The 57,671-nt window shown below is 64.5% G+C and carries 38 protein-coding genes, 2 tRNA genes and 1 pseudogene (1 of these 41 cut by a window edge); 12 read left to right on the forward strand and 29 right to left on the reverse strand.

The features are described from left to right. Positions 1-972 carry the 5' portion of a CoA-acylating methylmalonate-semialdehyde dehydrogenase gene (locus KUV74_RS07260; RefSeq protein WP_222516003.1) on the reverse strand. Its footprint begins 528 nt before the window's first position, so the window shows 972 of its 1,500 coding nt (coding positions 1-972); it begins with the start codon at positions 970-972; its stop codon lies off the left edge, out of view. A 248-nt stretch (positions 973-1,220) separates the two neighbouring features. On the opposite strand from KUV74_RS07260, the gene KUV74_RS07265 reads away from it, so the two are divergent. Next, on the forward strand, positions 1,221-2,168 hold the full coding sequence (locus KUV74_RS07265) for a LysR family transcriptional regulator (protein WP_222516004.1): 948 nt from the start codon (positions 1,221-1,223) through the stop codon (positions 2,166-2,168). A 129-nt stretch (positions 2,169-2,297) separates the two neighbouring features. Here KUV74_RS07265 and KUV74_RS07270 read toward each other — a convergent pair whose 3' ends face one another. From KUV74_RS07270 to KUV74_RS07280, 3 genes are all read right to left on the reverse strand, one after another. Continuing rightward, positions 2,298-2,960: a LuxR C-terminal-related transcriptional regulator gene (locus KUV74_RS07270; protein WP_045992823.1), complete on the reverse strand. Its 663-nt coding sequence runs from the start codon at positions 2,958-2,960 to the stop codon at positions 2,298-2,300. A 234-nt stretch (positions 2,961-3,194) separates the two neighbouring features. Then, positions 3,195-5,144: an acetate--CoA ligase gene (acs, locus tag KUV74_RS07275; RefSeq protein WP_222516005.1), complete on the reverse strand. Its 1,950-nt coding sequence runs from the start codon at positions 5,142-5,144 to the stop codon at positions 3,195-3,197. A 170-nt stretch (positions 5,145-5,314) separates the two neighbouring features. Continuing rightward, the gene (locus KUV74_RS07280; RefSeq protein ID WP_222516006.1) at positions 5,315-5,905 is read right to left on the reverse strand and encodes a SprT-like domain-containing protein; all 591 of its coding nucleotides are present in this window, start codon (positions 5,903-5,905) and stop codon (positions 5,315-5,317) included. Between the two features lie 97 nt (positions 5,906-6,002). On the opposite strand from KUV74_RS07280, the gene KUV74_RS07285 reads away from it, so the two are divergent. Further along, complete coding sequence (locus KUV74_RS07285) at positions 6,003-6,740, forward strand: YecA family protein (RefSeq protein WP_222516007.1); 738 nt, start codon at positions 6,003-6,005, stop codon at positions 6,738-6,740. Positions 6,741-6,858: 118 nt separating this feature from the next. Here KUV74_RS07285 and KUV74_RS07290 read toward each other — a convergent pair whose 3' ends face one another. Next, the gene (locus tag KUV74_RS07290; RefSeq protein WP_222516008.1) at positions 6,859-7,971 is read right to left on the reverse strand and encodes a phospholipase D-like domain-containing protein; all 1,113 of its coding nucleotides are present in this window, start codon (positions 7,969-7,971) and stop codon (positions 6,859-6,861) included. 141 nt (positions 7,972-8,112) lie between these two features. On the opposite strand from KUV74_RS07290, the gene plsB reads away from it, so the two are divergent. Then, a complete protein-coding gene (gene plsB, locus KUV74_RS07295) occupies positions 8,113-10,557 on the forward strand; it encodes a glycerol-3-phosphate 1-O-acyltransferase PlsB (RefSeq protein ID WP_083970407.1) in 2,445 nt (814 codons plus the stop codon). On the opposite strand, the gene KUV74_RS07300 is transcribed toward plsB, so the two are convergent. From KUV74_RS07300 to ampD, 6 genes are all read right to left on the reverse strand, one after another. Beyond that, entirely contained in the window at positions 10,541-11,257 is a 717-nt protein-coding gene (locus KUV74_RS07300) for a class I SAM-dependent methyltransferase (protein ID WP_222516137.1), read from the reverse strand. The two genes, plsB and KUV74_RS07300, sit on opposite strands and share 17 nt — an antisense overlap. Before the next feature lie 26 nt (positions 11,258-11,283). Next, positions 11,284-12,003 (reverse strand): tRNA (adenosine(37)-N6)-threonylcarbamoyltransferase complex dimerization subunit type 1 TsaB, encoded by a 720-nt coding sequence (tsaB, locus tag KUV74_RS07305; RefSeq protein WP_222516009.1) that lies wholly within the window; start codon positions 12,001-12,003, stop codon positions 11,284-11,286. Positions 12,004-12,103: 100 nt separating this feature from the next. Then, positions 12,104-12,760, reverse strand: coding sequence for an adenylate kinase (adk, locus tag KUV74_RS07310; RefSeq protein WP_222516010.1), 657 nt, complete (start codon positions 12,758-12,760; stop codon positions 12,104-12,106). A 289-nt stretch (positions 12,761-13,049) separates the two neighbouring features. Beyond that, positions 13,050-15,104, reverse strand: coding sequence for a pyruvate dehydrogenase complex dihydrolipoyllysine-residue acetyltransferase (gene aceF / locus KUV74_RS07315; protein ID WP_108448209.1), 2,055 nt, complete (start codon positions 15,102-15,104; stop codon positions 13,050-13,052). A 74-nt stretch (positions 15,105-15,178) separates the two neighbouring features. After that, positions 15,179-17,851, reverse strand: a complete 2,673-nt coding sequence (gene aceE / locus KUV74_RS07320; RefSeq protein ID WP_045992830.1) for a pyruvate dehydrogenase (acetyl-transferring), homodimeric type — start codon at positions 17,849-17,851, stop codon at positions 15,179-15,181. A gap of 358 nt (positions 17,852-18,209) precedes the next feature. After that, positions 18,210-18,767, reverse strand: a complete 558-nt coding sequence (gene ampD / locus KUV74_RS07325; RefSeq protein WP_222516011.1) for a 1,6-anhydro-N-acetylmuramyl-L-alanine amidase AmpD — start codon at positions 18,765-18,767, stop codon at positions 18,210-18,212. Positions 18,768-18,874: 107 nt separating this feature from the next. Between ampD and nadC the strand changes: the two genes are divergently transcribed. Beyond that, entirely contained in the window at positions 18,875-19,732 is an 858-nt protein-coding gene (gene nadC / locus KUV74_RS07330) for a carboxylating nicotinate-nucleotide diphosphorylase (protein WP_222516012.1), read from the forward strand. A 185-nt stretch (positions 19,733-19,917) separates the two neighbouring features. On the opposite strand, the gene KUV74_RS07335 is transcribed toward nadC, so the two are convergent. Continuing rightward, the gene (locus KUV74_RS07335) at positions 19,918-20,439 is read right to left on the reverse strand and encodes a GNAT family N-acetyltransferase (protein WP_045992833.1); all 522 of its coding nucleotides are present in this window, start codon (positions 20,437-20,439) and stop codon (positions 19,918-19,920) included. Between the two features lie 283 nt (positions 20,440-20,722). On the opposite strand from KUV74_RS07335, the gene tsaA reads away from it, so the two are divergent. Beyond that, positions 20,723-21,460 (forward strand): tRNA (N6-threonylcarbamoyladenosine(37)-N6)-methyltransferase TrmO, encoded by a 738-nt coding sequence (gene tsaA / locus KUV74_RS07340; protein WP_222516013.1) that lies wholly within the window; start codon positions 20,723-20,725, stop codon positions 21,458-21,460. A 187-nt stretch (positions 21,461-21,647) separates the two neighbouring features. Here the strand turns inward: tsaA and KUV74_RS07345 are convergent, their stop codons facing one another. From KUV74_RS07345 to dapA, 6 genes and pseudogenes are all read right to left on the reverse strand, one after another. After that, positions 21,648-26,234 carry a YadA-like family protein gene (locus KUV74_RS07345; RefSeq protein ID WP_222516014.1) on the reverse strand — a complete coding sequence of 1,529 codons (4,587 nt, stop codon included), beginning with the start codon at positions 26,232-26,234 and terminating at the stop codon, positions 21,648-21,650. Between the two features lie 354 nt (positions 26,235-26,588). Then, positions 26,589-27,278 (reverse strand): annotated as a pseudogene (locus KUV74_RS21040) (hypothetical protein); the annotation flags it as partial. A gap of 844 nt (positions 27,279-28,122) precedes the next feature. After that, complete coding sequence (gene purC, locus KUV74_RS07350) at positions 28,123-28,836, reverse strand: phosphoribosylaminoimidazolesuccinocarboxamide synthase (protein WP_045992003.1); 714 nt, start codon at positions 28,834-28,836, stop codon at positions 28,123-28,125. A gap of 56 nt (positions 28,837-28,892) precedes the next feature. Next, positions 28,893-29,690 (reverse strand): MBL fold metallo-hydrolase, encoded by a 798-nt coding sequence (locus KUV74_RS07355; RefSeq protein WP_045992002.1) that lies wholly within the window; start codon positions 29,688-29,690, stop codon positions 28,893-28,895. Beyond that, a complete protein-coding gene (locus tag KUV74_RS07360; RefSeq protein WP_222516015.1) occupies positions 29,690-30,655 on the reverse strand; it encodes a lipoprotein-34 in 966 nt (321 codons plus the stop codon). The genes KUV74_RS07355 and KUV74_RS07360 overlap by 1 nt, the downstream gene beginning before the upstream one ends. A 60-nt stretch (positions 30,656-30,715) precedes the next feature. Continuing rightward, positions 30,716-31,600 carry a 4-hydroxy-tetrahydrodipicolinate synthase gene (gene dapA / locus KUV74_RS07365; protein WP_045992000.1) on the reverse strand — a complete coding sequence of 295 codons (885 nt, stop codon included), beginning with the start codon at positions 31,598-31,600 and terminating at the stop codon, positions 30,716-30,718. 213 nt (positions 31,601-31,813) lie between these two features. On the opposite strand from dapA, the gene KUV74_RS07370 reads away from it, so the two are divergent. Next, positions 31,814-32,290: a peroxiredoxin gene (locus KUV74_RS07370; protein WP_108449973.1), complete on the forward strand. Its 477-nt coding sequence runs from the start codon at positions 31,814-31,816 to the stop codon at positions 32,288-32,290. 94 nt (positions 32,291-32,384) lie between these two features. On the opposite strand, the gene KUV74_RS07375 is transcribed toward KUV74_RS07370, so the two are convergent. Together KUV74_RS07375 and KUV74_RS07380 are read right to left on the reverse strand one after the other, a co-directional pair. Further along, positions 32,385-33,506 carry an AI-2E family transporter gene (locus KUV74_RS07375; RefSeq protein ID WP_045991998.1) on the reverse strand — a complete coding sequence of 374 codons (1,122 nt, stop codon included), beginning with the start codon at positions 33,504-33,506 and terminating at the stop codon, positions 32,385-32,387. Further along, the gene (locus KUV74_RS07380; RefSeq protein ID WP_045991997.1) at positions 33,503-33,745 is read right to left on the reverse strand and encodes a sulfurtransferase TusA family protein; all 243 of its coding nucleotides are present in this window, start codon (positions 33,743-33,745) and stop codon (positions 33,503-33,505) included. The genes KUV74_RS07375 and KUV74_RS07380 overlap by 4 nt, the downstream gene beginning before the upstream one ends. Positions 33,746-33,892: 147 nt before the next feature. Between KUV74_RS07380 and KUV74_RS07385 the strand changes: the two genes are divergently transcribed. Then, entirely contained in the window at positions 33,893-35,455 is a 1,563-nt protein-coding gene (locus tag KUV74_RS07385) for a M48 family metalloprotease (RefSeq protein ID WP_261395182.1), read from the forward strand. 198 nt (positions 35,456-35,653) lie between these two features. Here the strand turns inward: KUV74_RS07385 and nadA are convergent, their stop codons facing one another. The 7 genes from nadA to KUV74_RS07420 form a co-directional block, all read right to left on the reverse strand. Beyond that, positions 35,654-36,682 (reverse strand): quinolinate synthase NadA, encoded by a 1,029-nt coding sequence (nadA, locus tag KUV74_RS07390; RefSeq protein ID WP_045992009.1) that lies wholly within the window; start codon positions 36,680-36,682, stop codon positions 35,654-35,656. 473 nt (positions 36,683-37,155) lie between these two features. After that, positions 37,156-37,231, reverse strand: a tRNA-Lys gene (locus KUV74_RS07395). Positions 37,232-37,272: 41 nt separating this feature from the next. Next, a tRNA-Lys gene (locus KUV74_RS07400) sits at positions 37,273-37,348 on the reverse strand. A gap of 69 nt (positions 37,349-37,417) precedes the next feature. Further along, entirely contained in the window at positions 37,418-38,287 is an 870-nt protein-coding gene (gene rluB / locus KUV74_RS07405) for a 23S rRNA pseudouridine(2605) synthase RluB (protein WP_045991996.1), read from the reverse strand. Next, entirely contained in the window at positions 38,284-39,246 is a 963-nt protein-coding gene (gene scpB, locus KUV74_RS07410; RefSeq protein ID WP_222516016.1) for an SMC-Scp complex subunit ScpB, read from the reverse strand. The genes rluB and scpB overlap by 4 nt, the downstream gene beginning before the upstream one ends. Next, the gene (locus tag KUV74_RS07415; RefSeq protein ID WP_222516139.1) at positions 39,243-40,307 is read right to left on the reverse strand and encodes a segregation and condensation protein A; all 1,065 of its coding nucleotides are present in this window, start codon (positions 40,305-40,307) and stop codon (positions 39,243-39,245) included. The genes scpB and KUV74_RS07415 overlap by 4 nt, the downstream gene beginning before the upstream one ends. A gap of 235 nt (positions 40,308-40,542) precedes the next feature. Continuing rightward, the gene (locus KUV74_RS07420) at positions 40,543-42,384 is read right to left on the reverse strand and encodes a DEAD/DEAH box helicase (protein WP_222516017.1); all 1,842 of its coding nucleotides are present in this window, start codon (positions 42,382-42,384) and stop codon (positions 40,543-40,545) included. A gap of 228 nt (positions 42,385-42,612) precedes the next feature. Here KUV74_RS07420 and KUV74_RS07425 point away from each other — a divergent pair, with 228 nt between their 5' ends. Continuing rightward, on the forward strand, positions 42,613-43,734 hold the full coding sequence (locus tag KUV74_RS07425) for an efflux RND transporter periplasmic adaptor subunit (protein WP_222516018.1): 1,122 nt from the start codon (positions 42,613-42,615) through the stop codon (positions 43,732-43,734). 3 nt (positions 43,735-43,737) lie between these two features. Then, a complete protein-coding gene (locus KUV74_RS07430; protein WP_124803362.1) occupies positions 43,738-46,818 on the forward strand; it encodes an efflux RND transporter permease subunit in 3,081 nt (1,026 codons plus the stop codon). Positions 46,819-46,899: 81 nt separating this feature from the next. Here KUV74_RS07430 and KUV74_RS07435 read toward each other — a convergent pair whose 3' ends face one another. Together KUV74_RS07435 and purL are read right to left on the reverse strand one after the other, a co-directional pair. Beyond that, the gene (locus tag KUV74_RS07435) at positions 46,900-47,703 is read right to left on the reverse strand and encodes a crotonase/enoyl-CoA hydratase family protein (protein WP_045992008.1); all 804 of its coding nucleotides are present in this window, start codon (positions 47,701-47,703) and stop codon (positions 46,900-46,902) included. A 181-nt stretch (positions 47,704-47,884) separates the two neighbouring features. Beyond that, positions 47,885-51,802, reverse strand: a complete 3,918-nt coding sequence (purL, locus tag KUV74_RS07440; RefSeq protein WP_124803364.1) for a phosphoribosylformylglycinamidine synthase — start codon at positions 51,800-51,802, stop codon at positions 47,885-47,887. A gap of 140 nt (positions 51,803-51,942) precedes the next feature. Here purL and mltF point away from each other — a divergent pair, with 140 nt between their 5' ends. The 3 genes from mltF to KUV74_RS07455 all read left to right on the forward strand — a co-directional run bounded on the left by mltF (position 51,943) and on the right by KUV74_RS07455 (position 57,663). After that, on the forward strand, positions 51,943-53,418 hold the full coding sequence (gene mltF, locus KUV74_RS07445; protein WP_260425299.1) for a membrane-bound lytic murein transglycosylase MltF: 1,476 nt from the start codon (positions 51,943-51,945) through the stop codon (positions 53,416-53,418). Positions 53,419-53,432: 14 nt separating this feature from the next. Further along, on the forward strand, positions 53,433-55,403 hold the full coding sequence (locus KUV74_RS07450) for a sensor domain-containing diguanylate cyclase (protein WP_222516019.1): 1,971 nt from the start codon (positions 53,433-53,435) through the stop codon (positions 55,401-55,403). 235 nt (positions 55,404-55,638) lie between these two features. Continuing rightward, positions 55,639-57,663, forward strand: coding sequence for a sensor domain-containing diguanylate cyclase (locus tag KUV74_RS07455; protein ID WP_222516020.1), 2,025 nt, complete (start codon positions 55,639-55,641; stop codon positions 57,661-57,663). Positions 57,664-57,671 lie beyond the last annotated feature (8 nt).

A 57,671-nucleotide genomic window follows, 5' to 3' on the forward strand; every position in this document is an offset into this window, starting at 1 on the left:
CAGAGGCCCGAGATCCGCCTCGCGGTCGGTGCCCGGCCCCACCTTCATGTTGCGAGCCCCCTCGACGATATCCTCGAGCCACTCCCGGGCCTGGCCGACCAGCACCACCACCGAGTTGGCCATGCAGCGCTGGCCGGCGGCGCCGAAGGCCGACCCCAGCAGGTTGTTGATGGCCTGAGAGCGGTTGGCGTCAGGCATCACCACACAGTGGTTCTTGGCACCCATCATGGCTTGAGCGCGCTTGCCGGACTCGCTGGCACGGCGATAAAGCTGGGTGCCGACATGGGTGGACCCGATAAACGACATGGCCTTGATATCCGGGTGCTCGCACAGGTGATTGGCGACATCAGGGCCGCCATGCACCACGTTGAGCACACCGGCGGGGACACCGGCCTCGAGCGCCAGTTCCACCAGGCGCAGGGTGGAGCTCGGGTCCTGTTCGGAGGGCTTCAGCACGAAGGTGTTGCCGGTGGCAATGGCCAGCGGGAACATGAAGCAGGGCAACATGATGGGGAAGTTGAAGGCGGTGATGCCGGCACCTACCCCCAGCGGCTGGTTGAGGGTGTAGACGTCCACCTCGTTGGCGGCGTTCTCGGCCAGCTCCCCCAGTTGCAGCGAGGTGATCGAGCAGGCGTGTTCGACCACCTCGAGACCACGACCGACTTCACCTTCGGCGTCGGGCAGGGTCTTGCCGTGCTCCTCGGTGATCAGGGCGGCAAGCTCCGGGGTATGCTCGCGAATCAGCGCCTGCAGCTTGAGCATGATGCGCATGCGCTTGGCCAGCGGCACCTTGCGCCAGGTGGCAAAGGCCTGATGGGCGCTGGCAACGGCCCGGTCGACCTCCTCCAGGGTACAGAACGGCACCCGCGCGACCACTTGCTGGGTCGCCGGATTGATCACATCGCGCCATTCGCTGGACTGCGAGGGGACGGCCTGGCCATCGATGATCATGGGAATTTCGCGGACTGACATGGGCGTGCTCCGGCTGTTGTCGTTGTGCATGAGCGTGGCGTCGTATGAGATGGACTGGGCGTACTGCCATGCCAGCAGCCGCCTTGATCGTTGTGGCGGTGTGCACCACGGCACGGCTATCCATGCTGACCAGTCTAGACACAGGTAGGATGGCCAAACAACGGCCAGCCAGGCACATTGCTTGTGCACTGATGCACAACCACAAACACATCGAAGTCCACGACGTCGTCGCTCAGCGGAGGTGATTTTTGCTCGACTGGCAGGACCTTCAGGTCTTTCTCGAGGTGGCCAGGCATGCCCGCCTGTCCGACGCCGCCCGACGGCTGGGCGTTGACCACTCGACCCTGTCGCGGCGAACCCGCCGCTTCGAACAGCGACTCAACACCCAGTTGTTCGAACGCAGCACCCACGGCTACCGCCTGACTCCCGCCGGCGAACGTCTGAAGAGCCACGCGGAACAGATGGCCCGACACGCCGACGAGGCCGCCGACAGCCTGACCGATCAGAACCTGCGCCTGGAGGGCCAGATCCGACTTGGCGTGACCGAAGGCTTCGGGACCTGGGTGGTGGCCCCGCTGCTCAGCGCCTTCTGCCGGCGTCATCCCGGCCTCACCCTGGACCTGCTGGCGCTGCCTCGCGTGGTCAATCTCAGCCGCCATGAGGCAGACCTGGCGATCACCATCGAACGACCGGGCAATCCCGGCCTGGTCACCTCACGACTGTGCGACTACCGGCTCAAGCTCTACGCGGCGAGGCACTACGTCGAACGCCACGGGGCACCGCAGCAGCTTGCCCAGCTGGGCACACATCCGCTGATCGGCTACGTGGACGACCTGTTGTTCAGCGAGCAACTCAACTACCTGGATCCGTTGCTGTCGCCGCAGGTGCAACAGGCGCAGCAGACCCACTTTGCGCTTCGCAGCACCAGCGTGACGACCCAGATGATGGCCACCGAGAGCGGCGCAGGCCTGGGCATTCTGCCGTGCTTCATGACGGCGGGACGAGACGGGCTGATGCCGCTGCTGGAGGACGAAGTGTCGGTGGTGCGTCAGTTCTGGATCACCGCCCGGCAGGAGCAGCGCCAGCTTGCCCGGGTGCGTCTGCTGTGGGACTTCCTGCGCGAGGCGCTGGCAATGAATCAGGATTTTCTGATGGGACGCCATGACCGGCTGGTGCTGTCGGACGACGTCGAATGAACACCGGCTGGCTGCCACCAGGGCCGGCGCCAGCATAGGACTGGGCCCCCGCTGGCGCGGTGGTGTCGCAAGCCCCAGAACCACGACACCCCGCCTGGGCGGGGTGTCGTCGATGCGCAAGCAACCGCGTCAGGATTCGACCTTGGGTGGCTCGACCTCGAGCTTCTGGGCAGCGATCACCGCCTGGGTGCGCGAGTGCACGCCCAGCTTTCTGAGGATGGCGGTCACGTGGGCCTTGATGGTGGCCTCGGAGACGTTCAGCTCGTAGGCGATCTGCTTGTTGAGCAGGCCTTCGGTCAACATGTTGAGTACGCGGAACTGCTGAGGCGTCAGCGAGGCGATGGCCTCGGCAAAGCGCGCCTCTTCCTCGTTGGCCTCACCCAGGGCGTCGGCCATCTCTTCCGGCAGCCACACTTCGCCGTCGAGGATCTCGCCCACCGCCTCGGCGATCAACGCCAGCGACGAGGACTTGGGAATGAACCCCGAGGCACCGTAGTCGATGGCGCGGCGCACGACGTGCACTTCATCGCTGCCGGATACTACCGCCACCGGCACATCCGGGGTCTGACCACGCAGCTGGATCAGCCCGGAGAAGCCGTGGGCTCCAGGCATGTGCAGATCGAGCAGGATCAGGTCCGCGTCGGGGTGGCGAATGACCACGTCCGAGGTGGCCTCCATGGTGTCGGCCTCGATGATTTCGGCCTGGGGCGCGAGCTGGCGAAGCGCCTGCGTCAGGGCGGCACGGAACAGCGGATGATCATCGGCTACGATGAATTTCTGGGCAAAGGCCATGGACTCTCCTCCGGATTCCGATGCAGCGTGTCAGGCCTGGACGCCGCAACGCAAGACGCTTGTTTGCACAGCATGTTACCCCATGGTTGCCGGCTTTCCCAAGCGCCCTGACGCAAGCATCCTCAACGGCTACCCGTGGTGCCGACTCTGCGGCCTCCATCACTATGCAAAAACGGGCCGGCGCCGGAAGTTTCCGGCAGCCGGCCCGCGGGACCTGCTGTTACGCCATGAGCCTTACTTGGCGGCGCGGTGCTCGATCAGATCCTCGACCACCGAAGGATCGGCCAGGGTACTGGTGTCGCCGAGGCCATCGCACTCATTGGCGGCAATCTTGCGCAGAATCCGGCGCATGATCTTGCCCGAGCGGGTCTTGGGCAGTCCCGGTGCCCACTGGATATGATCCGGCGAGGCGATCGGGCCGATGTCCTTGCGCACCCACTGGGTCAGTTCCTTCTTGAGCTCGTCGGTGGGTTCGGCCTCGTCGTTGAGGGTCACGTAGATATAGATACCCTGACCCTTGATGTCATGGGGGAAGCCCACCACGGCGGCCTCGGCCACCGCTGAGTGTGCCACCAGCGAGGACTCGATCTCGGCGGTGCCCATGCGGTGACCGGACACGTTGAGGACGTCGTCCACCCGGCCGGTGATCCAGTAGTAGCCGTCCTCGTCACGGCGACAGCCGTCACCGGTGAAGTAAGTCCCCTCGTAGGTGGAGAAGTAGGTCTGGATGAAGCGCTCGTGATTGTTCCAGATGGAGCGCGCCTGTCCCGGCCAGGAATCGAGGATGACCAGGTTGCCGTCGGTGGCGCCCTCTAGGCGCTTGCCTTCGTTGTCCACCAGCGCCGGCTGCACACCGAAGAACGGCAGGGTCGCGGAGCCCGGCTTCTGGTCGATGGCACCGGGCAACGGGGTGATCATGATGCCGCCGGTCTCGGTCTGCCACCAGGTATCGACGATCGGGCATTTGCTGTTGCCGATCACCCGGTAGAACCACTCCCAGGCCTCGGGGTTGATCGGCTCGCCCACCGAGCCAAGCAGGCGCAGGCTATCCCGAGAGCTGGAGTCCATCACCTTGTCGCCGTGGGCCATCAGGGCGCGCACTGCGGTGGGGGCGGTGTAGAGGATACTGACCTTGTGCTTGTCGACGATCTCACCCATCCGCCCGTGGGTCGGATAGCTCGGCACCCCCTCGAACATCAGGGTCACCGCACCGTTGGCCAGGGGCCCATAGACGATGTAGCTGTGGCCGGTGACCCAGCCCACGTCCGCAGTGCACCAGTAGACCTCGTCCTCGTGATAGTCGAACACGTACTGGTGGGTGAGGCTGGCGTAGGTCAGGTAGCCACCGGTGGTGTGCTTGAGCCCCTTGGGGGTGCCGGTGGAGCCGGAGGTATACAGGATGAACAGCGGATCCTCGGCGCCCATCTCTTCGGCCGGGCAGTCGGTGTCCTGGTCGGCCACGGCGTCGTGGTACCAGACGTCACGTCCCTCGTGCCATTCGATGTCACCGCCGGTACGCTTGACCACCAGCACCTTCTCGGCCACGTCGGTGCCATCACGGGTCAGTGCAGCGTCGACGTTGTCCTTCAGCGGTACCTGCTTGCCACCGCGTACGGACTGGTCGGCGGTGATGATGACCCGTGAGGCAGCGTCCTTGACCCGCTGTGCCAGGGCGTCGGGAGAAAAGCCGCCGAACACCACCGAGTGCACCGCACCGATACGGGCGCAGGCCAGCATGGCCATGGCGGCTTCCGGGATCATCGGCATGTACAGGGTCACGGTGTCACCCTTGCCGATCCCCATGGACTTCAGGGCGTTGGCCAGCTGGCAGGTACGCTCGTACAGCTCGCGGTAGGTGATCACCGAAGATTCGTTCGGATCGTCCCCTTCCCAGATGATCGCCGGCTTGTCGCCACGCTTGTCGAGGTGTCGATCCAGGCAGTTGGCCGCCACGTTGAGGGTGCCATCCTCGAACCAGCGGATATCGACATTGTCGCTGGCGAAGGATACCGACTTGATGGTCTGCGGTGGCTTGATCCAGTCAAGGCGTGCGGCCTGCTCCTTCCAGAAGCCCTCGGGATCTTCCACCGACTGCCGGTAGAGCTTGTCGTAGGTGGCCTTGTCGGCCCAGGCGGTCTTGGCAAACGCATCGGAAACCGGATAGACGTGCTGATGATCGCTCATGGTGCTCTGTCCTTGGATACCCATCGAAGTGAAGAGCCAGCCGCCTGAATAAGAGAGACCGACCGGCGCGAATAACCTGACAGCCAGCATAACGTCGCCAGGCCAGGGTTTCCCCTTAGACATTGGTATGACTATTTTTTTATTTTATAACAAGAGGTTAAGCGCAAATTTCAGCACTTCTTCCCAACCAGGCACAGTCGGCAGCGACAGTGCCGGCAGCGATACTCCTGACCGGCCTGGGCGTTGGCGTGACGCCGTGCCGAGAATCCGTGCTCGCGACAGGCGCAGCGATAGCGATACGGGACAGGGCTCGAGCGGGCGGTATCGAAGCGATGGGTGACCCGGGGGGCCAAGCCGAACAGCCTGAGCATGACGGTCTGCCACTCCCTGCCATGGGGGCGAAAGGTAGGCCCATCTTCCAGGTGCCAGACCAGCCAGTGGGCCACCTCGTGGGGCACCACCTCGGTGAAGAAGGCGTGGCGGTTCTCTTCCAACAACTGGCCATTGAAGCGCAGTCCGCCGCGACCGAAGTGGGCCTGCCCTGCGCCCTTGCCGCGCAGATCGCACCACACCTTCGGCTCCGGCAGCCCAGGATGATAGTCACGACACAGCGCCACCGCCTCCACGACTCTTGCCATCAGCGCCTGGCGCAGGGCGGCGACGTCGAGTGACTGAAGCCAGGCGTCGTCGACGTCGGGCAACACCGGGGTGGGAGAGTCACCGCGAGCGCGCGGGCGAATTGATGGCCGGGTCGAGGTCATGACGCAGTCAGAGTAGGTAAAGGAGTGCTAGAATGCCGCCTCGAACGGGGACGGTAAAGACCACCGTCCAGTCATCCCCTCGCCAAGTGAGCGCCCCATGTCCGACGCCGAAACGCCGCTCCCCCTCCCCTTGCTCGAAGACGACGCTCTGGACCTGCTCGATGACTTTCTCGAGGAGCGCGCCGGTCCCGATGCGCTGGACCTGATCGGCGCCCACGGCTTCCTGGTCGCGCTGGCGGTGGCGCCGCGGGATGTCGAGGCTGCCGCCTGGGTCGCGGAGCTGTTTCACGGCACCCCCGAGTTCGAAAGCGACCAGGAAAGGGAGATCATCCTGGGCCTGCTCGAGCAGCTCAGGACCAACGCTATCGGCGTGCTGGAAGGCGGCGGTCTTCCCGAGCTGCCCTTCGAGCTGACGCTGGACGGCATGGCGGCGGAAGAGACGCCCATCGGCGACTGGTGTGCCGGCTTCATGGAAGGCGTCTTCCTCGACGAGGCCGCCTGGTTCGAGGGCGATGAAGAAACCGTGGCCACACTGCTGTTGCCCTTCATGGCGCTGTCGGGACTGTTCGCCGACGAGCCCGACATGGCCGATCTGGCCGGGGAAGGCGAGCGACTCGAGCGCCTGGTCGGTCAATTGCCGGAACTGGTGCTGGATCTGTACCTGCACTTCCGGGTACCGCCGGACACCCCCAAGCCCAAGCCCCGCGGCAAGGCGCCAGCCGGCGGCAGGGGTGGCAAGGCAGGCCACAAGGGTCATGGCAACAAGGGCCCTGGCAACAAGAGCAAGGGCGGCCAGGGCAGACCCCAGGCCAAAGGCCCCAAAGGCAAGCGATAGCGAATAACAGGCCAAGCGCTAGCGAATAACAGGCCAAGCGATAGCGCGTCACAGGCCAATCGATAGCGCGTCACAGGCCAGGCGCTGGTCAGCACCGGAGCAAGCGATAGCCGGCACCTCAGCGCAAGCGGGTCAGCCAGCCATCAAGGGTGCCGTACAGCCAGGTCCTGATCCTGGCCCACCAGGAGCGGCGCGCCCAGCTTTCCCGGGTGATCTCCCGACTCGCCGCGAAATTGCGCTCGAACAGCGCCGCGACCTCGTCGGCCAGGACGGCGTCCTCGACCTCCTGATTGGCCTCGAGGTTCCACTGCAGGCTCCAGTGGTCGAAATTGCAGGACCCCAGGCTGACCCAGTCATCGGCGACCACGAACTTGGCGTGGATGAAGCTTGGCTGGAACTCGTAGATGCGCACCCCTGCTCGCAGCAACCGAGAGTAGAAGCGTTGCCCGGCGTAGCGGATACCGGGATGGTCGTGGTCCCGTCCTGGCAGCAGCAGGCGCACGTCACGGCCCTTGCGCGCCGCGCGCTGCAGCCTGAGCCTCAGCCCCAGGGTGGGCACAAAGTAGGGCGTACACAGCCACAGGCGCCGTTCGGCGCGGGCGATTCGTTCCTGCAGTGAGTGGCGAATGGCCTGAAAGCGGTACCCCCGCCCCCAGATCACCCGCGCCCTGACTCCAGGGTCATGGCGCCTCTCGCCACTCGACGACGGCAGCGCCGGCGCCTGCGGGGCGCCTCTGGTCAGCGGCGAGTTCCACACCTGGGCAAACAGCGCCACCCAGTCGTCCACCACCGGGCCCTCGACACGAACGGCCACCTCGAACCAGGCCGCCAGGAACTCATCGACGGCGCCAAAGCCCCCGGTAAAGGCCAGTCGCTGATCCACCACCACCAGCTTGCGATGATCACGACTGACGTTGCGTCCCAGCGAGTGCCAGCCCAGCGGGTTGAAGTCCCGCAACCACACGCCGGATGCGATCAGGCGTTCTCTATCCTGGCCTGAAAGCCCCATGGCGCCGAAACCGTCCAACAGTAGATAGACGGCGACGCCGCGCTGCGATGCGGCCACCAGCGCCTCGATGACGCGGTCGGCCAGTTCGCCGGACTCCATCAGATAAAGTTCGATCAGCACGCTTTGACGGGCCTCGGCCACCGCCTCGAACAGCGCCGGCAGGAAGCGATCGGCCTCCGGCAATAGATCGACGCGATTATGCTGTCGCCACGCGGTGGTCATGCTGCACGTCTCCCTGGCGGTGTTACATCAAGCGGATATCAAGCAGATCATGGCGCCACCCTACCCGATCGTTATACTGACGGCACGACATGGATGGCCCGCAGACGGTCCTCGCCTACTGCCCCGAACAACGGAATTGCTATGCCTGGCATGCTTCGCGCACCGCTGCGCCGACTCATCGAACTGTGGACCGAGGTTCGGCTGGCGGAACCGACGCCGGATAAACTGGCGCTGGATCCGCAGCTGCCGACGCTCTATGTGCTACCGCGCCCCTCGCTGAGCGACGCCCTGCTGCTGGACAGCTACTGCCAACGTCATGGCCTGCCCCCGGCGCGTGGCCGGTTGGCGCTGCCCGACAGCAACCTGCCGCGCTGCGTGGCGCTGCCGGCACGCCGGTTCCGGCTGTGGCCGGGCCAAGCCACCGGTGTCGCGCCCTTCACCGAGCTGATCACCAGCGACACCCGGATACAGCTGGTGCCCGTCAGTGTGTTCTGGGGGCGAGCCCCGGGCAAGGACTTCGGTCTCTGGCATCTGCTGGCAGCGGACAGCTGGCGCCTGACCGGACGACTGCGGCGAGCGCTGTCGGTGCTGGTCAACGGCCGCGACGTGGAAATCCAGTTCGGCGCCCCGCTGCACCTCGAAGAACTGCATGACGGTGACGCCCCACGCACCAACCGCAAGGCGGCAAGGCTGTTGCGGGTACACTTTCGCCGGGTGCGTACGCGGGTACTGGGGCCAGACCTGTCGCACCGCAGCACGATGATCCAGGGAGTGGTGGCAAGCGACGAGGTGCGTCGGGAGATCGACCAACTGGCAGAGAAGGCCAGCTCACGCAAACGACTCAAGCGACGCGCCAGACGCTATGGCCACGAGATCGCCGCCAACATGACCTATCCGGTGCTGCGCTTTCTGGCCGGCGCCTTGAAGCGCCTGTGGAACCGGCTCTACGACGGCGTCGACGTCAATGGTCTGGAAGAGGTCAAGGCCCTGGCCGAGGATCACACCCTGATCTACGTGCCCTGCCACCGCAGCCATATCGACTACCTGCTGCTGTCCTACGTGCTCTACCGCGAAGGCTTGATGCCGCCCCACATCGCCGCAGGACGCAACCTTGACATGCCGTTGATCGGCCCTTTGCTGAGACGTGGTGGCGCCTTCTTCCTGCGTCGCAGCTTTCGCGACAACCGCCTCTACGGCGCGGTGTTCAACGAATATCTGCACCGCCTGCTGGCCCGGGGCTATCCGATGGAGTACTTCATCGAAGGCGGTCGTTCCCGCAGCGGTCGCATGCTCACGCCTCGTCCCGGCATGCTGGCGATGACACTGCGGTCCTTCCTGCGCTGCCAGCGGGTCGACGAGCGGCCGATGGTCTTTGTTCCGGTCTATATCGGCTACGAGCGTATTCTCGAGAACTCCAGCTACCAGCGCGAACTGGGCGGTGGCAAGAAGCGCAAGGAGTCCCCGCTGGATCTGCTGCGGGTGCTCGGACGTCTGCGCGAGCCCTACGGCCGGGTATCGGTCAATATCGGCGAGCCGCTGCCCATCGGGGGCTTTCTCGATAGCCACGCCCCCGGCTGGCGAGACGACGAGTCGCCGCGCCCCGACTGGCTGGCACCGACGGTCACCACGCTTGGCAGATCCCTGACCCGGCGCATCAACCGGGTGGCGGCGCTGAATGCCATCAACCTGACAGGCCTAGCGCTACTCTCGTCGCCGCACCGCGCCCTGGAGTACGCCACCCTGACCGACCAGCTCGCCCTGCTCTGTCGCCTGGCCGACAGCCCCGCCTGCGGCGAAAGACCCAGTCTGCCCGACGAGTCTCCGGAAGCCTGCATCGCCAGGGCGGTGGACCTGGACATGGTCGAGCGCCACGCCCATAGCCTTGGTGACATCGTTAGCGCCACGCCCGAGCAAGCGGCACTGCTGGCCTGGTATCGCAACAACGTGCTGCACCTGTTCGCCCTGCCGGCGCTGGTCGCCTTCGCCTTTCGCAGCCGCCACCAACGCAGCCTCCACGAACTCTGCGACCTGTTGACGCCGCTTTGGCCACCGCTGGCCCGGGAGTTCTGTGTCGATGAAAGCGCGGACATGAAGGAACGCCTCGCGGCCATTCTTGCCGTCCAGGTGGACCTGGGGCTGCTGGAGCGCCATGGCGAAGGCTTTACGCCGGTGGAAAGCCTCGAAGGCCGAGAACGCCTCGAGCTGATCGGCCGCATGATCCAGCCATCGCTGGAGCGCAACGCCCTGCTGATCGAGGTGCTGCTGCGATCCGGATCGGGGGCACTGGACCGGGCCACCCTGAAGGAGCGCTCGCGTGCGCTGTCGGAACGCCTTGGACTGCTCAGCGGTCGCGAGGCACCGGAGTTCTTCGACCCCAAGCTGTTCGAGACCCTGATCGATACCCTGGAACAGGAAGGCTGGGTGTGGCTCGAGCAGGACCGGCTGCACTTCGACGAGTGCCTCAAGCGCGCGGCCCAGCGGGCCTCACGCCTGCTCGACGCCTCGCTGCGACGGCGGCTGGCGTTGATCAGCCGTCACCGCGAGGAGGCCGTCGAGACTCCCTCGGAGGTCAGCGCTCAGCCTTGAGCGAGCGGTGCACGTAGATGTCGTAGCGGCTGGTCTTCTCCTCGAGTCGATGCCTCGGCTCGGGGCCTGCTATGGCAGGCGCCTTGCGCGGACGCTTGACCACCACGCGGTGACTGGCGACGTCCAGCGCCGCTTCCAATAGCCGCGGTGCATCGTCATCGTCCCCCGCCAACTCGCGAAACACACGCATCTCCTTCTTGACCAGGGCCGACTTGTCGCGGTGGGGGAACATCGGGTCCAGGTGGATCACCTCCGGGGCTACCCCGGCCGCTGCCACGATGGCGCCAAGCTCACGACTGCTGTCGCCGTGGGCAAGGTGCATGTGCGCCGCCGCTTCCTGAGTGTCGCTATCCTCCCGGGCACGCCGGAGTCCGTCATCCAGCAGGGCCGCAATCGCGGCTACCCGCTCGATCAGCAGCACCTCGGCGCCCAGGCTCGCCAGCACGAAGGCGTCACGGCCTAGACCCGCGGTGGCATCGATGATGCTCGGGGTGACGCCCTTGGCCAGACCACAGGCCCGAGCTACCAGCTGACCGCGCCCGCCGCCGAAACGCCGTCGGTGGCCGGCTCGCCCACCGACGAAGTCCACCCACAGCGGCTTGCCATAGCGGGCCTCGTCACCGACCAGCACCAGCCGCCCCTGGTCATCCCGTTCCAGCGCCAGCGCCGCCTCGGGGTCGGTGTCCAACACGAAGGGCAGCGCCAGGTCAGGGCTCAGGCGAACACTCACGAACGCGCCTTTCGCTCGGTCTTCTTCCAGGCCACCTGATCGCGCAGATAGACGGGCTGGGCGTCATGGGGACGCTGGGCATCGCCTGCGGCAAAGACCTCGACGGCCAGGCGCACCATGTCCTCGGCGGCAGGGTCGACATCGGTCACGGTCAGATTGAGGCTGGCCTGGATCTCGGCGGGCATCTGATCCCACAGCGCCCAGCCAGACCCCAGCCCCACCCAATCATGGTCTTCATGCTCGCGGGGCAGCACCAGTCGCTCGGGCGGCAGCACCGCTTCGTCCATCAGTGCCAACGGCCGCCCATCCTCGACCCGCCAGGCACCGACGTAGATTTCGCCCATGCGGGCGTCCAGCGCGGTGACCATGTAGCGATAGCGATGGCGCAGGTGGCCGCCCAGCGCCAGTGCCTCCAGCGTCGATACACCGACCAGCGGGCGGTCCAGTCCGTAGGCCAGCCCCTGGGCCACACCCGCGGCAATCCTCAAGCCTGTGAAGGAGCCTGGTCCGCGCCCGTAGGCCACGGCGTCCAGTTCGCTGGCCGCCACCCCGGCCTCGGCCAGCACTTCGTCGACCATCGGCAACAGACGGCGGGTATGCTCTCGCGGGGTCTGCGCAAAACGCGCTATCAACTCGTCCGGGCTACCCTCCTGGCGACGCAGCAGGGCCGCGGAGCAGGCGCTCGAGGAGGCATCGAGGGCCACAATCAAGGTCATGTCAGGCTCATCCTGGTAGTGAATCCGGCACATTATAAACGACTCACGGCCCGCCTTGGGGCGAGCCGTGAGTCGAATGCAGCAAGCGTGGTGCGGTAGATCAGCCTTCGAGGGCCTCGCGCACCTGACGGGTGATGTCATCGACACTCCCCACGCCTTCCACGCGATGATAGCGCGGGGCATCCTCAGGCGCCTGCTGGGCCCATTGCTGGTAGTAGCCCACCAGCGGCTCGGTCTGCTCGTGGTAGACCGACAGACGATTGCGAACGGTATTCTCGCGATCATCATCACGCTGAACCAGCGCCTCGCCGGTCACATCATCCTTGCCGTCTTCCTTGGGCGGATTGTGGTCGACGTGGTAGACGCGGCCGGACGCCGGGTGGACCCGACGACCCGCCAAACGATTGACGATTTCCTCGTCGGCCACGGCGATCTCGAGCACGTGATCGATCTTGACGCCACCTTCCTTCATGGCATCGGCCTGGGGAATGGTGCGCGGGAAGCCGTCAAACAGGAAACCGTTGGCGCAGTCAGGCTGGGTGATGCGTTCCTTGACCAGGGCGATGATGATGTCATCGGAGACCAGGCCACCGGTGGTCATGATTTCCTTCACCTTGAGGCCCAGTTCACTGCCTTCCTTGACCGCTGCACGCAGCATGTCACCAGTGGAAATCTGTGGGATATCGTAGCGCTCACAGATGAATTGGGCCTGGGTGCCCTTGCCGGCACCCGGGGCACCCAAGAGGATCAAACGCATCGTTGGAACTCCTTCGAGAAAGCGAAAAGTCGGGGTGAAGAATGGGTTAAGCGAACAATACCCGTGCCGTCTTGGCGACACAACCTGAGGTTACTCGCAACTCACCGAAAACCTGCAGAAAAAGCGTTTAACATCAAGCTGCTGGCATCTAGATTGCACTTTGGTCAGGAGTCATAGAAGCGTCACGATTCGCCCGGCCTGGCACATCCACATGGCACGCTGTCAGAGCTGACGGCAGGACGAGAAACGGCGCCTTGCGGCGCCGTTCTGTTCTCGCATTCGGCCTGAATTACAGCAGAAGGCGACGCACGTCGGTCAACAACTGTCCCAGCAACGCGGTGAAGCGAGCGGCATCGGCGCCGTTGACGGCACGGTGGTCATAGGACAGCGACAGCGGCATCATCAGTCGCGGCTGGAAGTCCGCGCCATTCCACACCGGCTTCATCGACGCCTTGGAGACCCCGAGGATCGCCACCTCAGGCGGGTTCACGATGGGCGTGAAGGCGGTCCCGCCGATGGAGCCCAGGCTCGAGATGGTGAAGCAACCACCGGTCATCTCGTCACGCTTGAGCTTCTTCGACTGAGCCTTCTTGGCCAGCTCCACCGACTCCTTGGCCAGGTCGATCAGCGACTTCTTGTCGGCATCACGGATCACCGGCACCATCAGGCCATCGGGCGTATCCACGGCGATACCGATGTGCACGTACTTCTTCTGCACCACGGTCTCGCCGTCGGCCTTGAGGCTGACGTTGAACTGCGGGTACTTGTTCAAGGCATAGGCGCACGCCTTGATCAGGAACGGCAGCGGAGTCAGCTTGGCGCCCTGGGCTTCCGCCTCGGCCTTCATCGACTTGCGGAAGGCCTCGAGCTCGGTGATGTCCGCCTCGTCGAACTGCGTGACGTGGGGAATATTGACCCAGCTGCGATGCAGATTGTTGGCGCCCATCTTCATCAGGCGGCCCATCTGCTTCTCTTCGATCTCGCCGAACTGGCTGAAGTCCTGATCCGGGATCGGCGGAATGCCAGAGCCCCCGGCAGCAGGTGCCGCAGCGGCGTCGCTCTTGCCCTTGCCCTGGTTGGCCATGGCCTGCTTGACGTAGTTCTGCACGTCTTCCTTGAGCACTCGGTCCTTGGGACCGGAGGGCTTCACCAGGGCCAGGTCGACACCCAGTTCGCGGGCCAGCATGCGCACCGCAGGGCCGGCGTGGACGCTCTTGGCATCACGCGGCTTGTCGGCCACCGCAGAGCCCTGACCGGACGCCGCCTGCTGCTTGGGCGCGTCCTTCTTCGGGGCATCCTTTTTCGGGGCGTCCTTCTTGGGAGCGTCCTTCTTCGGCGCCTTCTTCTTGGGCGCCGCGCCGGCGACCTCGATGTAGCCGATCAGGTCACCCTCGGAGACACTGTCGCCTTCCTTCACCGACAGCTCCACCACCTTGCCCTTGAACGGACTCGGCACGTCCATGGAGGCCTTGTCGGACTCCAGGGTGATCAGGGCGTCCTCGACGTCCACCTCGTCACCTTCGCTGACGGCCATCTCGATGATCGGCACGTCGCTGGAACCGGACAGGTCGGGGACACGAACCTCCTGACGACCACCTTCGGCGGCCTCGTCGTCGGAATCGTCCTCTTCCTGCTCTTCCGACGCGCTTTCGGCGGACTCGGCTGCACTATCATCGGCAGACTCATCGGCCGACTCATCGGCAGAGTCGTCATCGCCATCATCGCCTTCACCGGCGACTTCCATGGAGCCGATGACGTCACCTTCGGAGACGGTATCCCCTTCCTTGACGTTCAGGCTGACCAACTTGCCGGCGTGGGGACTCGGCACGTCCATGGAGGCCTTGTCGGACTCCAGGGTGATCAGGGTGTCTTCCTCGCCGACCTCGTCGCCTTCGGACACCGCCACCTCGATGATCTCGACGTCGCTGGAGCCACCCAGGTCCGGCACCTTGATCTCGACGGTCTTGCTGCCACCGCCGCTCTTCTTCTTCGGTGCCGGCTTGTCGTCGGACTTGGGCGCTTCCTGCTCGTCGCCGCCGGAATCGGCCTGCGACTCTTCAGCCGAATCGGCGTCGGCGTCAGCATCCTCGTCGGCGTCGCCACCACCTTCGGCCTCGATCTCGACGATGTCATCGCCTTCCGAGACGGTGTCGCCTTCCTTGACCAGAACCTTGAGGACCTTGCCGCCCTTGGGCGCCGGCACGTCCATGCTGGCCTTGTCGGATTCCAGGGTAATCAGGGTGTCTTCCGGCTCGATCACGTCACCTTCGGACACCGCGACTTCGATGATTTCCACATCGGTGTCACCACCGATATCGGGCACTTTGATGATTTCGCTACTCAAGGTCGCGCTCCTTCAAACTCTTGACGGAGGCGGGCCACCGGCCCGCCATGCCACCGGACAGTCCAACCGATGCCTTACACCTCGAGCGGGTTGGGCTTATTCGGGTCGATGTCGTACTTCTTGAGTGCCTCGGCCACGACCTTGCGGTCGATCTCGTCACGATCGGCCAACGCCTTGAGCGCCGCCACGGTGACGTAGTAGCGGTCGACCTCGAAGAACCGGCGAAGCGCTTCGCGGGTGTCGGAGCGACCATAGCCGTCGGTGCCCAGTACATGATAGTCGGTCGGCACCCAGGCGCGGACCTGGTCGGCGTACAGCTTCATGTAGTCGGTCGAGGCGATCGCCGGTCCCTTGCGCCCTTCCAGACACTTGGTGACGTGAGGCTTCTCGGGGTCGGCATCCGGGTTGATGAAGGCCTGACGATCCAGCCCCAGGGCCTCGCGGCGCAGCTCATTGAAGCTGGTCACGCTCCAGATGTCGGAGCCCACACCCCACTCTTCGGCCAGTATCTCGGCGGCAGCCTCGACCTCGCGCAGGATGGTACCGGAGCCCAGCAGCTGGACGTGGCCCTTCTTGCCCTTGGTCTCGCGCAGCAGGTACATGCCCTTGATGATGTCCTCGGCGGGAATCTCCTCGAGCTCGGGGTGCTCGTAGTTCTCGTTCATCAGGGTCAGGTAGTAGAAGCAGTTTTCCTTGTCGGAGAACATCCGCTTCAGACCATCCTGCACGATGACCGCGACTTCGTGCCCGTAGGTCGGGTCATAGGTGCGGCAGTTCGGGATCATCGCTGCCTGCAGCAGGCTGTGACCGTCCTGGTGCTGGAGACCCTCGCCGTTGAGCGTGGTACGACCGGCGGTACCACCGCACAGGAAGCCGCGAGCCTGCATGTCACCGGCGGCCCAGGCCAGATCACCGATCCGCTGGAAGCCGAACATCGAGTAGTAGATGTAGAACGGCAGCAGAGTGGTGTTGTTGTTCGAGTACGAGGTGGCCGCGGCAATCCAGGCAGACATGGCGCCGGCCTCGGTGATGCCTTCCTCGAGGATCTGACCCTTCTGATCCTCGCGGTAGAACATGATCTGGCCCTTGTCGACCGGCTCGTACTTCTGGCCTTCGGAGGTGTAGATACCGAGCTGACGGAACATGCCCTCCATACCGAAGGTGCGCGCCTCGTCGGGGATGATCGGGACCACCCGCTTGCCGATCTTCTTGTCCTTGACCAGGCCATTGAGGATCCGCACGAAGGCCATGGTGGTGGACACTTCGCGGCCCTTGGAGCCGCCGGTCTGGGAGGCGAAGGTCTTGTCATCGAGGCCGGGAATCTCGAGCGCCTCGAAGTCATTGCGACGGCTCGGCAGATAGCCGCCCAGCTGTTCGCGCTGATAGTGCATGTACTTCATTTCGGGCGAATCGTCGTCCGGCTTGTAGTACGGCACTTCCTTGAGCTGGTCGTCGGAGATCGGGATGCCGAAGCGATCACGGAAGCGCTTGAGCGCCTCGTACTCCATGGTCTTGACCTGGTGCGCCTCGTTGGCCGCCTCGCCGTCGCCGCCACCCATGCCGTAGCCCTTGACGGTATGCGCCAGGATCACGGTGGGGCGACCATTGGGTTTGGTGGTCGCCTCGTGGTACGCCGCGTAGACCTTGAACGGATCGTGGCCACCGCGATTGAGCTTCCAGATGTCCTCGTCGGACATGTCCTTGACCAGGTCGGCGGTCTCCGGGTACTTGCCGAAGAAGTGCTCACGGGTGTAGGCACCGCCGTTGGCCTTGTAGTTCTGGTAGTCGCCGTCGACCGCCTCGTCCATGCGCTTCTGCAGCATGCCCTTCTTGTCCTTCTCGAAGAGCGGGTCCCAGTGACGACCCCAGACGACCTTGAGCACGTTCCAGCCGGCACCGCGGAAGACACCCTCGAGCTCGTCGATGATGCGGGAGTTGCCGCGCACCGGGCCATCGAGACGCTGCAGGTTGCAGTTGATAACAAAGATCAGATTGTCGAGCTTCTCGCGGCTGGCCAGGTGGATGGCGCCGAGAGATTCCGGCTCGTCACACTCACCGTCGCCCATGAAGCACCAGATCTTGCGATCCTGCATGTCGTGCAGCTCGCGGGAGTGCAGGTACTTCATGACGTGGGCCTGGTAGATCGCCTGGATCGGGCCCAGACCCATGGAAACCGTCGGGAACTGCCAGAACTCCGGCATCAGCCACGGGTGCGGGTAGGATGACAGGCCGTTGCCATCGACTTCCTGGCGGTAGCTGTCCATCTGCTCTTCGGTCAGCCGGCCCTCGAGGTAGGCGCGGGCGTAGATGCCCGGTGCCACGTGACCCTGGATGTAGATCAGGTCGCCTTCGAAGTCGCCGTTGGGGGCACGGAAGAAATGGTTGAAGCCCACGTCGTAGAGAGTCGCGGAGGACATGAAGCTGGCGATGTGGCCACCCAGTCCCGGCTTCGCCTTGTTGTTGCGAATGACCTGAGCGATGGCGTTGTAGCGGATCACCGAGCGAATACGACGCTCCATGAACAGATCGCCAGGCATCGGGGCCTCGCAGTGCACCGGAATGGTGTTGCGATGCGGGGTGGTGACCGAGAAGGGCACCTGCATGCCGTCCTGGCGATAACGGTCGGCGAGCCGCGTCATCAGGTACCGGGCACGATCCTCGCCCTCACGATCCAGAACAGACTCCAGGGAATCCAACCATTCCTGGGTTTCGACCGGATCGAGATCTTCTCTTGAACCAAGACTCATAGAACGTCTCTCCGAATGACGATGGGGGTCCATTGCCCCACGATCGAGGCCAATGAGCGAGCGGGATAGAGGGGGTGATTCCCCGCCCGCCTCGCAGCGTCAGGCATGTAGTAATATTACTAGAATGTCCGTGCCAAACGAGCACGATTGGGCAAGAAGATACCTCAAACGCCCTGCACTGCCAATTGAAGCAGCTATGGAAATATTTTTCAATTACCTCATATTGCACTGCAACACAATGGCTTAACCCAAAGGGGGTATGACTTAAGCGCCTCAAGTCAGCCACTTGTAAACAAACTACCGTTTGACCTGAAGGTGATGGCTCGCGCTATGCCGAAACGATGCATCGCATCTTCATCTAGCGGTGCTGCAAACAGCGCCGCAGGTACGCCCAGTCGAAGGAGGGGCCGGGATCGGTCTTTCGCAGGGGAGCGATTCGCGCGTGACTGGTCAGTCGTTGGGGGGTGATCTCGGGGTAGACGTCAAACAGCGCGTGCAGCACCTGGGCCAGGGCACGGTACTGGGCGTCTCGATAGGGCGACACCTCGTCCCCTTCGAGCTCGATCCCGATCGAGAAGTCGTTGAGCTCGCGGCGCAGGCAATGGCCATCGAACCAGCTGGAGCGTCCCGCGTGCCAGGCCCTCGCCTCGAAGGGCGCAAACTGAACACACTCTCCGTCGCGACGGATCAACAGATGCGCCGAGACCTTGAGTCCGGCGATACTCGCGAAGTAAGGGTGGGCCTCGGGATCCAGACGGTTGGTGAACAGTTCCTCGATGTGCTCGCCGCCGAATTGACCCGGCGGCAGACTGATGGAATGCACCACTACCGCCGATATTTCTCGTTCGGGTCGTTCATTGACGTTGGGCGAAGGCACTCGCCTGGCCCCGTCGAGCCACCCGTCGTGACACTGCATGCTGGTGTCTCCATTGTCTGAATATGGGATCGTCACCTCGCCCACTGACGTCGAGGTGCTAGTGCCCCTATAATGTCGGCTCCACGCGCCGCAATACAGAGATACCCATGCACTTTCAGGACGCCCTTGCCGAAGACATCCGCAACAGTGCCGCTCGCCTGCTGGCCGAGGACGTCGGTCCGGTGGACATCACCGCCCAACTGATTCCCGAAAAGCATCTGGGCAAGGCCCGCGTCATCAGCCGCGAGCCGGCGATACTCTGCGGCGTGGCCTGGGTCGACGAACTGTTCCGCCGCCTCGATCCCCGGGTCGCTCTGACCTGGCACGCCGCGGACGGCGATCGACTGACGCCAAACGAGCCCTTTCTCGAACTGGCCGGCCCCGCACGCAGCCTGCTGACCGGCGAGCGCGCGGCTCTCAACCTGCTGCAGACGCTGTCGGCCACCGCCACGCGCACCCGCCACTACGTCGACCTGCTCGAGGGCACCGGTGTGCGGCTGCTCGACACCCGCAAGACGTTGCCAGGTCTGCGTATCGCCCAGAAGTACGCGGTGGCCTGTGGCGGTGGCTGCAACCATCGGATCGGCCTCTACGACGCCTTCCTGATCAAGGAAAACCATATCTCGGCCTGCGGCGGCATCGCCGGCGCCGTGAAGGAGGCCCGCAGCATCGCGCGTGACCTGACGGTGGAGGTGGAAGTCGAGACCTTCGAGGAACTGGATCAGGCGCTGGCCGCCGGCGCCGACGTGATCATGCTCGACAACTTCTCACTGGATGACATGCGAGAAGCGGTGCGCCGCGTCGCAGGCCAGGCGACGCTGGAGGCGTCCGGCAATGTCGACGAGACGACGCTGAAAGCCATCGCCCAGACAGGTGTCGACTGCATCTCGAGCGGTGCACTGACCAAGGACGTGAAAGCCATCGACCTGTCCATGCGCATGGTCGAGGAAGGCCCGGCAGGCTGACGCCCTGCCCGTTTCGAGAAGCGATCCCCCGGCCTGGACCCTGGCCCATACCTGGGGGCTATTCTTGAAGGGCACTCTCGGGGGCACTCCTGGAGATTACTCTCAGGGGGCTCTCCAGCGGGGGGGGTCTCCAGCGTCCAGCGGGGCCAGCGTCCAGCGGGGGGCATTCCAACGTCCAGCGGAGGTCACTCCAACGGCTTGCTCATGCATAGCCGTGGCAGCAGCTCTCCGGCGCGCTCGACCCACTCTTCACCGTGGGATTCCCAGCCAGCGTCGAGCAGTGGCTCTGCCAGCATCAGGCTGGCTTCGATGATCATCCGCCGGGCGCCGGCGTTTCTCAGGCGCTCCTCGGCAAGCGACAGCAAGCGGCCGCCGATGCCCTGGCCGGTCAGCGAGGGCCACACATAGAGCGTCTCGACGCGCGCGCGACCGGGGTCCAACTCGACAAAGCCGACGCAGCGACCGTCACACTCGGCCACCAGGGTAGTAAACAATGCCTGACGAGCACGCCAGGCGGAACCGTCCCTGGGCAGCGCCGAAGCCCAGGCCTGACGCTGGGCCAGGCTGTAGTGGCGACTGGCCCCCATCATGACGGCGTGATAGAACACTTCGGCCTGATCCGAGCCATCCTTGGCGAGGGCCTCACGATAGTGAATACGGGAACGTCGCTCGACCGGCATGGCTTGCGACATTCTGGGTTCGGACATGTAGGGAACTCCTGCAGGACTGGAGACGGATAATCCGGCGCGTCGAGGTTCGCCAAGCCTAATCAGATAACGGGCGCGATCCAACACTCCTGACCACCCTGATGCCCGGCGACGCTGTTTCATGCCCAACTGGAGCTTTGTCATGTCACGATACCTGCAAGCACGTTGCTGGAGCCATTCAGGTCAACCCTGACCCACTTCCTGCGTCATCAGAGTTTCGACATCAGAGCATCGACGTAACAGCATCCACATCAACGCCTCGACATCAGAGCCTCACCAGATCATGCCCGACGACTTCTATACCCTGACGCCCATCGGCACCATACGCAGCGACTTCCCGGACAAGTTCGGCGTACCCCGTCAGCCAGGGCTTGCAGAAGATGCCAGAGCTCGTCTAGTGCTGGAGGGCGACTTCGCCGATCCCATGGCCGTACGTGGGCTGGAGGGGTTCAGCCACCTGTGGCTGACCTTCATCTTTCACCTTAGTCCGCCCCACTGGAAAGCGATGGTCCGTCCGCCTCGACTGGGAGGAAATGCACGAATAGGCGTATTTGCCAGCCGCAGCACCCACCGCCCCAACCGTCTCGGGCTCTCGCTGGTGGAGTTGATCGACATCGATACGCGCGACGGCGTCAGCCTGGTGCTCAAGAGCGCCGATCTGGTCGACGGCACACCAGTGGTGGATATCAAGCCATACCTGCCCTGGGCCGAGAGTCGCCCCGACGCCCGTACCGGTTTTGCACCTGAAGCGCCGACGCAGCATCCGGTGGTGTTCTCGGCCGAGGCCGAAGCGGTGCTTTCCAGCAGCGACAACGATGGTTCCTTGCGTCGCTTGATCGCCCAGGTCCTCGCCCAGGACCCGCGCCCCGCCTATCGCAGCAAGGGCAGTGACGACGATCGCCAGTACGGCGTCAGCCTGAGAGGTTTCAACGTGCGTTTTCGCGCCGAAAACGACAAGGGCGCCCTGCGCTTTCGCGTGGACGCCCTTGAAACCGGACAGGAACCAGGACGAGACGACTAACCCGCTGTGCTCGCAACTCCACTGGCCGCAGCATCATATGCCGCTACTTTAACTTCCGCGCCCCCTGTCACTGTGCATCGACGCCGATCACCATCCGTGATCGCGACACCGTCAGTACCGCTGTGTCTTGCGACACAGCCGCACCCAAGGTGAACGACCAGATTTTCGTTTGACCTGCCCACTGGTCTCAATCGATGACCCCGGAGATTCCCAGACCGATCGTTGGGCCACCGTGGGAGGCGCCAATCCCCATCCCGACACTCCAGCGGCCAGTATCAGCGGTTCGTCGTACGCTCACACCTAGTGCCGATTCTCCGTTGTAGTAGCCAGTCCCCACATGATAGGTGAGCTTTCCTGCGACATAGGGTGCATCGCCCATGGCGGCCAGGGCCGCGATCCCCGCACTGGCATCTCGCTCTACTTCGTCAATCTTGTGGTCGAGTTGGTTGTAGTCGGAAGTGAACTTACGGTTCAGTTCATTGAGCTGCGACATGTTGACCGCATCGGTGGGTGCCGAACCGGCAGCCACGTTATGCAACTGGGTGGGGCCACTGCCATTGCCCAGGCTGACAGAGTGGTAGTCGACGCTGCCATCCTCGCTACGATCGTAGTTGACCGCTCCCTCTTGCACGGCACTGAGCTGGCGCACATTGACCGCATCGGTGTCCTCGGTGCCCCCCGCGACGTGGGTGATCTGACGTTCACCACCCTCGCTGCCGACCGCAACAGCTCCCTTGGATGACTCCACCGCCACGTGCGAAAAGGCTTCCTCCTCCCCCTTCATGCCTTCTCTATCGGCCACAGCGCCATCACCAAGTGCAACACCTCCTTCAGCTTGTGCCTTGGCGCCACCTCCGATGGCAACGGTGTCTGCAGCACTAGTAGTGGCAGCGTCTCCCTGCGAATTCGCCTGGAAGTACTTGGTGTCCTGACCACTCAGTGCCAGGTCGCCGATATCCTCCATCAAGTCCCAGATCTGACCACCATTGACCGCATCAGTACTGCCTTGATGGATATCGCCTTCGGCCAGATTGCTGATCACGGTACCACCGTCGGCACCAGCCAGAGTGATCTTTCCCTGGTTGGAATCTGGGTCATATTGCACGACATTCTGGGCCGGGTTGCCACTGCCTCCCCCCAAGCTGTCGAGGGTCGTCTGGATATCACCGACATCGCCTTCAAGATTGGTGAGACGACCATTGGTGGCGTGGAGCTGACTGCCGTTGACCGCCTCTAGACTGGTGTCGGAAAGCGACCCATCCGCAATATTACCGAGCACGGTACCGCCGAAGGCTCTACCAGGCGACTTCAGGGTTACGTGGTTCCAGTCGACGCTGCCGTCGTTGAAGTGGTCATACGCCACCACTTCCTCAAGCGCCTTATTGGTCGCATGGAGCTGGCTGCCATTGACCGCATCGGTACTGGTAGCGGAGATTCGACCCGCGGCCAGGTGGGTCAAGGTTCGCTCCTGCCCTTCGTCACCGATGCTGACGGTAGCAATGGGGTTTGTGCCGGCGTATTCATGCTGTTCACCGAAGATAATGCCTGACTCGGTGCCTATTGCCTCCTGTGAGGTCGACTGGGCCCCCAGCGCCACATCCATAGCCTGATTGGCGCTGGCTCCAGCACCCAGGGCCATCGCCTGCTCGCCCGAGGACACTGCCGTACTACCGACCGCAATCGCATCTTCCAGCAGGGTGTGGCTCTGGTCGCCAATGGCAACCGCACCGGCTGCCCCTATCTCCACCTTGGCGCTCACCCCCATACCGATGGCGTCATCGCCATTGACCGTGGTATCAGGCCCAATGGCGATGGAGCCTTCGCCGGTGGCGAGGGCGTCGACTTCCCCTCCCCCGTTGGCATGAAAATACAGCGATCCCGTATCCGAGAGCGACCCCACGGCCCCCTTGAGCTGACGCATGGTCACCGCATCGTGATCCTCGATACCATCGGCGATGTTGATCAACTGGCGATACTCACCGTCCCGCCCCACGGAGACCGCTCCCATTAGATCGGCGTCCGAAGTGTTGTACTGAATGGTGGCATTGCCCACGACGATCTGGCCGGAAACCTTCGCCACCTCGCGGTTCGCGATCGCTCCGCTGCCCAGTGCCACGCCGCCAAACACCGAGCTTGAAGCGCCATTGCCGATGGACACCGCATTGGTTGCCGACGACACCGCCGCCGGCCCCATCGCCAGGCTGTCGGTGCCGCTGGCACTGGCGCCGCTACCGCTGGATTTTGCCTGGTAGTAGATGCTGTCGGCGGCGATATCCCCCAGGTTGGTGGTGAGATTGGCGATATCGCCTTCGTTCTGGGTCACGCGCACATTCGTCGCGTTCAACTGACGACCGGTGACCGCATCGGTGCTGTCGGTGGACAGGGTGGCGTCGGTCAGATTGGTGATTCGGGTTCCGGTATCACCGGCCAGGGTGATGCTGCCCTCATTGAGCGTGCCACCGGTACCGCGGTCGTAGACCACTGCGCCCTCGGCCAGATTCCCCAGGTTGGTGGTGAGGTTGGTGATATCGCCTTCGTTCTGGGTCACCCGCACATTGGTCGCGTTCAACTGACGGCCGGTGACCGCATCGGTGCTGTCGGTGGACAGGGTGGCGTCAGTCAGATTGGTGATTCGGGTACCGGCATCGCCGGCCAGGGTGATACTGCCCTCATTGAGCGTGCCACCGGTGCCGCGGTCGTAGACCACTGCGCCCTCGGCCAGATTCCCCAGGTTGGTGGTGAGGTTGGTGATATCGCCTTCGTTCTGACTGACTCGAGCATTGGTCGCGTTCAACTGACGACCGGTGACCGCATCGGTGCTGTCGGTGGACAGGGTGGCGTCGGTCAGATTGGTGATTCGGGTTCCGGTATCACCGGCCAGGGTGATGCTGCCCTCATTGAGCGTGCCACCGGTACCGCGGTCGTAGACCACTGCGCCCTCGGCCAGATCCCCAAGGGCCTGGTTGGTGGCATGGAGCTGGCTGCCGTTGACCGCGTCGGTACTGGTGGCCGAGAGTCGACCTGCTGCCACGTGGGTGATGGTGCGCTCGCTGCCGCTGGTGCCCACGCTGACCGTACCGGTCGGGCTGCTGCCGGCCAAGGCGTAGTCAGTACCGGCCACGGTGGCCGTGGTGGTGGCCACCGCCGCTTCCGTGGTGGCACCGTTACCCAAGGCTACGCTGTTGGCGACGCTGGCCTTCGCGCCATTGCCGATAGCCACCCCATTGGTTGCCGAGGACAACGCCGCCGGCCCCATCGCCAGGCTGTCGGTGCCGCTGGCACTGGCGCCGCTGGCGGAAGAGTTGGCCTGGTAGTAGATGCTGTCGGCTGCGATATCCCCCAGGCTGCTGGTGAGATTGGCGATATCACCTTCGTTCTGGGTCACCCGCACATTGGTCGCGTTCAACTGACGACCGGTGACCGCATCGGTGCTGTCGGTGGACAGGGTGGCGTCGGTCAGATTGGTGATCCGGGTACCGGCGTCACCGGCCAGGGTGATGCTGCCCTCGTTGAGCGTGCCGTCGTCGCTACGGTCGTAGACCACCGCACCGGCCGACAGATCCCCCAGGTTGGTGGTGAGATTGGTGATATCGCCTTCGTTCTGGGTCACCCGCACATTGGTCGCGTTCAACTGACGACCGGTGACCGCATCGGTGCTGTCGGTGGACAGGGTGGCGTCGGTCAGATTGGTGATTCGGGTGCCGGCATCGCCGGCCAGGGTGATGCTGCCCTCATTGAGCGTTCCACCGGTGCCGCGGTCGTAGACCACTGCGCCCTCGGCCAGATTCCCCAGAGCCTGGTTGGTGGCATGGAGCTGGCTGCCGTTGACCGCGTCGGTACTGGTGGCCGAGAGTCGACCTGCTGCCACGTGGGTGATGGTGCGCTCGCTGCCGCTGGTGCCCACGCTGACCGTACCGGTCGGGCTGCTGCCGGCCAAGGCGTAGTCAGTACCGGCCACGGTGGCCGTGGTGGTGGCCACCGCCGCTTCCGTGGTAGCACCGTTACCCAAGGCTACGCTATTGGCGACGCTGGCCTTCGCGCCATTGCCGATAGCCACCCCGTTGGTTGCCGAGGACACCGCCGCCGGCCCCATCGCCAGGCTGTCGGTGCCGCTGGCACTGGCGCCGCTGGCGGAAGAGTTGGCCTGGTAGTAGATGCTGTCGGCGGCGATATCCCCCAGGTTGGTGGTGAGGTTGGTGATGTCGCCTTCGTTCTGGGTCACCCGCACATTGGTCGCGTTCAACTGACGACCGGTGACCGCATCGGTGCTGTCGGTGGACAGGGTGGCGTCGGTCAGATTGGTGATCCGGGTGCCGGCATCACCGGCCAGGGTGATGCTGCCCTCATTGAGCGTGCCTCCGGTGCCGCGGTCGTAGACCACCACGCCGTCTGACAGATCTCCCAACGCCTGCACGCCTTCCGACAGTTCTCCCAGCGCCTGATTGGTGGCATTCAGCTGACTGCCGTTGACGGCATCCGTGCTGGTGACAGCTAACCGTCCAGCCGCTACGTGAGTAATAGTACGCTCGACGCTGGCTACCGCATTGCCCCCGCTATCGGTCGTTGCCGCCGAGCCAAGGCTCAGAGTGCCTGTCGGAGCCGCACCGGCGAAACTGTAGCTCTTGCCCGCGATGGTAGCCTGGGTGGTTCCCACCATCGCCTCGGTGGTGGCGCCGTTTCCCAAGGCCACGCTGTTGGCCACGCTGGCCTTGGCATTGGTACCGATGGCAATGGCGTTGCTGGCGGACGCCTCTCCGGAATCACCGAGCACCATGGAGTAGTTGCCACTCGCTTTCGACCAATTTCCCACTACATTGGTAGCGGCGCCGGCGACGGTATTTTGAAGACCTACTACATTGGCACCAGTAGCAGTCGATGACAGCGTGTTACTTGAGCCGAAAACACCGGAAAAATCGCTGGTCACGTTATTGGTATTGCCAACGACCCGGACTGCATTGCCTTGAACGGTATTGTTGAGACCAATCGCAGACGCATATGTCGATGCGCCTTCGATCTTGTTGGAAGTACCAATGGCAATCGCGTTCTTGGCGCCTGTCGATGTGGAGTTGCTCTCACCCAATGCAAGGCTATTGTCGCCATTGGAAACGTTGAGATGGCCAACACCGACACTTTTCGCGCCGTTGGCAACACTGCCTGATCCCAGTGCCGTGGAGTGGCTACCCGTCGCTTTAGCCGTGGCCCCAAGTGACGTCGCATTGGTCGCCGTGGACGTCGCCTTTGCGCCAATAGCAAGACTCGAGGTGGCGCTGGCAACGGACCCTCCGGTCAGGTCTCCGCCAATGGCAATGGCGTTTACACCTATCGCTTGTGCGCCGTTTAATCGAGCGACCGTGCCGCTAGACAGTGCCCCGCCACCAATAGCGACGCCATTCTTGCTTTTCGCATAAGCCCCACGCCCGATCGAGACACCGGCCAAACCGCTGGTAACAGCCTGATCGCCCAGGGCAATACCAGAATCTGCCGCCGCACTCGTGGTCGCATAGTAGCCCATCGCGATAGAGGCATCACCATCGCCAACGGCACCGGTGCCTATATGGATGGCAGATGCCCCCGCAGCGGGCTGGATGCCCACCGGCGCCAGATAACGATTGACGACAAACTGTTCAGGCTTGTCGGCAGGCGTCGACGGCTCACCTGGCATGACACATCTATCTTTAGTCGGTGACGTCAGAGGTATCATTGCCTCCTCTGACGCTATGTTGCGGACTTCACCTGCCACCGTCGGACAGTCATCAACGAGGGGGCCAGCCTCCGCTTTACTCGACCCCAGCCCAGGCGTGACAGCCGATAGAGACATCAGGATACAGGTGATACAAACGTTTTTTGTCCCACTTCTTGCTGTTTTGAGCGAGTTAACGAACAAAAAAGTACGGCCATCCAATTCACTCACTCCGACCTCCTTGCCACCAATACTTAGGTGACATCTTCGTGCGCCACCAAAACACTCACTTTCATCCGAAATCCATCTTCAACCACCCAAAACTCTCTTATAAAAATCCTGAAAACAGAAAAACGAATCAAAAAACCAATAGCGTGCAGAAACCCGACTTCTTGACTAAAAACTTTCAAAAAGAAACATGAATTAAAAAATCTACACGCGCAGCGCTGTCACTTCCATTTTTAAACGTGACACAGATCATTTCTTGCTTGTAATTGGCGCAGGACGTGCCAAATAAAGCACAAAAACTAACGGTCCGTTTCAGAAGCAGTACGGGCACTGGTGAGATTCATCTTTTCCCCCAGCCATAGCCAGGTGCCATCAAAACTGACGAGCGATGGTCAAATGAACAGGAATTTTCCCGACAACGCAGTACAAAGGAAGGGCAACACTATGTTGTACTGCGGTTAGACGCAGCCACATCAGGTACAGGGGGGGGCAGGACTTGCTGGAATACGAAAAACGTTGCCGCACACCTATCCGAGTCGACACTTCCCAGTACCCAACATCAGCGTAGCGCCAGGAACTTTAAGTCACTCGTGGGAGCCCAGCCATTGGTACAGACGTGGGCAGCGAAAAGCAGATCGCCCGGGCCAGGCCCGGGCGATCCTCTACATGCTTTCGGCGTTATCACCACTTGCACCACCGTCGTTGCATCATGCCCTTGCGGCAGTCAGCGCAGACCAGTGCCGGCAAGCGGCTGTCAGCTGAAATCGATGCCGATACGACGGCCGACTTCCTCGTAGGACTCGATGACGCTGCCCAGCCCCTGGCGGAAGCGATCCTTGTCGAGCTTTTCGCGGGTCTTGGCGTCCCACAGGCGGCAGCCGTCCGGCGAGAATTCGTCACCCAGCACGATCTTGCCGTGGAATACGCCGAACTCGAGCTTGTAGTCCACCAGCAGCATGCCGCCGTCGGCGAACAGCTGCTTGAGCACCTCGTTGACCTTGAAGGTCAGCGCCTTCATCTCGGCCAGTTGCTCGGCGCTGGCCCAACCGAAGCTTTCGGCCAGGGACTCGTTGACCATGGGATCGTGGAGCTCGTCGTTTTTCAGAAACAGCTCGAAGGTCGGCGGTGTCAGCGGCTCGCCTTCCTTGACGCCGAGACGCTTGACCAGACTGCCGGCGGCGATGTTGCGTACCACGCACTCCACCGGAATCATGTCGAGCTTCTTGACCACGCACTCGGTGGGCGACAGCAGCTCTTCCACGTGGGTGGGGATGCCGGCCTCTTCCAGCTTGGCCATGATGAAGGCATTGAAGCGGTTGTTGACCATGCCCTTGCGCTCGAGCGACTCCATGCGGCGTCCGTCGAAGGCGCTGGTGTCGTCACGAAAGTGCAGGATCAGACGATCCGGGTCATCGGTGGCATAGACCGACTTGGCCTTGCCGGCATAGAGTTCTTCGCGCTTTTCCATGGGTGCCTCCACAGGCAAATCAAAAAAAGGGGTTCAAGCAGGACCAGGGTCCTGAATCAGTGAATCGCTTGCCAATCCAGGCCGTCATCCTGGGCAGCCACGGTCAGGCGGGTCTCGTCGCCATCCAGCAGAGGCGTCAATGCCTCCAGAGCGAGTTCGGGGCGGTTATTATGCTCCGACAGGTGGGAGCAGACGATACGCTGCAGCCGATCCAGCCCCAGTTCGGTCAACAGCGCCGCAGCCTGGCCATTGGCCAGGTGCCCCCAACGTCCGCCGACGCGACGCTTGAGACTGGGCGGATAGGGGCCTTCAGCCAGCATGCGCACGTCATGATTGCACTCGAGCACGAGGGCATCGCAGCCACGGAAGGCCTGGCGCACGTGTTCGCTGGGGTGGCCCAGGTCGGTCAGCAGCCCCAGCTTCCTGTCACCTGCGGCGATACGAAACTGCACCGGCTCTCGGGCGTCGTGGGGCACCGTGATGGCGTCGACGTCGAGTCCCTTGATGGCAAAGCGCGACTGAGGGGTGATCCAGTGGGTCCGGGGCAGCCGGCCGAGCTTGCCGGATAGCCAGGTGCCCGGGGTCAGGTGTACCGGCAGGTCATAGCGACGGGCCAGGGGTCCGATGCCACGCACATGGTCGCCATGTTCGTGGGTGACCAGCAAGGCATCGAGCTGACGCGGATGGACACCCAGCCGCGCCAGCCGGCGTTCTGCCTCCTTGAGACCGAAACCGCAGTCCACCAGCAACATCGACTCGCCGTCGCTGACCAGGGTGGCGTTGCCCTTGCTTCCGCTGCCCAGGGAGGCGAAACGCAAGCCTCCCCGGGAACCATTGGCATGCCCGACGCTCATCAGCGCAGCAAGCCCTCCATGCGCTGCAGCAGCTCACGCTGGTCATCGCCGGAAAGCGGCTCGTCGTCGGCGCTACGTGCCTCCATCAGGGTTTCCCGGCCCTGGGGCGACAACCTGAGCTCGATGCGTTGCATCGACTCAAGCAGATCCATCGAGGTCAAGGAGTCGATGAAGCCACGGGTACGCTCGCTCTCGGTGATGTAATCGATCACGAAGCGCTTGCCGCTTTCATCCACGGAGACCAGCTCGCGGCGATCTTCCATCTCGAAGTTGTTCTCGAGCTGGAAGGCGAGCTCGGCGTAGGCCCGCTCGATGTCGAAGGGCATCACCATCACCCAGTCATCGCCGCGAGGCTCGAAGCGGACGCTGTCGGCTTCGGGGGCCTGCTGGGCCGACGCCGAGGCGATGCTGGCCGAGGCGCTACGCGCTTCAAAGTGACGCTGCAGAGAGTTCAGGCACAGCCGGTTGAGCTGGCCCGCGGTATCACAGCGCACCTCACTGGTGCCCGACCTGAGACCCTGGCGCAGTACCAGGCTGGCGTCGGAGGTCTCGATGACACCGCTGGCGCTGTCGCTGCGGGTGATCTCCAGCCCGCGCTGTTCGACGAAGCGCTCGAGCTCCGGCCACACCACCGCGGGCGCGGCCCCTACCACCAGCCAGCGATCGGCGTCGGTCTCGCGCACCGCCACGTCACCGGCGGCCACCGCGGTGCTGGCAGACAGCGTCTGGGGCAAGGGCGCGGCGAAGTCCCCCTCGCGGGCGTAGAAGTCCCCGCGAGCCTGAGGCACCGGCATGATATCGCGATAGCGGCTCTGGTCGCGGCTGCCGGGGAGGGTCAGCGGAGCCGCCTGACGGGCGCCCGCGTAATCCTCGTTGCGATCGTGATAGTGACCGTCCTTGGCACAGCCGGCCAGGGTCAGGGCCGCGATCATCGCCAGCGGCAGTCCTTTAAGCGCAGAATTCATGCATCCACCTTGATTGAAAATTGGGTCCACGACATCACGACCGGAGGCACGGTTCAGGCGTCAGTCCTCGATCAGTCCTGCCAGCTGCAGGGCTTCGCTGATGGTGGAGTGATACTTCTCGCTCAGCCAGGTCAACGGCAGGCGGATGCCGGGCTCGATGATACCCATGCGGTTGAGCGCCCACTTGACGGGGATAGGATTGGCCTCGATGCCCAGGTTGGTATGCAGGGGCAGAAGCCGGGTGTTGATCTGGTGAGCCTTGTCGCTTTCACCGGCCACGGCGGCGGCGCACAACTCGTGCATGGCCTTCGGCGCCACATTGGCGGTCACCGAGATATCGCCATGACCGCCCATCAGCATGAAGTCGCAGGCGGTGGCGTCATCGCCGGAGTAGAGCATGAAGTCGCTGCCCTTGAGACGTTCGATCAGGTCCTCGGCGCGCTCCAGGTTGCCGGTGGCATCCTTGAGGCCGATGATGTTGTCGACCTCGGCCAGACGCAGCACGGTCTCGTTGTAGATGTCCGAACAGGTGCGTCCCGGCACGTTGTACAGGATCACCGGCAGATCACTGGTCTCGGCGATCACCTTGAAATGCTGATACAAACCTTCCTGGGTCGGCTTGTTGTAGTAAGGCGCCACGGTCAGGCAGTAGTCGGCCCCCACTTCCTTGGCGTAGCGGGTCAGCTCCACCGCCTCGGTGGTGTTGTTGGAGCCGGTGCCGGCGATGACGGGAATGCGGCCATTGACCTCTTCGACCACGCTGCGAATCACGTCGAAGTGCTCGGCGAAGGTCATGGTGGTGGGCTCACCGGTGGTACCCGCCGCCACGATGGCGTCTGTGCCATTGTCGAGGTGGAAATTCACCAGTTTGCGCAACACTTCCCAGTCGATATCGCCGTTGGCCTTCATCGGTGTCGCCAAGGCGACAATACTGCCCGTGATCATCCTCGTTGTTCCTCTGTTGTCTGCCCTCCCGCGACCCTGACGATGGCGGTCGGGGTGAACGAATGTGGCCAAGGGGGTCGCGACCCGGGGAAGCGTGGTCGTGACCAGAGCACAAATGGTACTCAGGCGGCCATATCCTGTACAGCCGCGTCTTTACATGAAGAGCGTCATTGCGTGTAATCGGACGCCTATTTTTGCGATTCTGGAGCCACCATGACAGTGTCCATCGGCGAGCCGGTCCCCGACTTCAGCGCCAGCGCCACCGGCGACAACACCATCACCCTGTCGCAACTGCGCGGTCGCCAGGTGGTGATCTACTTCTACCCCAAGGCCAGCACCCCCGGCTGTACCACCGAGGGCGGCGACTTTCGTGACCACAAGGCAGACTTCGACGACGCCAACACCGTGGTCATCGGCGTCTCCCGTGACGGCATCCGTGCCCAGGAAAACTTCAAGGCCAAGCAGGGCTTCAATTTCGAGCTGATATCAGACAAGGACGAAGCCGTGTGTGGCCTGTTCGACGTCATCAAGCTCAAGAAGCTCTACGGCAAGGAGCACCTGGGTATCGAGCGCAGCACCTTCCTGATCGACAGCGAAGGTCGCCTGGCCAGGGAGTGGCGCAAGGTCAAGGTCAAGGGCCACGTGGAAGAAGTGCTGGAAGCCGCCCGCGAACTGCACGCCCAGTCCTGACACGCCGGCCCACGGATGCAAGCCTCGTCCTCCCCGGCAAAGAACGAATGCCCGGCCATTGGCCGGGCATTGTGTTTCGCCTCGAGAGCAGGGCTCAGCCGTCGGTGCCGGTCCCTGTACCTGCGTCAGAGTGGGGCGGCAACCTTGCCATGCTGCGCTCCTTGATCCCGCGAGGCCAGGCATAGACCAGCGCCTTCAACAGGGTCGCCAGCGGGATCGCGAAGAACACCCCCCAGAAGCCCCAGACGCCGCCGAAGAACAGCACCGCCAGGATGATCGACACCGGGTGCAGATTGACCGCCTCGGAGAACAGCACCGGCACCAGCACGTTGCCGTCCAGCGCCTGGATCACGCCGTAGGCGACGATCACATAGAGAAACTGGTCCCCCAGTCCAAAGTGAAAGCCCGCTACTGCCGCCACCGGCAGTGTCGCCACCGCGGCGCCGATGTAGGGCACCAGCACCGAAAAACCCACCAGTACCGCCAGCAGCGCCGAATAGGGAAGGCCAAAGAAGGCGAAGGTGAAGAAGGTCACGCTGCCGACGATGACGATCTCGGTGGCCTTGCCGCGTACATAGTTGGCGATCTGGCAGTCCATCTCCTTCCACACCCGGGTCATCAGGTCACGCTTGGCCGGCAAAAGCGACACGGTAAAGCCCACCAGACGGTCACGGTCCTTGAGCATGAACAGCACCAGGATCGGCACCAGCACCAGGTAGATGAGCAGTCCCAGCACATTGCCGAGCGACGCCAGCGACAGCGTCAGCGCACGCTGGCTCAATTGGGTCGCCTCGCGGCTGAGCACGGCGATCCAGTCCTGGACCAGGTCCGGAGTGATCAGCTGGGGGTAGCTCATCTGCAGGTCGTCCAGCATCTGCTGGCCGGCAGCAAACATCCGCGGCGCTTCCTGGATCAGGCTGGCGAGCTGGTTCCAGATCAGCGGCAGCAGGATCAGTGCCAACGCCAGCAGCACCCCGACAAAGGCCAGAAAGACCGTCATGACCGCCACCAGGTGTGGCACCTTGCGTCGTGTCAGGGCGTTGACCGCGCCCTGCAGCAGAAAGGCCACCACCAGCGCGGTGAGAAAGGGCGCCAGCATCTGGCCGAGCCATATCACCACCGCCAGCCCCACCACCAGCAACACCAGCAGCAGCACCGCCTCTTCATCGGAGAAGTAGTGATCGACCCAGCCGCGAAATACGCTACGCAGACTCATGCATCACCCGCCTTGCGCAACCAGTAGACATAGACCTTGTCGCGTTCTTCGCGACCTTCCAGCACGTGGGCGCTGTGCTCGGCAAAGCTTTCAAAGTCTCGCCAGGAACCGGCGTCGGTGGCCCTGACCTCCAGCACCTGCCCAGGCGACAGGCGCGACAGCGCCTGCTTCGCCTTGAGCAGCGGCAGCGGACACGGAAGTCCGCACGCATCTAGCACATCGTCAGGTTGCACTGCCATGATCTCTCCCGAGAGAATGCGATATCGGATCGCTGCACATCGCAGCGCCGTTGCCCCGAGGGGCGAGCCCTTGCGATTTAAAGGCACTTTTCCGGCTGAATCAATGTCCCAAGGCAACCCCCTCCAACGCTATCGACGAGGATTTCGATGCCCAAGCGCACGCTGTTTGCCGTCACCGCTCGCCCCGCGCGGGCACGCCGTCAGGCATCGCCTTGGCATCGTGGCCGCTGGCGCCCGATGCCGGGCCTGGCCCTGGCGTCGACGCTTGCCTTGAGCCTGAACGCCACCACGGCACAGGCCCAGTATCTGGACCAGGGCACCCTGCTCGATCAGCCGAGGGAGCTGAACCTGCCATCGCTGATGTCCACCGGCAGCAATGCCATCAGCGGCGAGGAAACCCGCCTTGGACGTGCCTGGCTACGCCAGTTTCGCGCCCACGTGCCGGAATGGCGCGACCCATTGGCCCAGCACTATGTGGAGACGCTGGTCGGCCGCCTGGTGCCTTACAGCGACCTGGGAGGCATCAACACCACCATCACCCTGGTCGACAACAAGACCCTGAACGCCTTCGCCGTCCCCGGCGGCGTGGTCGGCGTCAACACCGGCCTGTTCGCCTTCGCCGACCAGGAGGCCGAGGTAGCCTCGGTACTGGCCCACGAGCTGGGCCACCTGTCACAGCGCCACTACGCCCGTAGCAAGGCACGCGCCGAGCAGACCCAGGTGCCGGCCATGGCCACCATGCTGGCGGGCCTGATCCTGGCCGCCAGCGGCGCCGGTGACGCCGGCATCGCGGCCCTGGCCGGCAGCCAGGCGGCGATGATCCAGGACCAGCTGCGCTACTCGCGTCGCTACGAGGAAGAGGCCGACCGCATCGGCCTGCAGGCCATGGCCAGCGCCGGCTACGAACCCCAGGCGATGGTCGACATGTTTCGCTCCATGCAACGCCTGATGAGCCTCCAGGGCGGCACTCCGCCGGAATTCCTGCTGACCCACCCGATCACCGAATCACGCATCAGCGACACCCAGGCCAGGGTCAACCAGACCCGGGTGACGGGCTCGGCACCGGATGAACTGCAGTACCAGTTCATCCGTGCCCGGGCACTGCTGGCGATCCACGAGCGTGCGCCCAGCCAGGCGATGACGGTGATGCGCCAGGACCAGGCGCCGGCGGACGCCCAGCGCTATCTGCAGGCGCTGATCGACGCCCGGGCCGGCCAGACCGGCTCGGCACTGAATACGCTCGACGGACTGGCACGGGCACACCCGGATACCGCCCTGCTACCCGCCAGCGCCGTCCAGGTGGCACTGGAGGGCGGGCGCGTCGACGAGGCCATCGAGCGTGCCCGGCGTCAGTTGCGCCTGATGCCAGGCTACCCACCGACCAGCCAGCTGCTGGGCGAGGCGCTCTTGCAGCGCGACCCCGACGCGGCCTACCGGGAACTCCACGAACTGGCCCAGCGCCGTCCCGAGGACCCCACCGTGTTCGGGCTACTGGCGGAAGCCGCCGGGCGCAGTGGCCGCGAAGCCTGGGGCCATCTGGCCAGAGCCGAGCAGCTGCAGTTGACCGGTGAGATCGATCGCGCCATTCGCCAGCTGGAAGTCGCCGAGGCGATGGCCGAGCGCGAAGGCGACCTCAACGCCAGGTCAAGCATTCAGCGTCGTCGGGACGCCTTCCTCGACTACCGCCGGACCATGGAGAAATTCCGCTGAGCCGGAAGCTCCGCTGAACCCGACAGCGACGGACGCGGCGACGACACCGTGCTCAGGCGACGCAGCGCTCAGGCCAGCCCACAGACGACTCGGCCCATTAACAAAAGCGCCCACGAGACTCTCTCGTGGGCGTGGGCGTGGGCTCGTGGGCGTGGGCTCGTGAGCGCGGGGTGTCACCAGGAAAAGTAACGGCTGGCCTCAGGCCTGAAACTCCAGCATACGCGTCAGCGGCTTCAGCGCCTGGGTCCGCAGGGCGTCGCTGACCTGGATTTCACCGCTGCCCTCTCGCAGCGCGGCAGCCAGGTTGTCCAGGGCGTTCATCGCCATCCACGGGCAGTGGGCGCAGCTTCGACAGGTCGCGCCATTGCCCGCCGTCGGGGCCTCGAACAGGGTCTTGTCGGGCACCGCCTGCTGCATCTTGAAGAAGATGCCGCGATCGGTGGCGACGATCAGCTGCTCGTTGGGCAGCTCCTTGGCCGCCTTGATCAACTGGGAGGTGGAACCGGCGACGTCGGCCAGACTGACCACCGCTTCGGGCGACTCCGGGTGCACCAGCACGGCAGCGTCCGGATAGACCGACTTGAGGTCCTCGACCCCCTTGGCCTTGAACTCCTCGTGGACGATGCAGGCGCCGTCCCACAGCAGCATGTCGGCGCCGGTCTGCTTCTGGATATAGCCGCCCAGGTGCTTGTCCGGGGCCCACAGGATCTTCTCGCCCCTGGCCTTGAGGTGCTCGATGACGTCCACCGCGATGGAGGAGGTAACGACCCAGTCGGCACGCGCCTTGACCGCCGCCGAGGTGTTGGCATAGACCACCACGGTGCGATCCGGATGGGCATCGCAGAAGGCCGCGAACTCGTCCTCCGGGCAACCCACGTCCAGCGAGCAGGTGGCCTCCAGGGTCGGCATAAGCACGCGCTTTTCCGGTGACAGGATCTTGGCGGTCTCGCCCATGAAGCGCACGCCGGCCACCACCAGCGTATCGGCCTCGTGGCGTGCACCGAAGCGCGCCATCTCCAGCGAATCGGCGACACAGCCGCCGGTCTCTTCGGCCAGCTGCTGGATAGCGTCATCGGTGTAGTAGTGCGCCACCAGTACGGCATTGTGAGCCTTGAGCAGGCGCTTGATCTCTTCGACGCGCGCAGCGTCTTCCGAGGGAATACGGGTAGGGCAGTACGGGCGCGCGAGATGCTCTCTGATCTCGGCGCGAGAAGTCATGATCGTCATCGTGTCTACCACTGTGATCGACAGGGGATCCCCCTGCTGATGGGACAGTGCCGCGAACGCTCCGTTCGGCGACACGCCAGGAGAACCCTCGAGCGTGGAGCCCGGCGCCGATAGCGCCAGCGGCGACTCCTGATGCGGCGCTGGAAAGGCGTCACTGCCGCTCCAGACCCGCTGCCGGTGGTTCTCTCCCTCGCCCATGCGTCTATCGCAGCGGCGAGTCACTTGACAGTTTAACGCAGGCGGACGGTTATGCCGAGTCTCCACGCATGGCATCGGCGCAAGATTGCGCCTGAGGCATACCTGTTCTCGACTCCCTGCCGACACGATGGCATCGGCTCGGCGCGCCGTACTCGCGTCGCTTGAGGAACAGCCTGTTCAGGCTGACAGCGCCGTCGTGGCTGCGGCGGCGACTCCAACCGCGAACTGCGCAAACGAAAAACGGCCCCCGCTGCAAGCAGCGAGGGCCGTGAATCTGGTGGGTCGTGTAGGATTCGAACCTACGACCAATTGGTTAAAAGCCAACTGCTCTACCAACTGAGCTAACGACCCGATCATGACAGGACATCGTCCTGACCATGCACAGGTTCGGATGGTGGGTCGTGTAGGATTCGAACCTACGACCAATTGGTTAAAAGCCAACTGCTCTACCAACTGAGCTAACGACCCTTCCGAACGGGTGCAGATATTACGGATATGCCCCTTTCGACGCAAGTGTTTTTTTCGATTACCGTATCTTTAGCGCTTCTTGTCGCCGCGATCCGGCTTGCCGCCACGCTTCATCGTGTGCACCGGGCGACGCTTGTTCTTGTCGCGGCTCCAGCGATTCTTCTCGTCCGGCGTCAACTCAGGCACCTTGCGCGATTCGAGTCCCGCCAGTCCGGCCAGGTCGTCGACCTCGTCCTGAGAAAGCTCGGTCCACTCGCCGGCCTTGGCCCGCTTGTCGAGGAAGATGTTGCCGTAGCGGACCCGTTTGAGGCGACTGACGGTCAGCCCCTGGGACTCCCACAGACGCCTGACCTCGCGGTTGCGGCCTTCCATGATGACCACGTGGAACCAGGTGTTGATGCCCTCGCCACCGAACTCCTGGACGTCGCTGAAGCGTGCCGGACCATCCTCGAGCATCACGCCTTCGACCATGGCTACCACGTGCTCACGCTTGACCTCCCCCATGACTCGCACCGCGTATTCGCGCTCGATCTCGGTGGAAGGATGCATCAGCCGGTTGGCCAGCTCGCCGTCGGTGGTGAATAGCAACAGCCCGCTGGTGTTGATGTCCAGGCGGCCAATCGCGATCCAGCGCTCGCCCTTGAGGCGCGGCAGGCGGTCGAATACCGTACGCCGCCCCTCTGGATCCTTGCGCGTGCACAGCTCGCCCTCGGGCTTGTTGTACATGATCACCCGCCTTGGCACCTCGTCGGCGGCGCGCAGGGTGATCGGTCGGTCATCGAAACTGACCCGGTCACGGGCCTCCACTCGGTCGCCCAGGGTCGCCACGCTGCCGTTGACCTTGACCCGGCCATCGGCGATGGCGGCCTCCATCTCCCGGCGGGATCCTAGGCCGGCACGCGCCAGCACCTTCTGCAGTTTTTCGCTGGTGGTCGTCATTCGTCGTTCTCACTCTCTGTGGGTTCCACCCCCGAGGCAGCGTCATCATCGACGCGGCCCCGGGCGCGTTCGGACAGCCTGGCTTCCAGATCGGCAAAGCTCAGGCGAGCCCGTTCGGACGCCATCCCGGCGTGCTCGTCGTCGGCCGTCCCGGCCGTCGGTTGATTGACGTCGGGCGTTTGGCCCGCCGTCGTCTCGGCTTCCTCGCGGGAAGCCGTCACTTCATCCTTATCGGGCGATGATGCCTCGCCTTCCTCGGTCTCGCCTCTTTCGGTTCCCTCTTCAGCGCTTCCAGCTTCAGCGGGTTCACCTTCAACGGTGTCACCCTCGGCGGTCTCACCATCGTCGTCCAGCGGCTCGTCGGCCTGGGCCAGCAGCGCCGAGGGCGGAGGCGGTGGCTCGTCCTCGGTGTCGAACTGCTCGAACTGCTTGAGCTCGTGCATCGGCGGAAGTTCGTCGAGGGTCTTGAGCCCGAAATCGTCCAGAAAGCCACGGGTGGTGGCGAACACCGCCGGGCGTCCCGGCACGTCTCGGTGCCCTACCACGCGAATCCAGCCACGATCGAGCAGGGTGCGCATGATCGAGCCACTCACCGTGACCCCGCGGACCTCCTCGATATCGCCCCGGGTCACCGGCTGACGATAGGCGATCAGCGCCAGCGTCTCCAGCAACGCCCGGGAATAGCGCTGGGGGCGTTCATCCCACAACCGGGCGACCCAGTTGGCCAGCCGCGGGCGAATGCGCAGCTGGTACCCGGAGGCGGTCTCGATCAGCTCCATGGCGCCTCTCAGGTGACGCTCCGACAATCGCTCCAGCGCTTCCTTGAGCGCCCGTCGCGGCGGGCGCTCGTGTTCATCGAACAGCTGTTCGAGGCGGTCCAGCGCCAGCGGTTGGCCGGCGGCCAGCAGCGCCGCCTCTACGATGTCGTCCAACGCATCGGGCGTCTCCATCACGCTCATGCGGGCTCATCTCCCTGTGTCTTGTCAACCGACTGACCGATACGCCCATCCGGTTCACCAGCATCATCGAAGGCGCTGTCGTCGCCCGCCTCGTCGTCAATAGCGCTGTCCTCGGCGGCGCTATCATCAAAGGCATCATCCAAGGCATCACCAAAGGTATCGCCGAAGGTTTCGTCGTCGAAGGCGCTCTCGCCCTCGTCCTCAAGCCCTTCGTACGGATCTTCGTCGCCGTCCTCGGCCAACCTCGCCCTGACGTGGATCGGTGACATCGGCGCATTCTGGACGATTTCGATCATCGCCTCCTTGGCCAGTTCCAGGATCGCCATGAAGGTCACCACCACCCCGGCCCTGCCCTCATCAAGCGAGAACAGCGCCTCGAAGGGGGTGTAGTGCTCATGGGTCAGGCGCTCCATGATCGCCAGCATGCGCTCCCGGGTCGACAGCACTTCACTTTCGATCTGGTGGGCCTGGTTGAGTTCGGCCCGGCGCAGAATGCCGGCCAGTGCGCCAAGCAATTCATCGAGCTCGACGTCCGGGTGGATGACCCGGGCCTCCACCGGGGGCAGCGCCGCCCGGGCAGGAAACCAGTCACGTCCAACCCGGGGCAACTCCGCCAGGGCCTCGGCCGCGAGCTTCAGCCGCTCGTACTCCTGCAGGCGGCGAATCAGCTCGGCGCGGGGGTCTTCATCCTCGTCACCGTCTTCGCTTCTGGGCGGACGCGGCAGCAGGGTGCGCGACTTGATCTCGGCCAGCATCGCCGCCATCAGCAGGTACTCGCCGGCCAGTTCGATTTCCATGGCCTTCATCAGTTCCACGTACTCGATGTACTGGTGGGTGATGGCGGCCACATTGATCGACAGGATATCCAGATTCTGCCGGCGAATCAGATAGAGCAGCAGGTCAAGCGGTCCCTCGAAGGTCTCGAGAAAGACCCTGAGCGCCTCCGGGGGAATGTACAGATCCTCGGGCAGCTCGGTGATCGGCTCATCGAACAGGCGTCCCAGCACCTGGGCGTGGGCTTCGACCTCGGCGTGAGGGGCAGCACCGGCCTGGGCCTGCAAATCGCCCTCGGTGTCAGGCCGAGTCGCTGCACCTTCCTCGTCAGTCCCACCCTGGGGTTGTTGTGTCGTCGGCGAGTCGCTCACGCGTGGGGGACCTGGGTTGCCATGGTAGTGGTTACGATGAACAAGGGAGGATGCGGCCGCTTGGACCGAGGCGCCACCAATCCCCCAGTCTATCAAGCTCCGCGCGATCTGGCTAAATCAGCGAGGCCCAGTCGGTGCGTCAGGCGGCGCTTCAGTCGGCGCTGTCGGCAGTGCGATAGCGGCCGCGGTAGTCGAACAGCTTTTCACGCACCTGCCAGTGACGCCCCACCTTGCGCCCGACCACGAAATCCGGGGCCCTGAGTCTTTGCTGCTCGCGACATACCTGATCGGGTGACGTCGGCGACCAGGGCACACCGGGCGCCCGGGCGTGATCACGCAGAAACACCGCCTCGAAGGCCCGCCGCTGGGCGGGCGTCTCCAGTGCGAACCACTCGGCCAGGGTGGCGCCATCCTCATCATGGTAGGTGACCTTGAGCCGCGGCAGCCCCCGCCCATTGACGGTGGGCTCGAGCAGCATGCCGCTGACCCGCAGTACCCTGGCGTCCTTGAGCTTCAAGGCCTCGCGCAGCTTGTCATCGGCGTCCACCAGCAGCGTCTGGCACCCATGGCAGCGTCGGGCGGCGATATCGTTCTCGGCGCCGCAGTCGCCGCAGGTCTTGAAACGAAAACGAAAGTCGCACTGGCGCGCCCCTGGCTCGGCGGCGGCCAGCGCCCTGCCTTCGGCGTCGACCAGGCCCTGGCAGCGACGGCCGAAGTGTTCGATCACCAGCTCGCCGTCGCGCTTGCCCCAGAACAGGTTGGCGTGGCCACACAGCGGACAGGGCACCTGCACCGGCTCGCTGTCGCTGTCCGGCCGCGGGCTGCCCACCTCCGGCGCATACAGGTCCCAGGGGTTGCCGGCGTAGTCGAGGATCAGACAGTCGCGCTTGCCGGGCGAGAGCCTGAGCCCCCGCCCGACGATCTGCTGGTACAGGCCGACGGACTCGGTGGGCCTGAGGATCGCGATCAGGTCCACATGGGGCGCATCGAAGCCGGTGGTCAGCACCGAGACGTTGACCAGGTACTTGAGCCGTTTCGCCTTGAAGTCCTCGATCAGCCGGGTGCGCTCGTCGCTGTCGGTATCGCCGGTGATCAGTGCCGAGGCCTGTGCCGGCAGATAGCCGAGGATCTCCTCGGCGTGGGCCACGCTTGCCGCAAACAGCATGACACCCTCACGCTCCCGCGCCCGCTCGATCACCTCGGCGATGATGCCTGGCGTGGCCCGGTGCCCGGCCACCACGCGATTGAGCTCTTCCTCGCGATATAGCCCGCCGGTTCCCGGCGCCAGTTGCGAGAAGTCGTAGCGGGCCACCGCCGCATCCACCTTGAGCGGGCTTGCCAGGTAGCCCTGGCGCACCATCAGCCGCAGCGGCTGCTCGAACACGCAGTCGCCAAAGAAGCTGTCCGCGTCACCGCGCACCATGCCGTGGTGGTGGCGGTGGTAGATGAAGCCCTGGCCCAGCCGATAGGGGGTCGCGGTCAATCCCAGCACCTTGAGCGAGGGATTGCGAGAACGCAGATGGTCGATGACCCGCCGATAGGAGGAGTCCGCGTCCAGCGATACCCGGTGACACTCGTCGATCACCAGCAGGGTGAAGGGGCCATGGGCGTTCTGCTCGTCGCTTACCGCGTCCAGGTGGCGAACCACCGACTGCACCGAGCCGAACACCACCTGGCGAGCGCTCTCCTTGCGCCCGAGTCCGGCGCTGAAGATGTCCGCCTCGAGGCCGTAGGCCAGGTACTTGGCATGATTCTGCTCGACCAGCTCACGCACGTGGGCCAGCACCAGCACCCGCCCTCGGGCCAGGCGGGCCAGTTCGGCGATGACCAGTGACTTGCCGCTGCCGGTGGGCAACACCACCACCGCGGGCTCATCGGACTGACGAAAGTGCCCGATGACGCGTTTCACCGCCTCACGCTGATAGGGCCGCAGTTCTGGCCTGACGGAGGCGGGAGGCGACGATGGCAGGAGCCGGGACTCGGTCTGGGGCATGACGACGCCTTTCCTCTGCAGGGTTCGGCAAATATTGATCCAGGGCACATCAGCGTGCACTCGGCGCCAGTAGCATAGGCGCCTGCGCGTCGAACCGACGCACTCTACGCCAAGCGCTCGATGCTCCACAACAGGGCCGGACCCTCCCCACCCTCCGGGTAGCCCTGGGGCACCGGCCTCGGCGAGTCACGCCGCACGTCAAGCGGCTCCGTCTTCAAGGACTCAGCCATGTCGCTTCGCCAACTCTGTCAGATGGCCTCCCTGCTCGTCTTTGCCGGTCTGCCCCTGCTGCAGGGCTGCTCCGAGGGAGATCCGCCCCTGGCCAAGCAGGTCACCCGCCCGGTCAAGCTGCTCACCCTGGACGAGATGGGCAATCGGTCCCTGACTCGCTACCCCGGTGTGGTCGAGGCCTCCGAACGCACCGACCTGGCCTTTCGCATCGGCGGGGAACTCAAGGAGCTGAACATCCAGGCCGGCCAGGCGGTCACCAGTGGCGAGCGTATCGCCCTGCTCGACGACCGCGACGCCCGCAACGCCTTGTCCAACGCCCAGTCAAGCTACGACCTGGCGCTGGCGACCTACCGCCGCATGCAGATATCGCTGGAAAAAGGCGCCATCAGCCGCGCCGCCTTCGATGAAGCCCGGGCGGCCTTCCTGTCGGCCCAGGCCCAGTTCGACCTGGCCAAGGACCAGCTCGGCTACACCGAGCTCAAGGCGCCCTTCGACGGCGTCATCGCCAGCGTGCCGGTGGACAATTTCCAGGTGGTGGCCCCCCAGCAGACCATCGCAGTGCTGCAGCAGCCCGGCAATATCGACGTGACCTTCGACCTGCCCGAACAGCAGATCCGCCAGCTCGATCTGGAACGCGTGCGTGCCGCCCTCGAGAAGGCCGACAGCGTCGCCTGGGTGCGCTTCGGCGATGACGAGCGTCGTTTCCCCGCGCGCTACAAGGAGCACGATACCCGCGCCTCCAGCGGCACCCTCAGCTACACCGTCACCCTGACCCTGCCGACGCCGGACGACGTCTACGTGCTGGCCGGCATGAGCGCCGTGGTATCGATGGACCTCAACGCCCTGACCGGCGAAAGCGACGGCCTGTGGCGGGTGCCGCTGGGCACCGTGGTCACGCTAGAGGACGACCCCGAGGCCACGGTGGTGTGGCGCTATATCGCCGACGACGAAGCCTCGGGCAAGGTGGAAGCGGTACCGGTAGAGGTCCGCACCGCCAGCGACGACGGCATCTTCATCGCCGGCGATCTGGCGGCCGGCGATCGACTGGTCGGCGCCGGCGCCCATCTGATGCGCCAAGGTCTTCGCGTCACCGCCTGGACCCAGGAAGAGGGGCTCTAGGTCATGGTCGGCTATTTTCTGCGCAACAAGACCATCAGCTGGATGGTCACGATCCTGTTGTCGGTGGGCGGTATCGTCTCCTTTCTCGGCCTGGGGCAGCTGGAGTTTCCCGACTTCACCATCCGCATGGCGCTGGTCAGCACCGCCTACCCCGGCGCCAACCCGCAGCAGGTCGAGGAAGAGGTGACACTGCGCCTGGAAAAGGCGATCCAGGAGATTCCCAACCTCAAGCGGGTCAGCTCGGTGAACAGCGCCGGGCTCTCCCAGATCACCGTGGAGCTCGACACCGACGTCCAGGGCACTGCCCTGCCCCAGTACTGGGACCTGCTTCGGCGCAAGATCGGCGACGCCCAGGCGGGCCTGCCCCCCGGCACCTCGGAGTCGCTGGTGGTGGACGACTTCAGCGACGTCTACGGTCTGCTGTTCAACCTGTCCGGCGATGACTACAGCCTTTACGACCTGAAGAATCAGGCCGACTTCCTGCAGCGCGAACTGCGCCTGATCGAGGGCGTCAAGAAGGTGGTGATCGCCGGCGATCGCCCGGAGCAGGTGACCATCTCGCTCAACCGCGAGCGCATGCAGGCTCTGAACATTCCCCCGGATGCACTGATCGGCCTGCTCAACGCCCAGAACGCGGTAGCCGACGCCGGCAGCGTGCGTCGACACGGCAAGATCATCTCGCTGCAGCCCAGCGGTGAATTCAGAAGCGTCGAGGCGCTGGAGGACCTGATCGTCGGTCGCCCCGGCGCCAACCCGGTGCACCTGGGCGACATCGCCACGGTGACGCGCGCGCTCACCGACCGTCCCGGTCAGCTCTACCATGCCGACGGCAAGCCGGCGATCTCGCTTGGCCTGTCGTTCGTGTCCGGGGTCAACGTGGTCAAGGTCGGCGAGGCGGTGGACGCCCGCCTGGCCGAACTGGAATCCCGCCTGCCGCTGGGCATGCAGCTGACCCCGGTCTACCACCAGCCCCAGGTGGTCAAGGAGGCGGTGTCCGGCTTCGTCATCAACCTGATGGAGTCGGTGGGCATCGTCATCGTGGTGCTGCTGGTGTTCATGGGCCTGCGCTCCGGCCTTCTGATGGGGCTGATCCTGTCGATCACCATCCTCGGCACGCTGATGCTGATGGCCGCCCACGGCCTGCAGTTGCAGAAGGTCTCGTTGGGGGCCCTGATCATTGCCCTGGGCATGCTGGTGGACAACGCCATCGTGGTCACCGAGGGCATGCTGATCGGCCTTGGCAAGGGCAAGAGCAAGCTCGAGGCGGCCAAGGAGGTGGCCGGCCAGAACTGGCTGCCGCTGCTCGGCGCCACCGCCATCGCCATCACCGCCTTCGCCCCCATCGGCCTGTCGCCGGACGCCACCGGCGAACTGGTGGGCTCGCTGTTCTGGGTGCTGTTCTATTCGCTGCTGTTGAGCTGGATCACCGCCCTGACCCTGACCCCCTTCTTCTTCGACATCTTCTTCAAGGATCGTGAGATAGGCGACGGCGACAGTCACGAGGATCCCTACAAGGGAGTGATCTTCCAGCTGTTCGGCTGGCTGGTCGACAAGGGCATTCGCTTTCGCTGGCTGACCATCGCGGTCTGCGTGGGCCTGCTGGTCGGCGCCTTCGCGCTGTCCTCCAACATCAAGAACGCCTTCTTCCCGGATTCCACCACACCGCTGTTCTTCGTCGATGTGTGGATGCCGGAGGGCACCGACATTCTCGAGAGCGAGCGGGTGGCCTCGCGCCTGGAGGCCCAGGTGGCGACGATGGACCAGGTCACCCACGTGACCAGCGTGATCGGCGGCGGCGCCCAGCGCTTCACCCTGACCTACTCACCCGAGGACCGCTACGCGAGCTATAGCCAGCTGATCGTGGAGACCGAGGATCTCGACAGCCGAGCAAGCCGTATGGCCGAGATCATCACCCTGCTGCGCGATGACTATCCCGAGGTGCAGTACAAGGTCCAGGCGCTGCAGGTCGGTCCTGCGGCCAAGGCCAGCCTGGAGGCGCGCCTGTACGGCCCGGACCCGGACACCCTGCGCAAGCTCGCCACCGAGGTCAGCGAGGTGTTCCGCGCCGAGCCCTTCGTCGACAGCATCCGCCTGTCCTGGGGCAATCGGGTGGAGGAGCTGACGCCTGAGTTTCTCGAGCAGCAGGCGCGGCGCGTCGGCGTCACCCGCCAGGCGCTGCACCAGGCGTTGCTGATCCACAACGACGGCCAGATGGCCGGCGTCTACCGCGAGGGCTCCGACCTGATCCCCATCGTGCTGCGCGATGAACGGCAAGAGCGCTACGGCCTCAACGACATCGCCAGCCTCAACGTCTGGAGCGCCGAGCAGCAGACCTACATCAGCGCCGGCAGTGTGCTGGGGCCGCTCGAGACCCAGCTGCATGATCCGCTGATCAAGCGTCGCGACCGTCAGCGCATGCTCGCGGTCTACGCCGAGCCGCTACCGCTGTCCGGCGAGACGGCGGCCAACATCCTTGCGCGGCTCAAGCCCCAGATCGAGGCCATCGATCTCCCCGAGGGCTACCACCTGGGCTGGGGCGGCGAGGACGAGACCTCGCGTGACGCCAAGAAGGCGCTGTTCAAGTTGTTGCCGCTGGGCATCCTCGGCATGTTCATCCTGACCATGCTGCTGTTCGGCAACCTGCGCCAGTCGCTGGCGATCTGGGCCATCGTGCCCTTGACCGTGATCGGTATCGTCGGCGGTCTTCTGACCTTCAACGCCCCCTTCACCTTCATGGCGCTGCTCGGCACCCTGAGCCTGGTCGGCATGGTGCTCAAGAACGCCATCGTGCTGGTCGAGGAGATCAAGATTCAGATGCCGCTGTACGAGGCGCCCTTCGATGCGGTGATGGCCGCCGCCATCAGCCGGGTACGGCCGGTGTCCATGGCGGCGATCACCACCATGCTGGGCATGATCCCGCTGTTCGGCGACGCCTTCTTCGCCTCCATGGCGGTGGTCATCGTGTTCGGTCTGGGTGCGGCCACCCTGCTGACCCTGGTGATCCTGCCGGTGATCTACGCCACCCTGTTCCGCATCCATCCTCCGTCGCCAGTCAAGGGGCCTACCGGAACCTGCCCCCTATAGGAAGGTGACTGCAAGACAAGGCCCTCGCGGGCGATACCCGCGAGGGCCTTGTCGTTGGCTTGCGGCATAGGCCGCCGGCGCTCAATCGAAGCGCGGTGGGCGCCCGTCCAGGCGTGCCCGGGTCGCTTCTCGCTGCTCGCGCCCGGCCAGCAGGTTGCGCTGCAGTTCGGCCTCCATGGCCAAGCGTCCGCGCTCATCCAGGCGTGGCGCCTCTCGCCACAGCCGACGCGCCGCGGCCACCGCCTTGGGCGAGCGCCGGGCCATGGACACGGCGAGCTCCAGCGCCGCCTCGCGCGGGTCCTCGTCCAGCCGCGAGGCGAGCCCCAGCACCATGGCCTCGTCGCCGGCCAGATGACGGCCGGTCAGCATCAGATCCTGAATCACGTCCTGGCGCAGCGCGGCAGCGGTGACGCTGACCGCCATATCCGACATCAGCCCCCACTCGATCTCCGGCAGCGCCAGCGTCGCTTCCGGGTGGACGATACGCAGATCGGCACCCAGCGCCATCTGCAGGCCGGCGCCAAAGACGTGACCATGCAGCGCCGCTACCACCGGCGCCCCCAGGTCACGCCAGCCAAGCGCCAGGCGCTGGGCCGGATTGACCCCACTGGCGTCCGGCGTCAGCAGCCAGGCCACGCGCTCGGGGCTTGCCACCACCGAGGCCACGTCCAGTCCCGAGCAGAAGCTCTCGCCCTCGCCGGTAAGCACCACGGCGCGCAGGCCCACCCGCTCGCCGAGCCAACGCTGAACCTCGAGCAGGGCGTCGATCATCGGCGGATCCATGGCGTTGTGGCGATCGGGCCGCTCGAGATGTACCCGTGCCACATGGTCGATCAGGGAGACGCTCAAGCGGTCATGAAAACTGCGCTGGGTGGATGAGGACATGGAAGCTCCGTCGATAAGGTGGCCGGTCAGGTGATCGATAAAGAGGCGAAACTGCGAAAGCGGGAACTTCAACTTGGCACCTGACGCCGCTCGATACAACACCTGGCTAGCTCCTGGATACGACAACGCCGCCCGCAGGCGGCGTTGTCGTGGGTCTGGAGGGACTGGAGGGACTGGAGGATCAGCCCAGCCACACCCGGGCATTGCGGAACAGCCTGAGCCAGGCGCCGTCCTGGCTCCACTCGGCCGGCCGCCAGGAGTTGGTGACGGCACGCACCACCCGCTCCGGGTGGGGCATCATGATCGTCACCCGGCCATCCGGCGTGGTCAGGCCGGTGATACCGGAGGGCGAGCCGTTGGGGTTGGCCGGATAGCGGGTGGTGCACTGGCCGTGGTTGTCGATATAGCGCAGGGCCACCTGGCCCGAGCCCTGCATGCTGCGCAGGTGGGCGCTATCGCGAAACTCGGCGCGGCCCTCGCCATGGGCCACGGCGATGGGTAGGCGCGAGCCTTCCATGCCGGCCAGCAGGATTGACGGGGTCTTCTCCACCTGCACCATGGCCACTCGGGCCTCGAACTGCTCGGACTCGTTACGCACGAAGCGCGGCCAGTTCTCGGCGCCGGGGATCAGCTCCTTGAGCTGGGACAGCATCTGGCAGCCGTTGCACACGCCGAGTGCGAAGCTATCTTCGCGCGCGAAGAAGTCGGCGAACTGCTCGCGGGCACGGGGGTTGAACAGCACCGACTTGGCCCAGCCACCGCCGGCGCCGAGCACGTCACCGTAGGAGAAGCCACCGCAGGCGGCCAGCCCCTTGAACTCGTCGAGACCGACACGTCCCTCGAGCAGGTCGCTCATGTGCACGTCGACCGCCTCGAAGCCGGCCTTGTCGAAGGCCCAGGCCATCTCCAGGTGACCATTGACGCCCTGCTCGCGCAGGATGGCGGCACGCGGACGTGCGCTGTTGACGAAGGGCGCGCTGATGTCCTCGTCGACGTCGAAGGTCGGGCTGGCACTCAGGCCCGGGTCACGGGTGTCGAGCAGGTTGTCGAACTCGTTCTTGGCGCACTCGGGGTTGTCGCGCAGGGCCTGCAGGCGGTAGCTGGTCTCGCTCCAGGTGCGCTGGGTCAGCTGCCGGGTGGTCTCCAGCAACGGCTCCTCGAACAGGGTCACGCGGATCTGGTCGTCGTAGCGCGGACGGGCGATGACGCCGCAGGTCTCGATACCGGCGGCGGCGAACTGGGCCAGCACCTCTTCGGTGTGCTCACGGCTGACCTGGATGACCGCCCCCAACTCCTCGCTGAACAGCGCGTCCACCGCCTCGGCGGCCTCGTCGATCAACCAGTCGAGCTTGATCTCGAGCCCGGCGCGGCCGGCGAAGGCCATCTCCAACAGGGTGACGATCAGGCCACCGTCGCTGCGGTCGTGGTAGGCCAGCAGTCGACCGTCGGCATTGAGCCCCTGGATGACGCTGAAGAACGCCTTGAGGTCCTCGGCGTCGTCCAGGTCCGGGCAGTCGTTGCCGACCTGACCGTAGACCTGGGCCAGGGCGGAGCCGCCCAGACGATTCTTGCCGGCGCCCAGGTCGATCAGCAGCAGGTCGCTCTCGTCCTGGTCGAGGCGAATCTGCGGGGTCAGCGTCTTCATGGCGTCGGTGACCGGAGCGAAGCCGGTGATCGCCAGGGTCAGCGGCGAGGTCACCGCCTTCTGCTCACCGTCCTGCTCCCAGGCGGTGCGCATGGACATGGAGTCCTTGCCCACCGGCACCGCGATGCCCAGCGCCGGGCACAGCTCCATGCCGACGGCGTGCACGGCGTCATACAGCGCCTGGTTCTCGCCTTCATGGTCCGCCGCGCTCATCCAGTTGGCCGACATCTTGATGTCGCCAAGCTGGGCGATCGGGGCAGCGGCCAGGTTGGTGATCGACTCGGCCACCGCCAGGCGTGCGCTGGCGGCGGGGTCGATCAGCGCCACCGGCGAGCGCTCGCCCATGGCCATGGCCTCACCGGCGTGGGTATCGAAGCTTGCCGTGGTCACCGCCACGTCGGCCACCGGCACCTGCCAGGGACCGACCATCTGGTCACGCGCGACCTGGCCGGTGATCGAGCGGTCGCCGATGGTGATCAGGAAGCTCTTGGAGGCCACGGTGGGCAGACGCAGCACCCGATCCAGCGCCTCGCGCAGGTCCAGGTTGTCGAGCATCACACCGGGCAGCTCCAGCGGCGCACGCTCAAACTCACGCTGCATCTTGGGTGGCTTGCCGAACAGCACGCTCATCGGCAGGTCCACTGGACGGGTGTCGAAGTGGCCGTCCACCACCGCCAGGTGGTGCTCTGCGGTGGCCTCGCCGACCACCGCGTAAGGGCAGCGTTCGCGCCGGCACAGGGCGTCGAAGGTCTCGAGATCCGCAGGTGCCACCGCCAGCACGTAGCGCTCCTGGGCCTCGTTGCACCAGATCTCCAGCGGGCTCATGCCGGGCTCGGCGTTGGGCACCTCGCGCAGGCTGAACAGACCACCACGATCGCCGTCCTTGACCAGTTCCGGCAAGGCGTTGGACAGACCACCGGCGCCTACGTCATGGATAAAGCAGATGGGGTTGTCGTCACCCAGCGCCCAGCAGCGGTCGATGACCTCCTGGGCACGCCGCTCGATCTCGGGGTTGTCGCGCTGAACAGAAGCGAAGTCGAGATCGAAGCTCGACGAGCCGGAGGCCATCGACGACGCTGCACCGCCGCCGAGCCCGATCAACATCGCCGGGCCACCCATCACGATCAGCTTGCCGCCCACCGGGATCTCGCCCTTGGCCACGTGCTGCTCGCGGATGTTGCCGTAGCCGCCGGCTATCATGATCGGCTTGTGGTAGCCGCGACGCTCGATGCCGCTGGCACCGAGGGCGTCCTGCTCGTAGGTACGGAAGTAGCCGGTGAGGTTGGGACGGCCAAATTCGTTGTTGAAGGCGGCGCCGCCGATGGGGCCCTCGAGCATGATCTCCAGGGCGTTGACGATGCGCTCGGGCTTGCCGTAGTCGAACGCCTCCCAGGGCTGCACGAACTCGGGGATACGCAGGTTGGACACGGTAAAGCCGGTCAGCCCCGCCTTGGGCTTGCCGCCGATGCCGGTGGCGCCTTCGTCGCGGATCTCGCCGCCGGCACCGGTCGCCGCGCCGGGATGCGGTGCGATGGCGGTCGGGTGGTTGTGGGTCTCGACCTTGGTCAGGATGTGGATCGGTTCCACCTCACCGCCGTAGCTGGCGCGCTCACCGTCACGACCGGTCAGCGGGGTGGCGAAGAAGCGACGCGCCTCGCTGCCCTTGATCACCGCAGCGTTGTCGCTGTAGGCCGACAGGATGCCGTCCGGTGAGGCCTCAAAGGTGTTCTTGATCATCTTGAACAGCGAGTGGCTCTGGGCCTCGCCGTCGATGACCCAGTCGGCGTTGAAGATCTTGTGGCGGCAGTGCTCGGAGTTGGCCTGGGCGAACATCATCAGCTCGACGTCGCTGGGGTTGCGGCCCAGCTCGACAAACGCCTCGACCAGGTAGTCGATCTCGTCCTCGGCCAGGGCAAGCCCCAGCTCGCGATTGGCGACCTCAAGCGCAGTACGGCCACCCTCGAGCACGCCCACCTGGCCCAGCGGCGCCGGCTCATGGTGGGCGAACAGGGTGGCGGCGTCGGAGCTGTCTCGCAGCACCGTCTCGGTCATGCGGTCATGCAGGCCGGCGACGATGGCGTCGAAGTGGGCTTCCTTCAGCGTACCGCGCACCTTGATGCGATAGAGGATGCCGCGCTCCAGGCGGTTGATCTGGGTCAAACCGCAGTTGTGGGCAATGTCGGTAGCCTTGGATGACCAGGGAGACTGGGTGCCGATACGTGGCACCACCAGCAACGCAAGCCCCTCCACATCGCTATCCTGCTGTGCCGGCCCGTAGTCGAGCAGGCGCTCGAGCAGGCTCAGTTCGGTGGCATCGAGCTCCCGCTCCAGATCGGCAAAGTGCACATACTCGGCGTGCAGCGCCTCGATCTCGGGGACGGACACACGCAGTTGAGCCAGCAGCTTGGCGTGACGGAAGGTGGACAGGGCGGGCGCTCCGCGCAGTTCGAGCATATCCAGGAGCCTCTGAAGATCAGCGATAAAAGAAGGGGGCCGCGGCGGGCGAGACGGCATATGATACTGGAAACCGACGGGTGCGAGAAATCGATGCGGATGACAGCGCCCCGTGGGCTGGGTAAGGTGGGCGCTCCACCATGAGCGATTTTGCCCCGATGAAGGACGGTTTCCGTCATGCGCGGCGCCTGCGCATCCTTGCCGCGAGTGGCCTGGGCCTGCTGTGCGCGCTCTGGCCAACACCGCCCGGCCCCTCCTCAAGCGCCGCCCTGGAGCGAGTACTGGCACGTGATTTCATCACCGTGCACACCCGCAATACCCCCTTTACCTACTACGAGGGGCGCCAGGGACCTACCGGCTTCGAGTACGAACTGATGCGTCGCTTCGCCGACCGCCTCGGGGTCAGCCTGAACCTGAGCGATGACCACCATGTGCAGAGCGTGCTCGACGCGGTGCGCCACCAGGGCGACCTCGGTGCGGCCGCCCTGCCGCTGGATCCGCTGGCGGAAGGCCTGGTGTTTTCGCGCCCGATCCTGTCGATGCAGCCGATGGTGGTGTATCGCCGAGGACTGCAGCCGCCCAAGGCGCTCGATGACCTCAAGGACTGGAACATCGGCATCGCCAAGGGCACCGGCATCAGCCGCGTCATGCACGAATTGCAGCGCGAGCACCCTCGCCTCAGCTGGAAGGAAGCGGAAGACCTGGAGATCGCCTCGCTGCTCAGGCGCATCGAGGATGGCGAGCTGGACGCCGCGGTGGTGTACGCCCACCAGTTCCGCCTCAATCGTCTGTTCTTCCCCGAAGTGGAAGACGGCTTCGACATCGGCGAGCCGGTGACCATGGCCTGGGCCTTCTCCGGGAAAGACGGTCTGGCGCTGATCGAACGCGCCAATACGTTCTTCGACGAGCTTCGCGCAGACGGTGAACTCGACCGCCTCACCGCCCGCTACTTCGGTCATGACGACTATCTCGAGTACGTTGGCGCCCGGGTCTTCATCAACCACGTCAACAAGCGCCTGCCCCGCTTTGATGCCCTGTTTCGAGAGGCCGCCCGCGCGCAGCACTTCGACTGGAAGCTGCTGGCAGCGGTGGGTTATCAAGAGTCCCACTGGGACCCGGAGGCGACGTCGCCCACCGGGGTGCGTGGGCTGATGATGCTGACCAACGCCACCGCCGAGGAAGTCGGAGTATCGAACCGGCTGGACCCGGCCCAGAGCATCGAGGGCGGCGCACGCTATCTGCGCAGCGTCGAACAGCGATTGCCCGAGTCGATCACCGGTGAGGACCGCCTCTACATGGCGCTCGCGGCCTACAACGTGGGCCTCGGCCATCTGTATGACGCCCGTGACATCGCCCGGATGCGGGGTGGCAACCCGGATCTGTGGCGTGATGTGCGTGAGGCGCTGCCCCTGTTGCAGGAAAGCCAGTGGCACAGCAAGACACGCCACGGCTACGCAAGGGGTGGCGAACCGGTCATCTATGTGCAGAATATTCGCCGCTATCTCGAGATCCTCGACTACGTCGATCGCAGCCAGCAGCAGTTCCACCAGCTGAATGCCCGCCTGCCCGATCAAGCCGACGCCGAGATCTTCGAACTCGTGCCCCCCATGCCCTAGGACACCTTGCCTTCATGTCTCGAATTGCCCTGTCCATGACGCTGCTGGTCATCCTGCTGGCCACGGCAGGACTGATCGTCGATCCCTCGATGATCCAGGATCAGAGCCACAGCGCCAGCTGGACCCTGCTGCTGCTGACCGGCATCGGCCAGGCGATGTGGTACTGGCGTGGGGTGAGGATGTCGGTCGTGTGTCTGTTGCCGGTGCTGGCGATCCTGCTGCTGGGCCTAGCCAGCTACCTGCTGCCCGAAGCCCTGATCTCTTACGTCACGCTCGACCAATGGGCATCGTGGCTACCCGGGGTCCAGGGCCTCGACGATCTTCGACCGCCCTTGATGGAGCTGCTCATCCTGCTGGCGCTGACTGGCGGGCTGCTGGGACGCACCCGGGCGAGCCTGGCCGCCCCGCTGCTGCAGGCGCTGGCGGCGCTGTTACTGGTCACCGAAGCGCTGCTGGTGATCACCGACGAGATCCGCTCGCCGCAGAACCTGGCAGGCACCCCCGCCAGCATGCTGTTGCTGGCGCTGTTGCTGGTCGCCCAGTTCGTCGGCGTGGTCTCGGGGTGGCGCCACACCCGGATCAGCATCCTGCGCAGCCTGATTCCCTCGCTCGCCCTGGTGCTGGTCAGTCTGTTCGTCTGGAACCAGCAACGTGTGTACGTGGACCAGCAGCTTCAAGACGAGCTGCAGGGCGAATCGGATCGTCTGGCGACTCAGCTTGGCGCCGAGATAACGGCCCACCTGGAGGCAGTGAGACGTTTCGCCAGCTTCTGGAGCCTGCTGGAAGAGGCCCCCAGCGCCGAAGAGTGGGAGCGCCAGGCCGCCTTTTACCACCAGGACTTCAGCTACTTTCTCAACATCGCCTATATCGAAGCCGACGGTACCATCCGCCTTGTCCACCCACGCGATGACAGCAACCGGGCGATCATCGGCATCAATGCACTAGACGTGGACCGCCCCTACGTCGACGCACTGGCGAAGGCACTTTCCGACAACCAGGAGGGCCACACCGGCGTCGTGCCACTGCTGCAGGGGATGCCCGGCATGATCTACTACCTGCCGATCACCTCCCCCGACCAGCAGCGCGTCACCGGCGCTGCGGCCATGGTGCTCAGCCTCCCGGTGCTGGCCGACAAGCTCTACGCCGAGACCCTGCTGGACCGTGAGCATATCCGCATGCGCTTTGCCGTGGACGGTGACACCATCCGCGACTGGCCGACCAGCGAGTCGCCAGGCCCATGGACCACGCTGAGCCTGCTTGCCCTCGACGAACAAGAACTGACCGTCGCCTTGAACGCCTCCACCGGCTACCTGCTGGGTCTGCGTTCGCGCCAGCCGGTGGCCAGTCTCAGCATCGGGCTGCTGCTGGCTTACCTGCTGTACATGGTGGTATTCGGCCACCACCGCATGTCGGTACAACACTCGTCGATGTACCGCTCCAACGAGGAGCTGCGCCGAGAGGTCCGCCATCGTACCGAACTGCAGCGTGAGGTGGAGTGGCTTGCCGGCCACGACGAGCTGACGCTGCTGCCCAACCGCCGCCTGTTCATGTCGACGTTGCGAGAACAGCAGGAGTGCCGCCCGCTGAGCGTTCTTCTGTGTGACATCGATCACTTCAAGAGCATCAATGACCAGCTCGGCCACCAGGCGGGGGACGAGGCGCTTCGTCGCTTCGCCCGAGTGGGACGCCTGGCGATGCCCGAAGGGGTGGTGCTGGCCCGTTACGGCGGCGAGGAATTCGTGGCCCTGCTGACCGGGGTGGCCGCGGACGAGGCCGTCGAGATCGCCGAATCCCTGCGCCAGAGCGTGATGAACTGCGGCGTTGAGCATGCCGATGGGCGCCCCATGACGGTGAGCATCGGCATCGCCAGCCACGGCGCCGGCGACCTGATCGCCGAAGACCTGCTCCATCGCGCGGACCTGGCACTTTATCGAGCCAAGCGACAGGGGCGTAATCGCATCGAGGCGTGCACGTCACCCGCCTGAGCTCGGCCTCGCGCGAATCTGGCGCGCGGCCTCAACACCCGGCGCCAACCAGACACCCACCTGCCCCTTCGATGTCCTTGATCTACATCAGGAAAGGCTCGGTTCCGCGCCCACTTGGCCGCATTTTCCAGCACAATCCCCCGAACGTCTATTCTTCTCGCTGATCGGTTCGGCGAAATATTTCGCTGACCACAACGCCCAACAACCGCCAGCTCCTCGCCTGAAAAGTGGGTACATGCTACGTCTCAGAATCCCGCTGACACTGTTGTCCCTGGCACTGTACATTGCGGGGCTCTGCGCCAGCCTCGCCGGGACTACCGCCTCGACCACCTTGCCCACCCTGGTCCTGGGCGGCTTGATCGGTCTTGCTCAACTGGCCTGGTATCGCCAGCGGCTGGGCTTGAGTCTGACGCTGGTGGTGGCGGTGTTGGCCGCTCTGCTGATCGGCGTGGCCGGCGAAACCCTGCCCCAGGGCTGGCTGTCTCTGGCGACTTTCGATCCACCGGCGCCGCTCGATACTGGCCACCCACGCCTTTCCTGGCAGTGGCCGGGGTTGGCCGACAGCCTGCTGCTGGCGTGCCTGGCCTTGAGTCTTGCCCTGCGCACCCGTGCCAGCCTGGGCACCCCCTTGCTGCACGCCATCGCCGTCCTGCTGTGGGGGACCCTGGCCTACCAGGTGACATCACCCGAGGCCTTGCCACCACTGACCCCACCCGCGGGGCCCTGGGCGCTGGCGGGCAGCGGGCTGCTGTTGCTGACCCAGTTCCTGGCGGTGGTGACCGGCTGGCGCCATAACCAGGCGAGCCTGTTGCGCGCCCTGGGCCCCGGTCTTCTTATTGCCACGGCAACGGTTCTGCTGTGGTGCCAGCAGGACAGCGAGGCCAATCGACAGCTATTCGAACGTGCCCAGCGGGAGACCGATCGCCTGTCGGCAACGATGACAGACCGCATCGACGACACCCTTCGAGCCATGCATCGCTTCCATCTGGTCTGGGAGATCGATCAACGCCTGCCCTCGGCATCGATGTGGCGCCACGAAGCCCAGAGCTTTATGAACGACTTCCCGGAACTGCCCCTGCTGGCCCTGATCGATCCCTCCGGACGGGTCGAGCACCTCTATCCCGACGACAACTGGCACCAGGCCTACCCGGGCATGCGCTTGCTGGATGGAGCCCTCGACCAGCCACTGATGGAAGTGCTGCAGCAGAGCTTTCACCAGCGCGACGCGGTGTCATCGGATATCCTGCCACTGCCCGATGGAGGCTGGGGCATCATCCACTTTCTGCCGATACACACGGTGGATGGTGATAGGCTGCTGGGTTCGGTCGCCATGGTCTTCAGCCTCGACGCCTTAGCTTCCAATCTCCTGCCCGCGCTCGCCGATATACCGGACGCCATGACGCTGACATTGAAAGACGGCGACAGCACCCTATGGCGGGTACCGACGTCAGCGGCTAATTCGCCCTGGAGGCTCGTCAGCGACGTTCGTCTGCTGTCCCATACCCTGAGCCTGGAGCTCAGCCCCAACCGCCGTTTGCTGGAGCACCTGAAGCTGCACTATCCGAGTTCAACGCTGTGCACCGGCCTGATCATGGCTCTGCTGCTCTACCTGCTGTTGTTCAGCCGCCATCGGCAGCGCCAGCAGCACCGCCAGATTGCCGATACCAATCTCGAACTACGCCGAGAGATGCGGCGTCGTTCACGCCTGCAGAAAAACATCGAATGGCTGGCAGGACACGACGACCTCACGGGCCTGGCCAATCGACGCACCTTTCTCGCCAGCCTGCCGACGAACGCCGGACAGAACCCTCTCAGTCTGCTGTTATGTGACCTCGACCATTTCAAGCGCATCAACGACCAACAAGGCCATCAAGCCGGAGACCAGGCACTCAAGCGCTTCGCCGCCTGCGCGCAGAAACTGCTTCCACAGGGTGGCGTGCTGGCCCGCTACGGCGGCGAGGAATTCGTGGTCTATCTGCCACAGGGCGATATCGCCTGGGTACATGCCTGGGCAGAACACCTGAGGCGAGAGGTGCAGGCCTGCGGCGTACAACACGAAGACGGCAGTCCCATGACGGTATGTATCGGCCTGATCACCCAGACCGACGGCCCCGTTGTGCCAAGGGACTTGCTGCATCGAGCGGATATGGCGCTGTATCGTGCCAAGCGGCTGGGCCGCAATCGGGTGGAGATCGCCGAGGCGAAGCCCGCTGCCGAGCCCAGCGAGGCCACAGAGCCCAGCGGTCTGTTGCACTCCTGACTCAGGTC

It is taken from the genome of Halomonas sp. DP1Y21-3, assembly GCF_019801245.1.
Lineage (GTDB): Bacteria > Pseudomonadota > Gammaproteobacteria > Pseudomonadales > Halomonadaceae > Halomonas > Halomonas litopenaei.

What these genes read in the sequence shown, in the direction of transcription:
- mltF (WP_260425299.1), top strand. Translation starts at nt 51,943, where the DNA reads ATGAGCGATTTTGCCCCGATGAAGGACGGTTTCCGTCATGCGCGGCGC.
- KUV74_RS07355 (WP_045992002.1), bottom strand. Translation starts at nt 29,690, where the DNA reads ATGAGCGTCGGGCATGCCAATGGTTCCCGGGGAGGCTTGCGTTTCGCC.
- KUV74_RS07345 (WP_222516014.1), bottom strand. Translation starts at nt 26,234, where the DNA reads ATGGTGCTCGGTGATTCCGGAGAGGCGTCCGCCAGCAACGCCATTGCC.
- aceE (WP_045992830.1), bottom strand. Translation starts at nt 17,851, where the DNA reads ATGAGTCTTGGTTCAAGAGAAGATCTCGATCCGGTCGAAACCCAGGAA.
- KUV74_RS07270 (WP_045992823.1), bottom strand. Translation starts at nt 2,960, where the DNA reads ATGGCCTTTGCCCAGAAATTCATCGTAGCCGATGATCATCCGCTGTTC.
- dapA (WP_045992000.1), bottom strand. Translation starts at nt 31,600, where the DNA reads ATGATCACGGGCAGTATTGTCGCCTTGGCGACACCGATGAAGGCCAAC.
- KUV74_RS07370 (WP_108449973.1), top strand. Translation starts at nt 31,814, where the DNA reads ATGACAGTGTCCATCGGCGAGCCGGTCCCCGACTTCAGCGCCAGCGCC.
- tsaA (WP_222516013.1), top strand. Translation starts at nt 20,723, where the DNA reads ATGCCCGACGACTTCTATACCCTGACGCCCATCGGCACCATACGCAGC.
- KUV74_RS07280 (WP_222516006.1), bottom strand. Translation starts at nt 5,905, where the DNA reads ATGACCTCGACCCGGCCATCAATTCGCCCGCGCGCTCGCGGTGACTCT.
- KUV74_RS07430 (WP_124803362.1), top strand. Translation starts at nt 43,738, where the DNA reads ATGGTCGGCTATTTTCTGCGCAACAAGACCATCAGCTGGATGGTCACG.
- KUV74_RS07450 (WP_222516019.1), top strand. Translation starts at nt 53,433, where the DNA reads ATGTCTCGAATTGCCCTGTCCATGACGCTGCTGGTCATCCTGCTGGCC.
- KUV74_RS07285 (WP_222516007.1), top strand. Translation starts at nt 6,003, where the DNA reads ATGTCCGACGCCGAAACGCCGCTCCCCCTCCCCTTGCTCGAAGACGAC.
- ampD (WP_222516011.1), bottom strand. Translation starts at nt 18,767, where the DNA reads ATGCAGTGTCACGACGGGTGGCTCGACGGGGCCAGGCGAGTGCCTTCG.
- KUV74_RS07380 (WP_045991997.1), bottom strand. Translation starts at nt 33,745, where the DNA reads ATGGCAGTGCAACCTGACGATGTGCTAGATGCGTGCGGACTTCCGTGT.
- nadC (WP_222516012.1), top strand. Translation starts at nt 18,875, where the DNA reads ATGCACTTTCAGGACGCCCTTGCCGAAGACATCCGCAACAGTGCCGCT.
- KUV74_RS07425 (WP_222516018.1), top strand. Translation starts at nt 42,613, where the DNA reads ATGTCGCTTCGCCAACTCTGTCAGATGGCCTCCCTGCTCGTCTTTGCC.
- KUV74_RS07420 (WP_222516017.1), bottom strand. Translation starts at nt 42,384, where the DNA reads ATGCCCCAGACCGAGTCCCGGCTCCTGCCATCGTCGCCTCCCGCCTCC.
- nadA (WP_045992009.1), bottom strand. Translation starts at nt 36,682, where the DNA reads ATGACGATCATGACTTCTCGCGCCGAGATCAGAGAGCATCTCGCGCGC.
- KUV74_RS07360 (WP_222516015.1), bottom strand. Translation starts at nt 30,655, where the DNA reads ATGAATTCTGCGCTTAAAGGACTGCCGCTGGCGATGATCGCGGCCCTG.
- scpB (WP_222516016.1), bottom strand. Translation starts at nt 39,246, where the DNA reads ATGAGCGTGATGGAGACGCCCGATGCGTTGGACGACATCGTAGAGGCG.
- adk (WP_222516010.1), bottom strand. Translation starts at nt 12,760, where the DNA reads ATGCGTTTGATCCTCTTGGGTGCCCCGGGTGCCGGCAAGGGCACCCAG.
- KUV74_RS07435 (WP_045992008.1), bottom strand. Translation starts at nt 47,703, where the DNA reads ATGTCCTCATCCACCCAGCGCAGTTTTCATGACCGCTTGAGCGTCTCC.
- acs (WP_222516005.1), bottom strand. Translation starts at nt 5,144, where the DNA reads ATGAGCGATCATCAGCACGTCTATCCGGTTTCCGATGCGTTTGCCAAG.
- KUV74_RS07290 (WP_222516008.1), bottom strand. Translation starts at nt 7,971, where the DNA reads ATGACCACCGCGTGGCGACAGCATAATCGCGTCGATCTATTGCCGGAG.
- KUV74_RS07455 (WP_222516020.1), top strand. Translation starts at nt 55,639, where the DNA reads ATGCTACGTCTCAGAATCCCGCTGACACTGTTGTCCCTGGCACTGTAC.
- purC (WP_045992003.1), bottom strand. Translation starts at nt 28,836, where the DNA reads ATGGAAAAGCGCGAAGAACTCTATGCCGGCAAGGCCAAGTCGGTCTAT.
- purL (WP_124803364.1), bottom strand. Translation starts at nt 51,802, where the DNA reads ATGCTCGAACTGCGCGGAGCGCCCGCCCTGTCCACCTTCCGTCACGCC.
- KUV74_RS07335 (WP_045992833.1), bottom strand. Translation starts at nt 20,439, where the DNA reads ATGTCCGAACCCAGAATGTCGCAAGCCATGCCGGTCGAGCGACGTTCC.
- rluB (WP_045991996.1), bottom strand. Translation starts at nt 38,287, where the DNA reads ATGACGACCACCAGCGAAAAACTGCAGAAGGTGCTGGCGCGTGCCGGC.
- KUV74_RS07385 (WP_261395182.1), top strand. Translation starts at nt 33,893, where the DNA reads ATGCCCAAGCGCACGCTGTTTGCCGTCACCGCTCGCCCCGCGCGGGCA.
- KUV74_RS07375 (WP_045991998.1), bottom strand. Translation starts at nt 33,506, where the DNA reads ATGAGTCTGCGTAGCGTATTTCGCGGCTGGGTCGATCACTACTTCTCC.
- tsaB (WP_222516009.1), bottom strand. Translation starts at nt 12,003, where the DNA reads ATGACCTTGATTGTGGCCCTCGATGCCTCCTCGAGCGCCTGCTCCGCG.
- plsB (WP_083970407.1), top strand. Translation starts at nt 8,113, where the DNA reads ATGCCTGGCATGCTTCGCGCACCGCTGCGCCGACTCATCGAACTGTGG.